This window comes from Ideonella alba, assembly GCF_018069845.1.
Lineage (GTDB): Bacteria > Pseudomonadota > Gammaproteobacteria > Burkholderiales > Burkholderiaceae_C > Ideonella > Ideonella alba.
In genome coordinates, this window is sequence record NZ_JAGQDD010000005.1 from 165,591 (window position 1) to 218,765 (window position 53,175).

Consider the following 53,175-nt stretch of genomic DNA (forward strand, 5'->3'; position numbering starts at 1 on the left):
GTCGAGCTGGCTTTCCGGCAGCGGGTAGGTGCCCAGCTGCTCGCCCGGGTTCTGGGTGGCGATGACGAAGAAAGGCCGGGGCAAGGCACGGGTGGCACCATCGATACTGACCTGGTGCTCTTCCATGGCCTCGAGCAGCGCGCTCTGCGTCTTCGGACCGGCGCGGTTGATCTCGTCGGCCAGCAGCACCTGGGCGAACACCGGCCCCGGATGGAACACGAAACGCTCGTTGCTGCGCTCGAACACGCTGACGCCGATCAGGTCGCTGGGCATCAGGTCGGCGGTGAACTGCACGCGCGAGAACTGCAGGCCCAGCGAGATCGCCAGTGCATGCGCCAGTGTGGTCTTGCCCACACCGGGCAGGTCCTCCACCAGCAGGTGGCCGCCGGCCAGCAGGCAGGCCAGGCAGTCGTCCACCTGGGTCGGTTTGCCGACGACGATCGTGCTAATCTGACCCTTGAGTTGGGTCAATCGTTCGGTCCAGCGTGCGCTCATCATGGAGGCACGATAGCTCACAACCAGAGGAAGACAAATGCCGTCGCCTGTGCGGGGGCATGACGCCATGACCACGGCCTTTTTCACCCACCCCGACTGCCGCCGCCACGACATGGGCAACGGCCACCCCGAGTGCCCTCAGCGTCTGGACGCCATCGAGGACCACCTGCTCTCCACCGGTCTGGACATCGCGCTCACGCGCATGGATCCGCCGCTGGCCAGCCACTCCGACCTGATGCTGGCCCACTCCGAGGGCTACCTGCTGGAGCTCGACGAGTTCATGAAGCAGGCCACCGAGACGGGTGAACACCGTGCGCTGGACCCGGACACCCTGGTGTGCCCGCACACCTGGCAGGCCGCGCTCAGAGCGGCCGGTGCCGCGGTGGCCGCCACCGACACGGTGCTGGACGGCCGCGCCGAGAACGCCTTCTGCGCGATCCGCCCGCCGGGCCACCACGCGACGCGCTCGCAGAGCATGGGCTTCTGCTTCTTCAACAACGTGGCCATCGCCGCCCGGCATGCGGTGGACGTGCGCGGCCTGGAGCGGGTGGTGATCATCGATTTCGATGTGCACCACGGCAACGGCACCGAGGACATCGTCGCCGGCGACGACCGCATCCTGATGGTGAGCTTCTTCCAGGACCAGCTCTACCCGTTCAGCGGTGGCGTGCCGATGGGCGAGAACATGCTCAACGTGCCGATCCCGGCCTACACCCGCGGCGGCGAGATCCGCGAGATCATCGAAGCCAACTGGATGCCGCGCCTGGAGACCTTCAAGCCGCAGATGATCTTCATCTCGGCCGGCTTTGACGCCCACCGCGAGGACGACCTGGGCCAGCTCGGGCTGGTCGAGGCCGACTACGAATGGATCACCCGCCGCCTGAAGGATGTCGCGCAGCGGCACTGCCAGGGCCGCATCGTCTCGTGCCTGGAAGGCGGCTACACGCTGAGTTCGCTGGCGCGCAGCGTGGCGGCGCATCTGCGGGCCCTGGCCGACGTGTGACGTGACGGGCCGGGTGACAATCCGGCGATGACCACGGATGCCGCCCCCAGCCTGCAGGAATTTCTCAACGCGCTGACCCACCCGAGCGCAGCGCTCGAGCTGGCGGTGATTGCCGGCTGCCTGGGCCTGGCCTGGGCCCTGGTGCGCCTGCTGCGCGGCGCCGCGGCCAGCGCTGCACCCTCGGTGCTGTTCGGCCGCCGGCTGGTCGATGGTCTGTTGTTCCCGGTGCTGGCCCTGGGCCTGGCGCTGGCAGCGCGACGTGCGCTGGTGGCGGCCGACGTGCACGTGGCGGTGTTCAAGATCGTCATCCCGGTGCTGGTGGCCTTCGCGGTGATCCGGCTGGCGGTGCGGGTGCTGGAAGCGGCCTTTCCCACGTCGCGCGTGGTGCGGGTGATCGAGCGCTCGATCTCGTGGCTGGTCTGGGCCGGCATGGTGGGCTGGGTCACCGGCCTGCTGCCCGAACTGCTGTCGGCCATGGAGGAGATCCACTGGAAGATGGGCGGCTCCACTGTGTCGCTGCGCACGCTGGTGGAGGGCACGGTCAGCGCGGGCGTGGTGCTGATCGTGGCGCTGTGGATCTCGGCGGCGATCGAGGCGCGGCTGCTCAGCGGCGCCAGCGGCGAGAACCTGTCGCTGCGCAAGGTGGTGGCCAACACCGTGCGCGCGCTGCTGGTGTTCGTGGGCCTGCTGGTGGGCCTGACCGCGGTGGGGATCGACCTGACCGCGCTGTCGGTGCTGGGCGGCGCGATGGGCGTGGGCATCGGCCTGGGCCTGCAGAAGCTGGCGGCCAACTATGTGTCGGGCTTCGTGATCCTCACCGAGCGCTCGCTGCGCATTGGCGACACCGTGCGGGTGGACAACTTCGAGGGCCGCATCACCGACATCGCGATGCGCTACACCGTGATCCGCTCACCCGGCGGTCGCGAGGCCATCGTGCCCAACGAGATGCTGATCACCCAGCGGGTGGAGAACTCCTCGCTGGCCGACCCGCAGGTGCTGCTGCAGACCACGGTGCCCGTGGCCTACGGCACCGATCTGGATGCGCTGTTCCCGCAGATCGTGGCGGCGGTGACGCAGGTGCCGCGGGTGATGGCCGAGCCGGCCCCGGTGGTGCACCTGTCGGCCTTCGCGGCCGACGGGCTGGAGCTGACGGTGAACTTCTGGATCACCGACCTGGAGAACGGCGCCGGCGGCGTGCGCTCGGGCGTCAACCTGGCGATCCTGGCGCTGCTGTCGCGCCTGGGCGTGGAGATCCCTTACCCGCAGCGGGTGATCCGCCAGGCCTGAAAGACGCAGGCCCCGCGGTGCGGGGCCTGTGCCAGGGCGCGGGGGGCAGGGGGTCAGGCCACCGCCACCGGGATCTTGCCGATCTTGGCCTGCCAGGTCTTCGGGCCTTCGATGTGGGCGCTGGTGCCGCCGGCATCCACCGCCACGGTGACCGGCATGTCGACCACGTCGAACTCGTAGATGGCTTCCATGCCCAGGTCGGCAAAGCCCACCACCTTGGCGGCCTTGATCGCCTTGGACACCAGGTAGGCGCTGCCGCCCACCGCCATCAGGTAGGCCGACTGGTGCTTCTTGATGGCCTCGATGGCCACCGGGCCGCGCTCGGCCTTGCCCACCATCGCGATCAGGCCGGTCTGGGCCAGCATCATCTCGGTGAACTTGTCCATGCGGGTGGCGGTGGTGGGGCCGGCCGGGCCGACCACCTCGTCACGCACCGGATCGACCGGGCCGACGTAGTAGATGACGCGGTTGGTGAAGTCCACCGGCAGCGGCTCGCCCTTGGCCAGCATGTCCTGGATGCGCTTGTGGGCGGCGTCACGGCCGGTCAGCATCTTGCCGTTGAGCAGCAGGGTGTCGCCGGGCTTCCAGCTGGCCACCTCGGCCGGGGTCAGGGTGTTCAGGTCCACCCGGCGCGACTTGTTGTAGTCGGGGGCCCAGCTGACATCGGGCCACAGGTCCAGGCTGGGCGGCTCCATGTAGGCCGGGCCCGAGCCATCCAGCACGAAGTGGCCGTGGCGGGTGGCGGCACAGTTCGGAATCATGGCGATCGGCTTGCTGGCGGCGTGCGTGGGGTAGGTCTTGATCTTGACGTCCAGCACCGTGGTCAGGCCGCCCAGGCCCTGGGCGCCGATGCCCAGTGCGTTGACCTTCTCATAGAGCTCGATGCGCATTTCCTCGAGCTTGTTCTGCGGGCCACGGGCCAGCAGCTCGTACATGTCGATGTCGTCCATCAGCGACTCCTTGGCCAGGAGCGCCGCCTTCTCGGCCGTGCCGCCGACGCCGATGCCCAGGATGCCCGGCGGGCACCAGCCGGCACCCATCGTGGGCACGGTCTTCAGCACCCAGTCGACGATGTTGTCGCTGGGGTTGAGCATGTAGACCTTGGACTTGTTCTCGGAGCCGCCACCCTTGGCCGCGACGATCACGTCGACGGTGTTGCCCGGCACCACCTCCATGAAGACCACCGCCGGCGTGTTGTCCTTGGTGTTCTTGCGCTCGAAGATGGGGTCCGAGAGCACCGAGGCGCGCAGCCGGTTGTCCGGGTGGTTGTAGGCACGGCGCACGCCCTCGTCGACGGCGTCCTGGATCGAGCCGCTGAAGCCTTCCCAGCGCACATCCATGCCGATCTTCAGGAAGACGTTGACGATGCCGGTGTCCTGGCAGATGGGTCGCTTGCCCTCGGCGCACATGCGCGAGTTGGTCAGGATCTGGGCGATCGCGTCCTTGGCGGCGGCGGATTCCTCGCGCTCGTAGGCGCGGGCCAGGTGGGCGATGTAGTCGGCCGGGTGGTAGTAGCTGATGTACTGCAGCGCGGCGGCGACGCTCTCGACGAGGTCGGCGTACTTGATCGTGGTGGACATGGCGTTCGGGCGGTGATGGCCGGAGCCGTCCAGTGTAGTCACCGGACTGTCACCAGCCTTGCAAGAGGGTTCAGTGCGGCGGATGGCTGGCGCGGCTGCTGTCCTGCAGCAGCTTGTCGGCATAGGCCAGCGCCAGGGCCGACAGCAGGAAGGCCACGTGGATCGCGATCTGCGCCAGCACCACGCGGTCGGTGATCTTGTCGGCGTTGATGAAGGTCTTGAGCAGGTGGATCGAGCTGATGCCGATCAGCGCCATGCCCAGCTTGACCTTCAGCACCGAGGCGTTGACGTGGCTCAGCCATTCCGGCTCGTCGGGGTGGCCTTCGAGCTTCATGCGGCTGACGAAGGTGTCGTAGCCGCCGACGATGACCATGATCAGCAGGTTGGAGATCATCACCACGTCGATCATGCCCAGCAGCACCAGCATGATGATGGTCTCGTTCAGGCCCTTGATCTCGTCCATGCCCACCGGCTTGCCGTCGGCCGACAGGATCGGGTTGGCCTTGTAGCCCAGGCTTTCGACCAGGATCTGCAGCGCATGCTGGTTGCCGAAGGCGGCCTCCACCAGGTGTGTCAGTTCGAGACAGAAGTTGTAGACGTACACGCCTTGCGCGACGATCAGCCCGAAGTACAGCGGCAACTGCAGCCAGCGACTGGCGAAGATCAGGTTGGCCAGCGGGTTCAGGCGCGGGCGGTCGGTGTTGTTGTGTGATGCCATGGTGCGGGCCGTGGAGCAGGGAGCGGCGATTCTAGGACAGCACCCCCGGGCTTCGACGGGGTATCGGCGCCCCCAGGTGCACACTAGACTTTCAACTGCACCCATGCTGTGCGCCGGCATCCGGCTGGCGCGGCGGGCGAGCGCACCAGAGTAAGGCGGTCGTCAGACGGCCAGACGACCATTCGCCCAGGACGCACATGGTGTGCAACGCATCAATCCGAGCTTCGAGGAGACATTCGATGAGCGAAGAACTCAAGGTCTATGCACCGCCGGCCGATTTCGCGGCCCAGGCCCACGTCAGCGGCATGGCTGCCTATGAGGCCCTGTGCAAGGAAGCCGAGACCGACTACGAAGGCTACTGGGGCCGCCTGGCCAAGGAGCTGATCAGCTGGAAGACGCCGTTCACCAAGGTGCTCAACGAGGCCGAGGCGCCGTTCTTCAAGTGGTTCGAGGACGGCACCCTGAACGCCTCCTACAACTGCCTGGACCGCAACGTCGAGCGCGGCCTGGGCGACAAGACCGCGATCATCTTCGAAGCCGACGGCGGCGAAGTCACCAAGGTCAGCTACAGCGAACTGCTGGCCAAGACCTGCCAGATCGCCAACGGCCTGAAGAGCCTGGGCATCAAGAAGGGCGACCGGGTGATGATCTACATCGCCATGTCGGTCGACGGCGTGGCCGCCATGCAGGCCTGCGCCCGCATCGGCGCCACCCACTCGGTGGTGTTCGGCGGCTTCTCGGCCCAGTCGCTGCGTGACCGCATCGAGGACACCGGCGCCAAGGCCATCATCACCGCCGACTGCCAGGTGCGCGGCGGCAAGCAACTGCCGCTGAAGGCCATCGTCGACGAGGCCCTGGGCCTGGGCGGCTGCGACTCGATCCAGAAGGTGCTGGTGGTCAAGCGCGGCGACGCCAAGTGCGCGATGACCGCCGGCCGCGACCAGTGGATGGACGATCTGGTGTCGGGCCTGCCCACCACCTGCGAGCCCGAGTGGGTCGAGGCCGAGCACCCGCTGTTCCTGCTCTACACCTCCGGCTCCACCGGCAAGCCCAAGGGCGTGCAGCACAGCACCGGCGGCTACCTGCTGCATGCAGCACTCACCACCAAGTGGACCTTCGACCTCAAGGCCGATGACGTCTTCTGGTGCACGGCCGACATCGGCTGGGTCACCGGCCACACCTACATCACCTACGGCCCGCTGGCCCTGGGCGGCACCGAGATCGTCTTCGAGGGCGTGCCCACCTACCCGGATGCCGGCCGCTTCTGGAAGATGATCCAGGACCACAAGGTCTCGATCTTCTACACCGCGCCCACGGCCATCCGCTCGCTGATCAAGGCCGCCGAGGCCAATGACGCGGTGCACCCGAAGAGCTACGACCTGTCCAGCCTGCGCCTGCTGGGCTCGGTGGGCGAGCCGATCAACCCGGCCGCCTGGGAGTGGTACCACCAGCACGTGGGCGGCGGCCGCTGCCCGATCGTCGACACCTTCTGGCAGACCGAGACCGGCGGCCACATGATCACCCCGCTGCCGGGCGCCACGCCGCTGGTGCCGGGCTCGTGCACGCTGCCCTTCCCGGGCATCCAGTTCGCGGTGGTCGACGAGGTCGGCAACGACCTGCCCTGGGGCAAGGGCGGCATCCTGGTCTGCAAGAAGCCCTGGCCGTCGATGATCCGCACCATCTGGGGCGACCCGGAGCGCTTCAAGAAGTCCTACTACCCGGAAGACTTCAAGGGCAAGTACTACCTGGCGGGCGACGGTGCCATCCGTGACGAGAAGACCGGCTACTTCACCATCACCGGCCGCATCGACGACGTGCTGAACGTCTCGGGCCACCGCATGGGCACGATGGAGATCGAGTCGGCGCTGGTCAGCTGCACCGAACTGGTGGCCGAGGCCGCCGTGGTCGGCCGTCCGGACGACACCACCGGCGAGGCGATCTGCGCCTTCGTGGTGCTCAAGCGTCCCCGCCCCACCGGCGACGAAGCCAAGGCGATCGCCAAGCAGCTGCGCGACCACGTGGGCAAGGAGATCGGCCCGATCGCCAAGCCCAAGGACATCCGCTTCGGCGACAACCTGCCCAAGACCCGCTCGGGCAAGATCATGCGCCGCCTGCTGCGCTCGCTGGCCAAGGGCGAAGCCATCACCCAGGACACCTCCACCCTGGAGAATCCCGCCATCCTCGATCAGTTGGGCGAGAACAACTGATCGAGCGGCGCGCAGCGCCGGCCGCCGTGAGGCGGCCTGCGGGGTTCGGGGCCTGCTCATGTCGCGCAGCGACGTGAGCAGGCACCACAATCAGCCATCCTCGATCAGTTGGGCGAGAACAACTGATCGAGCGGCGCGCAGCGCCGGCCGCCGCGAGGCGGCATGCGGGATTCGGGGCCTGCTCATGTCGCGCAGCGACGTGAGCGGGCACCACAATCCGCCATCCTCGATCAGCTGGGCGAGAACAACTGATTGCCGCCAAGCGGCGAAGGACGAAGGGGCGCCTCAGCGCCCCTTTCTCATCTCCGCGCCACAGTTCGCTCAGTTCAGCAATTGCTCCAGGGCCCATTGCAGTGCCCGGGCGTCGCTGCTGGCCCGGTGGCGGGTGATGCCCAGCGCCTGGAAGGCCTGCTGGCGCAGCGCGCCCAGGTCGGGCAGGCGCCGATCGTCCAGCAGTTGCGCCACCGGCGCCACCCGGTAGCGCAGTGGCACCCCGGCCTCGTCATGCAGCTTGTGCAGCCAGGGCATGTCGTTGCCCCAGGCGTCGGTGTAGACCGTCAGGCCGTCCAGGTCCTGGTTGAGCTGTCGGGCCACCTCGGCCGGCGAGCGGCCATGGCGTTCCAGTGTCTCGCGCGCAATGCCGTGCACGGTCTGCGCCTGGGTGTCCCAGTGCTGCCAGTCCTCGGCCGGGATGACCAGCGAGCACCAGCCGCGACCGTCATGGCGGACGTAGCCCACCTCGATCGGGTAGCTTCCGCGGCCGAAGCCGGAGGCCTCAACGTCGATCACGCACGGCGCAGTGGTGCTGTTCATCAGGCGCGACGATAACCGCTGCGCGTCGGCGATGGGCAAGAAAAAGCCCCGCGGAGCGGGGCTGTTCGGATCGGCTGCGGCGCGGGCCGCGCCCGATCACTTCTGGGACAGGACCCAGGCGGCCAGGGTCTTGGCCTCGTCCGGGGTGACCTGGTTGGGAGGCATCGGGACCTGGCCCCAGGTGCCCACGCCACCCTTCTGGATCTTCTCGGCCAGCTTGGCAGCGGCGGTCTTGTCGCCCGCGTACTTGGCCGCCACCTCCTTGTAGGACGGGCCAACGACCTTCTTGTCGACCGCGTGGCAGGCCAGGCAGTTCTTCTTCTGCGCCAGTTCCTGGTTGGCGAAGGCGGGGGCGGTCACGGCCACCGCGGCGATCAGGGCGAACAGAGCTTTCATGGGTTCCTTCCTAAGAGGGGTGGACACAAACAAGATACAGTGCCACAACGGATTCTAAGGAGTTCGGTTGACGGCGGGCAGGCGCTGTCGCATCCGTGTTTCACAGGAGTTACCCCATGGCCTTCATCGTGATCGGCGTCCTGATGTTGCTGCTGCACTTTGCCGGCATCGGGCCGACCGCGGCCTGGGACCCGTTCTCGCTGACGGGTTTTGCCAAGTTCTCGGTGCCTTTTCTGCTGGCGCTGGCCTGGTGGGCCTGGGCCGACGGCACCGGCCTGACCAAGCGCCGCGAGATGGACCGCGAGCTCGAGAAGCAGAAGGAGCGCCGCAAGCGCCACATCGAGGCGATGGGCCTGGGCCCCGACCAGCGCAGCAGCAGCTTCCGGCGGCGCTGAGCGCCGCCGGGCCGGTCAGTCTTCCAGCTTGGACAGGTCGCGCACCGCGCCCTTGTCGGCCGAGGTGGCCAGCAGCGCGTAGGCCTTCAGCGCGGCCGACACCTTGCGCGGCCGCGGCTGCGCCGGCTTCCAGCCCTGGGCATCCTGGGCAGCGCGGCGGCGGGCCAGTTCGTCATCGTCGACCAGCAGGCTGATCGAGCGGTTCGGGATGTCGATGCGGATGCGGTCGCCATTCTTCACCAGACCGATCGTGCCGCCGGCCGCCGCTTCGGGCGAGCAGTGGCCGATCGACAGCCCCGAGGTGCCGCCCGAGAAGCGGCCGTCGGTCAGCAGCGCGCAGGCCTTGCCCAGGCCCTTGGACTTGATGTAGCTGGTCGGGTAGAGCATTTCCTGCATGCCCGGGCCGCCCTTGGGGCCCTCGTAGCGCACCACCACCACATCACCCGCCTTCACCTGGTCGGCCAGGATGTGCTCGACCGCCTCGTCCTGGCTCTCGACCACGTGGGCCGGGCCCTCGAAAACCAGCAGGCTGTCGTCGACGCCGGCGGTCTTCACCACGCAGCCGTCCAGGGCGATGTTGCCGCGCAACACCGCCAGGCCGCCTTCCTTGCTGAAGGCGTGCTCGTACGAGCGGATGCAGCCTTCGGCACGGTCCAGATCCAGGCTGGGCCAGCGGGTGGCCTGGCTGAAGGCCACCTGCGTGGGGATGCCGGCCGGACCGGCCCTGTAGAAGGTCTGGACCGCCTCGTCCTGGGTGCGGCGGATGTCCCACTGGGCCAGCGCGTCGCCCATCGTGGGGGCGTGCACGGTGGGAGCGTCGGTGTGCAGCTTGCCGGCGCGCTCGATCTCGCCCAGGATGGCCATGATGCCGCCGGCGCGGTGCACGTCCTCGATGTGGTACTTGTTGGTGTTGGGCGCCACCTTGCACAACTGCGGCACATCCCGCGAGAGGCGGTCGATGTCGGCCATGTCGAAATCGATGCCGGCCTCCTGGGCGGCGGCCAGGATGTGCAGGATGGTGTTGGTCGAGCCACCCATCGCGATGTCCAGCGTCATCGCGTTCTCGAAGGCCTTCTTGCCGATGCTGCGCGGCAGCACCCGTTCATCGCCGCCCTCGTAGTAGCGCTGGCACAGCTCCACGGCCAGGCGGCCGGCGCGCTTGAACAGCTGCTCGCGGTCGGCGTGGGTGGCCACCACGGTGCCATTGCCGGGCAGCGACAGGCCCAGCGCCTCGGTCAGGCAGTTCATCGAGTTGGCGGTGAACATGCCCGAGCAGGAGCCGCAGGTCGGGCAGGCCGAGCGTTCGACCTCGGCCACCTCGGCGTCGCTGACCTTGCTGTCGGCGGCCATGACCATGGCGTCGATCAGGTCGAGCTTCTTGATCTGGATGGTCGAGGTGCCGGGCACCGCCAGCTTGACCTTGCCGGCCTCCATCGGGCCGCCGCTGACGAAGATCACCGGGATGTTCAGCCGCATTGCGGCCATCAGCATGCCCGGGGTGATCTTGTCGCAGTTGGAGATGCACACCAGCGCGTCGGCGCAGTGGGCGTTGACCATGTACTCGACCGAGTCGGCGATGATGTCGCGGCTGGGCAGCGAGTACAGCATGCCGTCGTGGCCCATCGCGATGCCATCGTCCACCGCAATGGTGTTGAACTCCTTGGCCACGCCGCCGACGGCCTCGATCTCGCGCGCCACCAGCTGGCCCAGGTCCTTCAGGTGCACGTGGCCGGGCACGAACTGCGTGAAGCTGTTGGCGATGGCGATGATGGGCTTGCTGAAGTCCTCGTCCTTCATGCCCGTGGCGCGCCACAGCGAGCGGGCACCCGCCATGTTGCGGCCGGCGGTGGAGGTCTTGGAGCGGTAGGCGGGCATCGGCGGAACCTTGACAGGGTTGGAAAGCATGAACCCGCCATTTTCGCCCAGCCGGGGCCGATATGATCCCTGCCCATGCTGACGCATCCGCAATTCAACCCGATCGCCCTGGACCTGACCGGGCTGGGCCTGCCGCTGCAGGTCCACTGGTATGGCATCACTTACCTCGTGGCCTTTGGCCTGTTCCTGTGGCTGGCCACGCTGCGCACCCGGCTGCCCTGGTTCGCCGAGGAGGGCTGGACGCGCCGCGATGTCGAGGACCTGCTGTTCTTCGGCGTGGTCGGCGTGGTGGTGGGCGGGCGACTGGGCTATGTGCTGTTCTACAAGCCGGGCTGGTATGCCACGCACCCGCTGGAGGTGTTCGCGATCTGGAAGGGCGGCATGTCCTTCCACGGCGGCATGCTGGGCGTGGCGGTGGCGATGGCGGTGTTCGCCTGGCGCCGCCAGCTGGGGTTCCTGGCCGTGATGGACCTGGTCGCCCCCTGCGTGCCCACCGGTCTGGCCAGCGGCCGCATCGGCAACTTCATCAATGGCGAGTTGTGGGGCCGCGCCGCCGACCCCGGCCTGCCCTGGGCCATGGTGTTTCCGCAATCGGGGCTGGAGATCGCCCGCCACCCGTCGCAGCTCTACCAGTTCGCGCTGGAGGGCCTGCTGCTGTTCGTCGTGCTGTGGCTCTACAGCCGGCGCCAGCGCCCGCTGGGCCGGGTGACGGCCATGTTCCTGATCGGCTACGGCGTGCTGCGCTTCGTCGCCGAGTATTTCCGCGAACCCGATGACTTCCTGGGCACCCTGGCGCTGAACCTGAGCATGGGCCAGTGGCTGAGCCTGCCGATGGTGGCGGGCGGTCTGGCGCTGTGGCTCTGGGCGGGCCGCCACAAGCGCGCGGAGGCCATGGCATGAGGCAGATCTTCCTGGACACCGAGACCACCGGCCTGTCGCCCGAGAGCGGCGACCGCATCGTCGAGCTGGCCTGCGTGGAGATGGACAACCGGCGCCTGACCGGCCGCCACCTGCACTGCTACTTCAACCCTCAGCGCCCGGTGCCGGAAGAGGCCACCCGGGTGCACGGCCTGACCGATGCGTTCCTGGCCGACAAGCCGCTCTTCGCGTCGGCCGTGGACGAGTTGCTGGCGTTCGTGGCCGGGGCCGAGGTGATCATCCACAACGCGCCCTTCGACCTGGGTTTCCTGGACGAGGAACTGCGCCGCCTGGGCCGCCCGGTGTTCCGCCAGGCGGTGGCGCAGATCACCGACTCGCTGGTGATGGCGCGCGAGATGTTCCCCGGCAAGGCCAACTCGCTGGATGCGCTGTGCCGCCGGCTGGAGGTGGACAACTCGGGCCGCACCTTCCACGGCGCCTTGCTGGATGCCGAGCTGCTGGCCGACGTCTACATCAACATGACCCGCGGGCAGGGCTCGCTGGTCATCGATGCCGGCGGCGACAGCAGCGCTGCCGCCACCCTGGCGCTGGCCCAGATCGACCTGTCCGCGATGGCCCTGCCGACGCTGGAGCCGGACGAGGACGAAGCCCGGGCGCACGAGGCCGTGCTGACCGAACTCGACAAGGCCAGCGGCGGCAAGACCCTGTGGCGCCAGCTTGTGGCATAATCAAAGGCTTTTCCGGGTCTCAACCTTCAGCAGAAGGCCAGAAGACATCAGAAAATGCCCGGCTTGGGCGGTTAGCTCAGCGGTAGAGCACTGCCTTCACACGGCAGGGGTCGCAGGTTCGAACCCTGCACCGCCCACCAAGCCCCGCATGCCCTGAACCGGGCGGTTAGCTCAGCGGTAGAGCACTGCCTTCACACGGCAGGGGTCGCAGGTTCGAACCCTGCACCGCCCACCACGGTCCCAGCGACGCCACCCTTGCGGTGGCGTTGTGCTTTGCGGGCTGCATAGCAGCCTTCGCGCGCCGGCATCGCTGGCATCGCGTGGCCGGGCGATCATCCACCCCATGACGCAGATCCTGTCCATCACCGCCCCGATCTACCTGCTGATGGCGGTGGGTTTCCTGTCGGTGCGCAGCGGTTGGCTGGAGGCGGGCGTGATGCGTGCGGTGGGCCTGTTCGTGATCCGCGTGGCGCTGCCGGCGCTGCTGTTCCAGATCGTCACCTCGCGGCCACTGGCCGAGATGCTGCAGTGGCGTTTCCTGCTGGCCTATGGGGGCGGTTCGGTCCTGAGCTTTGCGCTGGGCTGGTGGTGGGCGCGTCGCCGCGAGCCGTCGATGCGCGCGTTGATGGGCGCCGGCATGTCCTGCTCGAACACCGGTTTCGTCGGCACCCCGGTGCTGATGACCTGGATGGGGGCGGCGGCAGCCCCCGCGCTGGCGCTGGTCTTCCTGGTCGAGAACCTGGTGGTGCTGCCGCTGCTGTTCGTGCTGGCCGAGCCGGCGTCGAACCGCTCGCGGGCCTGGCAGCGCCTGCGCGACGCCCTGGCACCACTGGCCCGCCAGCCGATGCTGCTGGCGATCGTCGCCGGGCTGCTGTGGTCGGCGCTGGGCCTGACGATGCCGCCGCCGCTGGCGCGCTCGATCGATCTGCTGGGCCGGGCTGCTGCCGGGGCCGCGCTGGTGGTCATCGGTGGTGCGCTGGCCGGCCTGCACAAGGGCCACCTCGACAAGGACCTGCTGGTGGTGGCGCTGGGCAAGCTGGTGGGTCACCCGCTGGCGGTGGCGCTGTGCATGCTGCCGCTGCTGCCGGCCGGCGACCCGCTGCGCGCCGCCGGCATCGTGGCGGCCGCTGCGCCGATGCTGAGCATCTACCCGATGCTGGCGCAGCGACACGGCCACGAGGGGTTCTGCGCCGCCGCCCTGCTGCTGGCCACCGCCAGTTCCTTCCTCAGCCTGAGCGGCGTGCTCTGGCTGCTGAGTTGACACCGATTGACGCCGCTCATGCCAGCGCGTACCGTGCGCGCGGTTGAATATCAGGAGTTGCTGATGAAATCCGTCCGCGCCACCGTGCTGGCCTTGGCCCTGACCACCCTGGCGGGTCTGGCCGCCGCCCAGGACAAGGTGGTCTACCACATCAGCGACACCGCCACCCAGGCGCTGGCCGGCCTGCGCAATGTGCGCAACCACCTCGACACCGACCCGTCCGCACAGATCACCGTCGTCGCCCACGCCAACGGTGTGGACTTCCTGATGGAGGGCGCCAAGGACCGCAACGACACCGAGTACGAGCCGCTGGTCGCCGGTCTGAAGAACCGCGGCGTGAAGTTCGAGGTCTGCGAGATCACGCTGAAGAACCGCAACCTGAAGAAGGAGCAGTTCATCCAGGAGGCCGACTTCACGCCCAGTGGCGTGGTGCGCATCACCAAGCTGCAGCTGCAGGGCTGGGCCTACCTGAAGCCCTGAAGGGCCGCGCTCAGGCTCAGCGGCGGCGCAGCAGCCGCACGTGCATCGGGCGCACGAAACGCGCGCCCTGCGGGCCGCAGTGCGGCTCGAAGCGCTGGCGCACCGCGGCGATCAGCTCGGGCGTCAGCCGGTGGTCGGCGAAACTGGGGCGCATCATGCGTTGCTCGAAGCTGTCGAAGTCGGGGTAGGCCACGGCCTGGGCGAAGCGGTGTTCGCTGACCGCGGTGAAGCGCCCGCGGGCCAGCGCGCGGTCCAGCGCTGCCTGGGCCGCCGCACGCACCACGCCCTCGTCGTTGAACAGCCGGATCAGCGCATTGAGGGCACCGGCGTAGATCGGCTCGGACACGTAGAACCAGCCGCCGGGTCGCAGCACCCGGGCCACCTCGTCCAGGGCGGTGTCCAATTCGTCCAGCGGCACGTGGTGCAAGGATTTCAGCATCAGCACGCCGTCGGCCCAGCCGTCGGGCAAGGGCATCGCGGCGGCGCTGGCCTCGATGAAGTGCAGGCCCGGGCAGACCGGTTCGCTGCGGTTGCGCGCCAGTTGCACCCGGTCCACCTCAAGGGCTGCGCATTCCAGGCCGTCCACCTGCTGCAGCAGCTGCCGCAGCAGCCGCGCAGGGCCACAGCCGACCTCGACGAGGCGGCAGCCCGCCAGCGGCACGAGCGAGGCCATCAGCCTGTCCTCCTGGTCGATCAGGGGCAACTGGTCGGCCGCAGCGTCGTCAGCGTTCATGTCGGAGCAGGCGCCTCAGTTCAGCGGCACGGCGCCGACCAGGTTGCGCTTTTCCAGTGTCCACTGGTGCAGCGAGCCGTCGTAGAGGCTGGCGCGGCTGTTGCCCAGCAACTCGGAGAGCACGAACCACGGGCCCGACGACAGGTGGCCGCTGTTGCAGTAGGTGATGGCCGGTGCGGCGGGGTCGATGCCCTGGGCGCTCATCAGGCCCTTGTAGGTCGCCGGGCTCATGAAGCTCACCACGCCGTTGGCCGACTTCAGCAGCAGGTCCGGGCTGTACAGACGGGCACCCTCCAGGTGGCCATAGGCGAACACATAGTCGCGCTTGGACAGGCCGTGGTACTGGCGGGCGTCGCGCGCGTCGACCAGCGTGGCCGACTTGCCGGCGATGGCCTTGGCCACATCGTCTGACGTGGCGAAATAGCGGCCGCTGCGATCGTCCGTGGCCTTCCAGTTGCCGCTGCGGGGTGCCGCGGCCTCGGTGCTGACGGCGCGGCCGTCCAGCGCCCACTGGGCAATGCCGCCGTCGAGCACGGTGATCTGGTCCTCGCCATAGACCTTGAACTGCCAGTAGACACGCAGCGCGTCGTCCACGTCGGCGGCCTCAGTGCCCAGCGGCACCAGCACGATCGGCTTGCCGGCGTCGATGCCCGCGGCCTGCACCGCCTTCTCGAAGCCCTCCTTCTCGGGAATCATGTACTTGACCATCTGCTCGCCGATGCGGCGCTCGACGCGCATGGTCTTCATGTCGATCAGGCGCGAGCCGGGCACGTGACCGCCGGCCTCGACCACGGTCTTCCTGCCGGCCTTGTCGGTCTCGATCTCGGGGGCACTGGTGTAGGTCTTGGGGTTGGAGCGGACGTCAACCACCTGGACTTTGTCGAGGTTGTCGGCCAGCCAGGCCGGGGTGACCAGCGGACCGGGCAGCACGCCGGCCTGGGCCCATTGAAGACCCAGGGCCAGCGCGGCGGCGGCCAGGGTGCGGGTGAGGCGCTTCATCAGTTGTCTCCTGGGGTGGGCGGGGGTGTCCCCGCGAGTCGGGACAGGGTGTCGGCGAGGTCGATCCGCTGCTCGGTGAGCACGTCGTGTCGGCGGTCCTCGAAGAAGTCGTCGGCATCGCGGCGCAGCAGGTGTCGCGCCACCACGGCGTCACGGCGGCGCAGCAGGGCCTTCAGGCCGCGGCGGTGGATCCAGACCATCGCGCCCAGCCACCGCGCCACGGGGGCCAGACGGCCGGTGGTGCGAGGGGCGAAGCGGTCGATGTCGGCCGACAGGGCGGGTGCCCACTGCCATGTCTCGCCGGTCACCCAGCGATTGGTCGTGAACCAGCGCAGCGGCCAGCCGCGGTCGTCCAGCGACAGGCCGGCGAGGTGGCTGAAGCGGCCATCCGGCCGCCGCGTGAAGAGATGGAAGTGGCCATGCTCCGCCGCCGGGCAGCGGCTGGAGCCGTGCAGGTGGTAGTAGAACTGCGAGCGGTTGTCGGCATCGATCACGTCGCCGCGGGGGTAGTGGCGCAGTGACTCGACCCGGCCGGCGCCGGCCAGTGCCGCCTGTGCCAGTCCCAGGCCGCGCCGGGCCAGTGCGAACTGCACGGCCACCAGTTCGGCGGCGGCGTCGGCAGGGGTGGCCCGGGCTGAAGTCATGGGGCAGGGCAGGGCGGCTCAGCCCTTCTTGGGGGCGCAGGGATTGGCCGGGCCGCAAGGGTTGTCGCCCGACTTCTTGCGCTTCCTGGCCGGGCCGCAGGGGTTGCTGGGGCCGCAAGGATTGGCCGCCTTGGCTGGCGCGGCGGACGAGGCGGACGAGGCGGACGAGGCGGCCGCCTTGGGCGCAGCCGCCGTGTCGGCCGCGCGGGCGGCCGGGGCCACCAGGCCGGCGGCCAGCATCAGCGCGGGAAGGGTTTGGGCAAGGGTCTTTCGACGCGACATGGGCACTCCTGGCGGGGATGAAAGGCGGGATTCGGGGGTCAGGTCCGGGTGAGTTCGTCGTCGGCGCCGGCCACCGCCTGTTCGGCGCTGACCGGGCCGCGGCCGCGGCGCTCCAGCCGGCCGCCGACGACGAAGACCGCCACCAGCGCGGCGGCCAGCAGGCCGAGCATCGCCAGGTCGGGCAGCCCGAAGGCATCGGCGAAGGTGTCGCCGCTGGGCAGTTCGCCCCAGCGGGTCAGCGATTCCAGCGAGTGGCCCCAGGCGGCGGCGAAGCCGAAGGTGCCCAGCACCAGGCCGGCAATGAAGAGCAGGGCATCGGCGCGGCCGGAGAACAGGCCCACGACCGAGGTGCCCGGGCAGTAACCGCCCACCGCAAAGCCAATGCCGACCAGTGCGCCACCCACTGCGGCCGCGCCCAGGTAGGCGGCGGGCACGTACAGCGCATCCTCGGCCAGCAGCCCGGTGATGCGCAGCAGCCACAGGCCCGCAGCGGCCACGACGATGGCGGTGAACATCACCTTGAAGACCGACCAGTCGTTCAGGCGGAACTGGGCGGTGAGCTTGCAGGGACTGCCGAAGCCGGCCCGCTCCAGCACCACCCCGAAGGCCAGACCACAGACCAGACCGGACCACATGCCGGCATCGTTCAGCGGCAGCATCTCAGATCCCCCGCACCAGCCGGCTGGCGAGCAGCCCGGCGGCAAAGAAGGTGGCCAGGAACACGAAGGCCGCCACAGCCAGGGTGGCGGCACCGGACAAGCCCAGGCCACTGGTGCAGCCCGCCGCGACGCGGGCCCCGACACCGGCGAGCGTGCCGCCCGCCAACGCTGTCAGCGCGCGACGGCCCAGGCCGATGCTGCGCAGACCATCCAGTTGCAGGCGAAAGCGTCCGGCCTGCCAGGCCGACAGGCCGGCACCCAGCGCCACGCCGAGGACCTGCCAGGTGATCCACGAGGGCAGGGGGTTGCCGTTCTCCAGCAGCGGACCCAGGTAGCCATTGGCCGCCGTCGCCTGCGGAGCGATCACGCCACCCAGCCAGGCGCTCAGACGGGTGGAGGCCCCGGTGGCGCCCAGCCCGTGGCCGGTGAGCACGAAGGTGAGCAGCAGCACCAGGCCGAGAACGATGCCGGCCAGCAGCGGGTTCCAGAAAGGGCGCATGGCGTGCGGTGGCTTGGCGGCAGGGACAGCGTTCATCGTGGCGGCTTGGCGTGATACCCAATGGGGTATGACATCATACCGGCCAGTGACGGCCCCATGTCAAGCCCGCGCCGACCCGCGGGCGGTTCGCAGGGCGACCTGTCTGGCCGCGATCAGCCTGCCCGCAGCGGGCGCTGCAGACCTGTCGCCAGCTGGGCCATGGCGCCTCCGTTCATGGCCTGGCGGTAGCCCATCTGGCTCAGCACCGCGCAGGCAAAGGCCGATCGTGCCCCCGAGGCGCAGTAGACGATCAGTGGCTGCGCGAGGTCGGGCAGCAGGCGTGGCGCGGCGTGCTGGAGCTGGTCCAGCGGGAGGTGCAGTGCGCCGTCGATGTGGCCGCCGGCGAACTCGGCGGGCGTGCGGACGTCGAGCAGCACGGGCGGGGGTGCGGCGGTGTGGTCGTCAGGGTCGGCAGTGCGCATGTCTCAGTGTTTCCACCAGTTTCGTGTCAGGAACATTCACATAATATCTGCATGTGCTTATATCTCAATAGGCAGATTTGTGGATTCTTCTGAAGAGGACCGGGTGTTCGAACGCGCAGCAGAGCTGTTTGCCCTGCTGTCGACGCCGGTGCGCCTGCGGATCGTCCACGACCTGATGGGCGGAGAACGCACCGTGAGCCAGTTGATCGAGAGCGTGGGCGCCAGCCAGCCCAACCTGTCGCAGCACCTGGCCACCCTGTACCGCTGCGGCCTGCTGAGCCGACGCCGCGACGGCGTGCACATGCTCTACCGGATCGCCGGCGACCGCCTGGCGGCCCTGACCCAGTGGCTTGAGGCCCAGGCGGCGTCGCGCCCCCGGGGCCGCGAACCCAAGGAGACACCGTGACCCAAGACGATCGCATCCGTCTGCAACCCTTCCCCGCCGGGGGGCGGCTGCTGAAGGCGCCCGAGAACTTCCTCGATGCGCAAGGCATCCGCACCGTCTGGGCCGAGGCCAGGCAGGGGCGCCGCCATTTCATCCGCAGCGCTTTTGCGGCCGCGGCCGGCGCCAGCGCCGCTGGCGTCGCCCAGGCCACCTCGAACCCGGTGCCGGCCAGCGGGGGCGATGACAACATCCTGAACCTGCCCACCCACGCCACCACGCTGGGTGAGGGCGTGGCCACGCAGCCTTACGGCCTGCCGTCGAAGTTCGAGGCCAACGTGGCCCGCCGCCAGAGCCCGGGCCTGTCGCAGACCACCCAGGCTTCGGTCGCCTTCGCGCCGCTGCAGTCGCTGTTCGGCATCGTCACGCCCAGCGGCCTGCACTTCGAGCGCCACCATCAGGGCTGGTACGACATCGATCCGTCCAGGCACCGCCTGATGGTGCATGGCGCCGACGAGAAACTGGTCAGCAAGCCGCACGTCTTCACGATGGATGAGCTGATGCGGCTGCCCTCGGTGTCGCGCTTCCATTTCATCGAATGCGGCGCCAACACCTCGATCGAGTGGGGCAACGTGGCGGTGCCCACCGCGCAGTACACCCACGGCATGCTGTCGTGCAGCGAGTTCACCGGCGTGCCGCTGAAGCTGGTGCTGGACATGTGCGGTGTCGACGCCAGGCGCGGCCGCTTCGTGCTGGCCGAGGGCGGTGACGGCTCGGCGATGACCCGCACCATCCCGATGTCGCTGATCGAGGGCGGCGAGGTGCTGCTGGCCTGGGGCCAGAACGGCGAGATGCTGCGCCCCCAGCAGGGCTACCCGCTGCGCCTGGTGGTGCCGGGGGTGCAGGGCGTCAGCTGGGTCAAGTACCTGCGGCGCATCAAGGTGGGCGACCAGCCCTTCGGCACCAAGGACGAGGTGCTGGGCTACACCGACCTGATGCCCGACGGCACGCACCGCCAGTACAGCAGCCTGATGGAGGTCAAGAGCGTGGTCACCACGCCCTCGGGCGGCCAGGTGCTGCTGGACAAGGGCTTCTACAACATCAGCGGCCTGGCCTGGTCGGGCCGCGGCAAGATCAAGCGGGTCGACGTGTCGGTGGACGGTGGGCGCAACTGGCGCGAGGCGCGCCTGGAGACGCCGGTGATGTCGAAGTGCCTGACCCGCTTCAACCTCGACTGGGTCTGGGACGGCCAGCCCGCGCTGATCCAGAGCCGGGCCACCGACGAGACCGGCCACACCCAGGCCACCTACCGCCAACTGCGCGCGGTGCGCGGCACCCGCTCGATCTACCACAACAACGCCATCCAGACCTGGCTGGTCGAGGCCAATGGTGAGGTGAAGAATGTCCAGCTGTCGTGATCTGCGTTCCGGTGTCGCCGCGCTGGCCCTGGCCCTGGGCCTGGCGGCGCTGGCCCACGGCGCCAGCACCCCGGCGCCACCCAAGCCCGACGGCGGCCTGGCGCCGATGTCCAGCGGCCTCTACAACGGCATCGGCCGCCCGGCCACCGAGCGGGAAATCGCCGCCTGGAACATCGACGTGCGCCCCGACCTGCAGGGCCTGCCCAAGGGGTCGGGGTCGGTCGCCCAGGGCCAGGACATCTGGGAATCCAAGTGCGCCGCCTGCCATGGCGTCTTTGGCGAGTCGCGCGAGTTCTTCAGCCCCATCGTCGGCGGCACCACCAAGGACGATGTCAAGACCGGCCGGGTGGCCCGCCTGCTCGACGAGGCCTACCCCGAGCGCACGGCGATGATGAAGCTCAGCTCGGTCTCCACCCTGTTCGACTTCATCAACCGGGCGATGCCCTGGAACGCGCCGAAGTCCCTGAAGACCGACGAGGTCTATGCGGTCGTGGCCTACATCCTGAACCTGGCCTACGTGCTGCCGGATGATTACGTGCTGTCGGACCGCAACATGGCCGAGGTGCAGAAGCTCATCCCCAACCGCAACGGCATGCAGACCCGCCATGGCCTGTGGCCGGGCAAGGAACTCGGTCACGGCAAGCCCGATGTGCAAGGATCGGCCTGCATGAAGGACTGTGCCACCGAGGTCAAGGTCGCGTCGCTGCTGCCTGAGTTCGCCCGCAACGCGCACGGCAACCTGGCCGATCAGCAGCGCATCGTCGGCGCGCAGCTGGGCGCCGACACCACCAGGCCGTCTGGGGCGCCTCGGGCGGCCGCGACGGCCGCAGCGAGCCCGGCGCCGGCCGCGGCGGCGACGCCAGCGCCGGCGATCGCGCTGCTCAGCAAGCACGGCTGCGTGGCCTGCCATGGCGTGGAGAACAAGATCGTCGGTCCGTCGCTGCGCGACGTGGCTGCGCGGCACGGCTCGCGGGCCGACGCCGTGGACTACCTGAGCGGCAAGATCCGCTCGGGCGGCGCAGGGCAATGGGGGGCGATCCCGATGCCTGCGCAGACCCTGTCGGAGAATGATGCCCAGAGCATTGCCCAATGGCTGGCGGCCGGCGCCAAGAAATGAGTCGACCACCAGGGTCGACCGTCCTTTCAACCCTCGGGCTGGCGGCACCGGACAGCACCCGACACCCTCTGTTTCCATCCAAGGAGAAATCCATGATCCATCGTCGTGACATGCTGGCGCACAGCGCCACCGTCGCCGGTCTGCTGGCCACCGCCGGTCTGGTCCCCACGGCAGCCCGCGCCAACTGGAACCAGCCGGCCTTCGATGCCAAGTCGATGGCCGAGGCCGTCAAGTCGCTGGGTGGCGCCGCGCCCACCGAGAGCAAGGACGTGGTGCTGACCGGCCCCGACATCGCCGAGAACGGCGCCGTGGTGCCGGTGGGTGCATCCACCAACCTGCCCGGTGTGAAGCGCCTGGCCATCCTGATCGAGAAGAACCCGTCGGCCCTGGCGGCGGTCTTCGAGGTCAGCGACGCGATCGACGCCAACATCGCCACCCGTGTGAAGATGGGCCAGTCGTCCAATGTGTACGCCGTGGCCATGATGGCCGACGGCAAGGTGCTCTACGCGACCAAGGAAATCAAGGTCACGCTCGGCGGCTGCGGCGGCTGATCGACAGTCCCCCTTCCACCGAATCCAAGCAATCCAGGAGAACACACCATGGCAGATCCGATGCGCATCCGCGCCCAGTCCGCTGGCGACAAGACCACTGTGCGCGTGCTGATGAGTCACGAAATGGAAACCGGCCAGCGCAAGGACAGCGCCGGCAAGGTGATCCCCGCCTGGTTCATCCAGGAAGTCAGCGCCACCCTGAACGGCAAGCCGGTGCTCAGCGCCCAGTGGGGCCCGTCGGTGTCGAAGAACCCCTTCCTGCAGTTCAGCGTCAAGGGCGCCAAGGCCGGTGACAAGGTGGCCGTCACCTGGACCGACAACAAGGGCGACAAGCGTACTGACGAAGCCACCGTGTCCTGAGCCGCGCAACCGCGCGCGACCCTTCCATCCATGCCCCCAGGAGACACCGTGTCCCACACGATCCGCTTGAGCCTCGCGGCCCTGGCACTGGCGCTGGGCGCCGGCGCCCAGGCCCAGAAGTCGGCCGCCGACGGCATCGCCGAATACCGTGCCATGCTGGCCGACGGCAATCCCGCCGAGCTGTTCGAAGCCAAGGGTGAAGACCTCTGGAAGAAGGCTCGCGGCCCGAAGAACGCGTCGCTCGAGCGGTGTGACCTGGGCAAGGGGCCGGGCGTCATCAAGGGCGCCTGGGTGGAGCTGCCGCGCTGGTTCGCCGACACCGGCCGCGTGCAGGACCTGGAGTCGCGCCTGCTGACCTGCATGGAGACCCTCCAGGGGCTGGACGCCAAGGCGATAGCAGCCACGCCCTTTGGCAAGGGCGAGCAGGCCAACATGGAGGCGCTGGCGGCCTACATCTCGGCCGAGTCGCGCGGCCTGAAGATGAACCTGCCGCAGGCCCATGCCGAAGAGAAGCGCATGTACGCGATGGGCCGCAAGGCCTTCTTCTTCCGCGGCGGGCCGATGGATTTCGCCTGCGCCACCTGCCACGGCGAGGCCGGCAAGCGCATCCGCCTGCAGGACCTGCCCGATCTGCGCGGCAACCCCGGTGATGGGGTCGGCTTCGCGGCCTGGCCGGCCTACCGCGTCTCCAGCGGCGAGATGTGGAGCATGCAGCGCCGCCTGAACGACTGCTACCGCCAGCAGCGCTTCCCGTACCCGGGCTTCGCCTCCGAGGTGACGATCGCCCTGGGCGTGTACATGGGCGTGAACGCCAAGGGTGCCGAGTCGATCGCACCGGCGATCAAGCGCTGATCCTGCTGGAGAGTCCCCGATGAAGCATTCCTCCTCCCTGCTGGCCGCCGCTGCCGCCGCTGCCGTCTTCGCCCTGGCGGGTTGTGCCAGCGGCCCCAGCCCGGCCGAGTTGCAGGCGCAGTTCAGTGCGATGCTGAAGTCCTCGTTCCGCGACGAGGGCATCGCCAAGCTCGACAGGCTGGAGCAGGACGCCGGTCAGGCCGCCTGCTCCACCGGCCAGGCGCCCACGCCTGAGCAGGCCAAGGCCATCGAGGCCGAAGCCCTGGCGACGATCAAGCCACCCAGCGACGGCGCCTACCTGGGCGACTGGCGCGAAGGCGAGAAGCTGGCCCAGAACGGCCGTGGCATGACCTGGACCGACAAGTCGGCCGACCCATCGGCCAACGGCGCCAACTGCTACAACTGCCACCAGATCAGCAAGGCCGAGATCTCGTACGGCACGATCGGCCCCAGCCTGTACCAGTTCGGCAAGCTGCGCGGCGTGGCCAACCCGACCGCCCCGGAGGCGCAGGCGATGGTGCAGTACACCTGGGGCAAGCTCAACAATGCCTGGGCCTACAACGCCTGCTCCAACATGCCGCGCTTCGGGCACAAGAAGCTGCTGAACGAGCAGCAACTCAAGCACCTGATGGCGCTGCTGCTCGACCCCGCCTCGCCGGTGAACGCGCAGTAGGCCGCCCCCGGTTTTTTCCGTGTCGTCGTCGTCCGCGCACCACCCTCGGGGTGCGCGGGCTCCTTCCTTGGAAGCTTCCCCGATGAATATCAGTAAGCGCGAATTCATGCAGGTGCTCAGCGCGGCCTCGGTGGCCGGCATGGGCCTGGGCCGATGGTCCGAGGCCGACGCGGCCACGGCGCAGAAGGGCCTGTACGACGTGCCCCGGTTTGGCAACGTCTCGTTCCTGCACATGACCGACTGCCATGCGCAGCTGATGCCGATCCGCTTCCGCGAACCCAGCGTGAACCTGGGCATCGGCGGCATGAAGGGCCAACTGCCGCACCTGGTGGGCGAGCATCTGCTGAAGACCCTTGGTGCGCGTCCGGACACCGACCTGTCGCACGCCTTCACCTGCCTCGATTTCGAGAAGGCCTCGCGCCGCTACGGCAAGGTCGGCGGCTTTGCCCACCTGGCCACGCTGGTCAGGCAGCTCAAGGCCAGCCGCCCGGGCGCGCTGCTGCTCGATGGCGGCGACACCTGGCAGGGTTCGGCCACCTCGCTGTGGACCAACGCCCAGGACATGGTCGACGCCTGCAAGCTGCTGGGCGTGGACGTGATGACCGGCCACTGGGAGTTCACCTACGGCATGGAGCGCGTCCAGGAGATCGTCAACAAGGACTTCAAGGGCCAGGTCGACTTCGTCGCGCAGAACATCAAGACCACCGACTTCGGCGACCCCGTCTTCAAGCCCTATGTGATCCGCGAGATCAATGGCGTGCCCTGCGCCATCATCGGCCAGGCCTTCCCCTACACGCCGATCGCCAACCCGCGCTACATGGTGGCCGACTGGAGCTTCGGCATCCAGGACGAGAACATGCAGGCCATGGTGGACGAAGCCCGCGGCAAGGGGGCGCAGGTGGTGGTGGTGGTCAGCCACAACGGCATGGATGTGGATCTGAAGATGGCCAGCCGGGTGCGCGGCATCGACGCCATCTTCGGCGGCCACACGCATGACGGGGTGCCGGTGGCCATTCCCGTGAAGAACGCCGGCGGCACCACGCTGGTCACCAATGCGGGCTCGAACAGCAAGTTCCTCGGCCTGATGGACTTCGACGTCAAGGGCGGCAAGGTGGTGGACTTCCGCTACCGCCTGCTGCCGGTGTTCGCCAACCAGCTGCAGGCCGATCCGGCGATGGCGGCGCTGATCAAGAAGATTCGCGATCCCTACGAGGCCAAGCTGAACGAGAAGCTCGCCGTCACCGAAGGCCTGCTGTACCGCCGCGGCAATTTCAACGGCAGCTGGGACCAGCTGATCGTCGATGCGCTGATCGACGTGCAGGGCGCCGATCTGGCCTTCTCGCCGGGCTTCCGCTGGGGCACCTCGCTGCTGCCGGGCGAGACCATCACGCGCGAGCTGATGATGGACCAGCTGGCCATCACCTACCCCTACGCCACCCTCACCGAGATGCGTGGCGAGATGATCAAGACGGTGCTGGAAGACGTCTGCGACAACCTGTTCAACCCCGACCCCTACTACCAGCAGGGCGGCGACATGGTGCGCGTGGGCGGCCTCACCTACACCTGCACCCCGGGCGCGGCGATGGGCAGCCGCATCAGCGACATGCGCCTGAAGGGCAAGCCGATCGACGCCGGCAAGACCTACAAGGTGGCCGGCTGGGCGCCGGTGGCCGAGGAAGCGCGCACTGCGCCCGGCAACAAGCCGGTGTGGGACGTGGTCGAAACCTGGCTGAAGTCGCAGGGCGGCCGCGTCAAGCCGCGGGCCATCAACACGCCGTCGCTGGTCGGCGTGCAGGGCAACCCGGGGATGGTGGCCTGACCGGGTCAGGGCCGCGGGTAGCTCTCGCTGCCGGTGGCCAGGGTCGGCGCCGCGGGCAGCACATCGCGCGGTCGGTCCAGCAGGTGATCGACCACGGTGCCCGCGGCCCAGATGCTGCACAGCGTGACCCAGGAGGTCAGCGCAAAGACCGCGGCCCCTGACACGCCGGCACCCACCGCACAACCGCCGGCCAGCATGCCGCCAAAGCCCATCAGCATGGCGCCGGCGATGTAGCGGCGCATGGACTGGCCATCCTTGAAGCCCTCCAGCGTCCACTCGCGCCACAGCAGGGCCGACACCAGGGAGCCCAGGGCCACGCCCGGTACCAGACCCAGGTCGAATTTCAGCGCGTGGCCGGGTGGCGAGAGCACCAGCATCAGGGTGTCGGCGGCCGGGCCGGTGAAGGACAGGCTCTGCACCGGGATCACCAGATCAAAGGCCTGGCGCGACAGGGCCCAGGTGGTCAGCCAGGCCACGGCCACCATCAGGCCCACGCCGATCGCGCCGAACCAGCCCCAGAAGCGCACCTGCTGGCGCCAGGCCCACACCAGTGCCGCCAGCAGCCACACGCCACCGAAGACGACGCCGATCGTGTGGTTCCAGCCCAGCCAGGCCAGCAGGTCACGGGCCGAGCCGCCTTCGATGGTCCACCATCCGGCGATCTCCAGGCGCAGCGGTGACATCAGACCCGACAGCGCCGATTGCGCCGTCACGGCGAACACCAGGCCCGAGAGCAGGGCACGCAGGTTGCCCTGTGCCGCCAGCACCAGCAGGCGGCTGGAGCAGCCGCGCGCCAGGATCATGCCGGCACCGAACATCGCACCGCCCACGATGGCGCCGGACAGGCTGCCGCGGGCGGAGAGCTGACGGGCATCGCTGACATCCAGCCAGCCGGCCAGGATGAAGGCCTGGGTGGCGATGACGGCGGTGGAGAAGGTGAACAGCCAGACGGTCAGCTTGCCCTCGCGGGTGCCGCGCGAAAACTCGATCACCGCCGAGCGCATGCAAAAGCGCGAGCGGTGGGCGAAGAAGCCGAACAGCACGCCGATGGCCGCGCCGGCCAGCGTGATGGCCCACATCTCGCCCACCTGGGCGATCAGGGATTCGAGGAACATGGCGGGCTCGTCCGGCGGCGCATCCGTGTGTGCTGATGCGGCGATGATGAGCCCGTGACCCTGCCCGGCCCTTGACCTTGGTCAGGCCCGGGCACCGCGGCCGCCGTCAACCGAGCACGTCGGCCCAGATGTTCTTCGCCCAGGCCTCGGCGTAGCGGCCTTCCAGGTCGGAGCGCACATCGGAGACGCCGCCCGAGCCGCCAATCGTGAAGAAGCTCTTCTTCGGCGCCTGGTACTCGTGCACGCTGGCCACGTGGATCACGTGGGTGGCGTCGACATAGCTCATGCAGACGTTGGTCAGCATCGGGTGCGGGTTGACTTCCATGCCCTGCAGCTCGGCCACGATGGCGGCGGCGGTGACCTTGGCGTGCGAGTTGGCCATGTGGCCGGACTTGGGCATGCCCTGGGCCACCTGGATCGCGTCGCCGATGACATGGATGTCCTTGGCGGCCGTCGACTCGAAGGTCAGGAAGTTGGTGTGGCACCAGCGGCCGTTGGCGTTGGCCAGACCGGTGTCCACCGCCAGCTTGCCGGCACGCATCACCGGCAGCACGTTCAGCACGTCGGCCTTGACGTCGTCCTGCACGTCAAACTTCAGCGTGCGGCTCTTGCCGTCCACCGACACCGCCTTGTGCTGCGGCCGGTACTCCACCATCGGGCCGTAGATCTCGGCCCAGGCCTTCTTGAACAGCGGGCCCTTGGAGGTCACGTCCTGGTTGGCGTCCAGGATCAGCACCTTGGACCGCGGCTTGTGCTGCTTGAGGTAGGCCGCCACCACGCTGGCGCGCTCGTAGGGGCCGGGGGGGCAGCGGTAGGGCGCCTCGGGGATGCTGATGGCGAACACGCCGCCGTCGCGCATCGACTCGAGCTGCCGGCGCAGTGCCATGGTCTCGGGGCCGGCCTTCCAGGCGTGCAGCACGTCGCCCGCGGCGTGGGCGGCCTGCAGGCCCTCGATCTGCTCCCACATGAAGTCGATGCCGGGGGCCAGCACCAGCTTGTCATAGCTCACCGAGCCACCAGAAGCCAGGGTCGCGGTCTTCCTGGCCGGATCGACCGAGGCCACCCTGTCCTGCACCACGCGCACGCCATGCCTGCTGGACAGGCCGGTGTAGGGGTTGGTGATGTCGGCCATGGTCTTCATGCCGGCGATCACCAGGTTGGACACCGGGCAGGAGACAAAGGCCGCGCTGGGCTCGACCATCATCACGTCGATGCTGTAATCGGACAGCAGGCGGATGTACTTGGACACCGTTGCGCCACCGTAGCCACCGCCCACCACCAGCACCTTGGCCTTGTTCGCCGAGCCGACCGACGCGCAGCCGGCCACGCCCAGTGCGCTGCCAGCCACCAGGCCGGCCAGGAGTTGTCTGCGTTGCATCATGAGCACCTCCCTCAGGGCTTCTGCTTGGAGAAATAGACCGCCAGGGTCTCGAGCTGCTCCTGCGAGTAGCCCCTGGTGATCTGGTGCATGATGGTGGCGGGCCGCTGGCCGCTGCGGAAGGCCATCAGCTGGCTCAGGATGTAGTCCTGCGGCAGCCCGGCGAGCTTGATCAGGGCTTCGCCCTGGACGGCGTGGCCGTCGGTGCCATGGCAGTGGGCGCAGGTGGCTGCCAGCGAGCGGGTGCGCAGCGTCGTGGGGTCCTTGGCGACAGCCGGCACCGCCAGCATCAGCAGCAGGGCCGCCAACAGGGGGCGTGGGGTCATGGGTGTTGTCTCCGGGGGCAGGGGGCCGCACGCGGGGCTTGGCGCGCATGCGGTGTCGGACTTATAGTGTCCGAAATATCATTGATTGCTGATGTGGTGTTATCCCTGAAGTCGTCACGTCGCTACTTTCTGGCGGGCTGCGGCTGCAGCGCGGCCCTGGGCTGGCTGCCGCGCAGCCTGCGCGCCCAGGGGGCGCCGGCCGTCACCGTCGAGATGGCGCCGCAGCGGGTGGCCGAGGGCGTCTACTACGTGCAGGGCGAGTCGGCGCTCGGCTCGTCGGCCAATCAGAACTTCATCTCGAATGCCGGCTTCGTGATCACGGCCGACAGCGTCGTGGTGATCGATGCGCTGGGCTCGCCACCGCTGGCGCAGCGTCTGCTGGCGCAGATCCGCACGATCACGCCGCTGCCGGTGCGGCACGTGCTGGTCACCCACTACCACGCCGACCACATCTACGGCCTGCAGGTCTTCCAGGCGGCGGGAGCGAGCATCATCGCCCAGGCGCGCGCCCGCGAGTACCTGGCATCCGACACCGCCCGGCTGCGCCTGCAGTCCAGCCGCGAGGAGATGTTCCCCTGGGTCGACGAACACACCCGGCTGGTGCCGGCCGATCGATGGCTGGGGCTGGATGGCAGCCTGCGCGAGGAAGTGCTGGACATCGGGGGCACGCGCTTCGTGCTGCGGCCGGTCGGGCCGTCGCACACGCCCGAGGACCTGGTCATCTCGGTGCCGCAGCGCGGCGTGCTGTTCTCCGGCGACCTGTTGTTCCGCGGGCGTGTGCCCTTTGTCGGCCAGGCCGACAGCGCAGGCTGGATCAAGGCCCTGGACGGCATGCTGGCGGCGCAGCCCACGGTGGTGGTGCCGGGGCATGGGCCGGCGTCCACCGAGCCCCGCGCCGACATGCAGCTCACGCGGGACTACCTGGTCTACCTGCGCGAGCGCATGGGCGAGGCCGCCCGCAACATGGACCCCTTCGACGAGGCCTACCGCGCCACCGACTGGAGCCGCTTCGAGAAGCTGCCGCTTTTCCAGGCCGCCAACCGCATGAACGCCTACAACACCTACCTGCTGATGGAGTCCAGCCAGCGATGAACGCCGTGCCGGCCCGTCGTCGCCTGGGCCTGCTGCTGGCGCTGGCCGCCACCGGCCTGGCCGGCGCCGCACCGGCCCGGGCGCTGCAGCGCGGCGACAGGCTGGTGCCGCCACCGCTGCCGCTGCTCGACGGGCGGCTGCTGCGTCCGCAGGATTGGGCGGGACAGGCCTGGGTGCTGAGCTTCTTCACCCTTGACTGCCCCTACTGCCAGCGCCACAACGCACGCCTGGATACGCTGTCACGGCGCATGGCCGGTCAGGGTCTGCAGGTGCTGGGCGTGACCCAGGATCAACCCGAGGCGGTGCGCGAACACCTGCAGCGCCACGGCCTGGGTTTCGCCGCCACCGCGCAGGGGGCGACACTGCGCGCGCTGGTCACCGCCCGCCGCATCGTGCCCTTCACCGCGGTGATCGACGGCCAGGGGGTGGTGCGCGAGCTGATCCCCGGCGAAATGAGCGACGATGACGTACAGGGTCTGGCGCACTGGGCCCAGCCGTCCGGCGCCAGCGGACCCCTTTGAGGAGACCTCATGCCGCGATTCTTCCCGGCCCTGCTGGCCATCGCCGCTGTCGGCAGTCTGGCGCTGACACTGGTGCGCGCCGCCGAGCCGGCGGTCCCGGAGATCTTCAAGGAGGCGGACCTGGCCCTTGGCGCGAAGCTGATCGCCGAGCACCGCTGCACCGAGTGCCACACCCGCCACATGGGGGGCAGCGGGGGCGAGGACATTTACAACCCCCAGGGCCGGATCCGCGACGCCGGCGCGCTGCGCGGCATGGTGGAGGGCTGCAACACCCAGCTCAAGCTGCAGATGTTCCCCGAGGAAGTGACCGCGGTGGCGGCGGTCCTGAACCAGCGGCATTACCGGTTCATCCGCTGAGGGAAGGGTCCCGTGGGTGGCTTGGCGCTGGCTGCATGCGCGCATCAGTGCATACCGATACAATGACGCTCAACTGCCCTCGGACCCGCCATGTCACAGGATCCCAGCCTCCACGCCGACACGGTGTTTGACTCCGTGGCGGAGCTGTTCTCGCTGCTGTCGACGCCGGTGCGCCTGAAGATCATCAGCGCCCTGTGCAACGGCGAGAAGAACGTGTCCCAGCTGCTCGAGGAAATCGAGACCACGCAGCCCAACATGTCGCAGCACCTGGCCACCCTGTACCGGGCCGGCGTGGTGGGCAAACGGCGCGACAGCACCCAGATCTACTACCGCCTGCAGAGCGAACGCGTGGCCACCTTGTGCCGGGCGGTGTGCACCCAGGTGGCCAGCGAGATGGATCCGGACAGCGCGGTCGACCCGGATCAGCGGCTGCGCCCGGCCCAGGGTGTGCGCTGAGCGTCGACGCCGAGGGCCGCCGCTAACGGCCGTCAGCGCACCTTGCCCAGCAGGGTCTGCACCTCTTCCAGCACCTCGGTCAGCTGCTTGCGGTTCTTGGCGCTGTCGCCCAGCCGGTTGCCGAGTTCCTGCTCCATGAAGCACACCGTCATGCGCACATAGGTGCTGTCCAGCGCCTTGCGCACCGCCGCCATCTGGCTGGCGATGTCCAGGCAGGGCTGGCCCTCCTCGATCATGCGCTGGATGCCGCGCAACTGCCCTTCGGCGCGCTTGAGGCGGTTGAGCAGGTCGGTGCGGTTCTTCTCGTCGGTCAGCTGGGACATGGCACACAGCTCCAGCGATGGAGCCTGGGAGGTGGTCACGGCCGCCATTGTCGTCGCTTCCGAAAGAAGGTGTCAGGGGCAGGGCTGGAGGGCTCAGCGCGGGCAGGCGGCCGCCGATTCGGGCACGCCGGCCTTGCGCAGGAACCAGACCATCGGGCAGACGTTGGTGAAGCCGAACTGCAGCAGGTTCAGGCCGACAAAGGCGGTGAAGGCCAGGGCCCAGCGGCTGACGAACAGCGGGCTGCCCTCGACGCCCAGCGCCAGTGACAGCAGGATGAAGGTGCCGGCGATCACGCGGATCCAGCGTTCGATGGTCATGGAAAGCTCCTTGGAATGACGAATGGGGGGTCAGCGGTCGGTGAGCCGCACGATGCCCAGGGCCTTGAGCACGTACTTCTCGTAGACCGGCTCCGAGTTGCCGGATTTCATCTTGGACAGGAAGTACTTCTCGAAGGCGATCTTGGCCAGGTGCACCCACTTGCCCTTCTTGAACCAGTTGACGTTGCGCGGCGGGATCTGCGGCAGGGCCACGAAGGCGGCGCCGGTGTCGCCCATGTCGGCCAGGCAGATCGCGTTCCAGGTGCCCTGGGCGGTGACCGGGCGGCCGGCCAGCTCGTCGGCGATGTTGTGGGCGATGGCCGAGACCATGGTCTCGATCATGTAGCCGGTCTTGGGTGCACCGGTGGGCACCGGCGTGGTTTCCACCGGGGGGATGGCCACGCACACGCCGGCCGAGAAGATGTTGCGGTAGGCCTTGCTGCGCTGGAACTCGTCGATGAGGACGAAGCCGCGCGGGTTGCACAGCCCGGGCACCGCCGCCACCGCGTCCACGCCCTTGAAGGCGGGCAGCATCATCGCCAGCTTGAAGGGCACCTCGTGTTCCTTGTAGACGTTGCCCAGGCCGTCGACCTCGGTGGTGAACAGCCTGCCGGCCTCGACCTTGGTGGTCCTGGCATTGCAGATCCACTTGATGTCGTGGTTGCGCAGCTCGCTCTCGAGCATGCTCTTGCTGTCGCCCACGCCGCCCAGGCCCAGGTGGCCGATGTAGGGCTCGCTGGTCACATAGGTCATCGGCACCTTGTGGCGCAGCTTGCGCTTGCGCAGGTCGGCGTCGACGATGAAGGCGAACTCGTAGGCCGGGCCGAAGCAACTGGCCATGGGCATGGCGCCCACCACGATCGGGCCGGGGTTCTTCAGGAAGGCCTCGTAGTCGCGCCAGAAGGCCTGGGCGTGGTCGACCGAGCAGACCGAGTGCGTATGACCGCCATGCGGGCCGGCGCCCGGCACCTCGTCGAAGCTGAGCTTCGGGCCGGTGGTGATCACCAGGTAGTCGTAGCTCAGCGACTGGCCATCGGCCAGCGTCAGCGTGTTGCCCGGGGCGTCGATCGTGGTGACCGCTTGCGGGATGAAGGCGATGCCCTTCCTGGCCAGCAATGGGCCCACTTCGAGCACGATGTCGTCGCGCTGGCGCCAGCCCACCGCCACCCAGGGATTGGACGGCACGAACTGGAAGTAGCTCACCGCACTGACGACGGTGATCTGGTGCTCCTTGGGCAGCAGTTCGCGCAGCTCATAGGCGGCGGGCATGCCGCCGATGCCGGCGCCCATGATGACGATGTGGGCCATGGTGTCTTGTCTCCGGAAGGCGTGAAGGGACCGCTCAGGTGGCGGCTTGGGGGACGTGTCGGCCTTGATAGACCGCGAAATAGAGCACCGGGATCACGACCAGCGTCAGCAGCGTCGAGACCAGGATGCCGAAGATCAGCGACACGGCCAGACCATTGAAGATCGGGTCGTCGAGGATGAAGAAGGCGCCGATCATGGCGGCCAGCGCGGTCAGCGCGATCGGCTGTGCGCGCACCCGGGCCGACTCGGCCACCGCGCGGGCGAAGGGCACGCCCTGGGCCACCTGCAGCTCGATGAAGTCGACCAGCAGGATCGAGTTGCGCACGATGATGCCGGCCAGCGCGATCATGCCGATCATGCTGGTGGCGGTGAACTGCGCGCCCAGCAGCGCATGGCCGGGCATCACGCCGATGATGGTCAGCGGGATCGGCGCCATGATGATCAGCGGCGTCAGGTAGCTGCGGAACTGCGCCACCACCAGCAGGTAGATCAGGATCAGGCCCACGCCATAGGCGGCGCCCATGTCGCGGAAGGTCTCGTAGGTGACCTGCCATTCGCCGTCCCACTTGATCGCATAGCCGCGGAAGGGGTCGGAGGGCTGGCGGATCCAGTACTCGGCAACGCCGCCGGTGCCCTCCAGCGCGGCCTGGGCCAGGTGGGGGCGGATGCCGAACAGGCCGTACAGCGGTGAATCGAGCCGACCGGCCATGTCGCCAAACACATAGCTCACGCCCTGCAGGTCCTTGGTGAACAGCGGCTTGTCGATCACGCCGCGCTGCACCTGCACCAGTTCTGACAAGGGCACCAGCTGCCCGTTGCCGGCGCGCAGCGGCAGCGCCAGCAGGGCGTCCAGGCCCACCTGGGCGCTGCGCGGCAGTTGCAGGCGCACGGGAACCGGGTACTTGCTGGCGCCGTCCTCGTGCAGCCAGGCGGCATCGGCCCCGGACAGGGCGGCCTGCACCGTCTGCGCCACCACGGCCACCGGAATGCCCAGCGCCTCGGCGCGCTGGCGGCGGATGCGCAGGAAGGCGCGCGGGGCGTTCTCCTCCAGCGTCGTCTCGATGCCGACGATGTCGGGCGTGGCACGGAAGGCCTGGGCCACGCGCGCGGCCAGGGCTTGGCGGCCGGCCTCGTCGGGGCCGTAGACCTCGGCCACCAGCGGGCTCATCACCGGGGGGCCCGGCGGGACCTCGACCACCTGGATGCGCGCGCCGTGCGCGGCGGCGATCTTCTCCAGCGCCGGACGCAGGCGCTGGGCGATCGCGTGGCTCTTGTCGCTGCGGTGGTGCTTGTCGACCAGGTTGACCTGCAGGTCGCCCTGTTCGGCGTCGGCGCGCAGGTAGTACTGGCGCACCAGGCCGTTGAAGGTGATCGGGCTGGCGGTGCCGGCGTAGGCCTGCAGGTCGGTGACCTCGGGCTGGATGGCCAGGAAGGCGCCCATGTCCTGCAGCGCGGCGGCCGTGGTCTCCAGCGGCGTGCCGGCGGGCATCTCCACCACCACCTGGAACTCCGACTTGTTGTCGAAGGGCAGCATCTTCAGCACCACCCACTGCACCAGGGCCAGACCGACCGACAGCACCAGCGCGCCGACGATGCCGACCACCAGCAGCCAGCGCTTGCGGGCACTGGCCAGCAGCGGCTCCAGCAGGGCGGCGAAGACGCCACCGAGCCGGGCACCGACGCCCACGGGTGCGAGGGCGGCATGGTCGCCGTGGTGCGGCTTCATCAGCTTGAGCGCCAGCCAGGGCGTCACGGTGAAGGCGATCGCCAGCGACAGCGCCATGCCCATGCTGGCGTTGATGGGTATCGGGCTCATGTACGGCCCCATCAGTCCGCTGACGAAGGCCATCGGCAGCAGCGCGGCGATCACGGTCAGCGTGGCCAGGATGGTCGGGCCGCCGACCTCGTCCACCGCACCGGGGATGATCTCGCGCAGGCTGCGGCCGGGGAACAGCTGCTGGTGGCGGTGGATGTTCTCGACCACCACGATCGCGTCATCGACCAGGATGCCGATCGAGAAGATCAGCGCGAACAGCGACACCCGGTTGAGCGTGAAGCCCCAGGCCCAGGAGGCGAACAGGGTGGCCGTCAGCGTCAGGATCACCGCGGCGCCGACGATCACCGCCTCGCGCCGGCCCAGGGCCACGCCCACCAGCAGGATCACCGACGCGGTGGCGAAGGCCAGCTTCTGGATCAGCTTGTTGGCCTTCTCGGCCGCGGTCTCGCCGTAGTTGCGGGTGACGCTGACCTCGATGCCTTCGGGAATGACCGTGCCCTTGAGCTCGTCCAGGCGGGCCAAGGTGGCCGCGGCCACATCCACCGCGTTCATGCCGGGCTTCTTGGTCACGGTCAGCGTCAGCGCCGGCAGCGCCTGGCCAGCCCCCGGCGCCGAGGCGCCCTGGGCGGCGCCCGGCAGGTGCCACACCAGATGGCCGGGCTGGGCGGCGCCGTCGCGCACCTGGGCCACCTCACGCAGGTAGACCGGCTTGCCGGCGTGGGTGCCGACCACCACGTCGGCGACATCCTCGGCCGAGCGCAGGAACTCGCCGGTCTGCACCGCCAGCAGACGATCCTCACCGGCCTGCGCCACCTGGCCGGCCGGCATCGACAGGTTGGCCGCGGACAGCGTGTCGCGCAGCCGCTGCAGGTCGACACCGCGCTCGCGCAGGCGGGAGGGATCGAGTTCAACCACCACCGCGCGGCCAGGGCTGCCGATGGTCTGCACCTCACGGCTGCCGGGCACGCGCTTGAGTTCGGCTTCCAGCGTGTGGGCCACACGCTGCAGTTCCAGCGCCGGGCGGGCGTCGGCCGACCACAGCGTGACGGCCAGCACCGGCACGTCGTCGATGCCCTTGGGCCGCACGATCGGGGTCATCGTGCCCAGGCCGGCGGGCAGCCAGTCCTGGTTGGCGTTGAGCACGTCGTACAGGCGCACCAGCGCCTCGGTGCGCGGCACGCCCACCTTGAACTGCACCGTCAGCACGGCCACGCCGGGACGGGCGACCGAATAGGTGTGCTCGATGCCGGCGATCTGCGACAGCGCCTGCTCGGCCGGGCGGGCCACCATCGCCTGCACATCGGCCGCGCTGGCCCCCGGGAACGGGATCAGCACATTGGCCATCGTGACGTTGATCTGCGGCTCTTCCTCGCGCGGCGTGACCAGCACGGCGAACAGGCCCAGCAGCAGCGCCACCAGCGCCAGCAGCGGCGTGATCGCGTTGGCCTGGAAGGCCGCGGCCAGGCGGCCGGAAATGCCCATGGGTGCGTCGGCGGGTCGGGGATCGGTCACGGCGGCGGTCCTCAGCGTGCGGCGGGCGTGGCGTCGGCCAGGCCGGCGCGCACCGCATCGGCCGCGATCTGCTCGCCTGCCTTCAGGCCCGCCAGCACCTCGACCTGTTGGCCCTGGCGGCTGCCCAGGCGCACGGCGCGCAGCACGAAGCGCTGGTCGCGCAGCACATAGACGGCTTCCAGCTCACCCCGCTGCAGCACCGCCGCGGCCGGAATGAGGAGCGCACGCGTCGTGGGCTCAGTCGGGGCGCCGTCAAAGCGCACGCTGACGCTCTGGCCCGGCGTGGCCTGGGCAGAGGCCGGCAGGTCCAGGCGCCACTCGACGGTCTGCGAGACCGGGTCGGTGGTGGGCAATTCGGTGCTGCGCAGCGGCGTGACCCACTGCCCGTCAGGCAGTTGCACCTGCCGGCCGCTGGCCTGGCGGGCGGCCGCGGAGCGCGAGGCCGGCACCTGGACCACCGCGCGCAGCGCGCCGGGGGCGTACAGCGTCAGGATCGGCCGACCCGGCGCCGCCAGGTCGCCGGTGTCCAGGTGGGTGGCCAGCACCACGCCGTCAAACGGCGCGGTGATGGTGCTGAAGTCGCGTGCCAGCGCGGCCTGGCGGCGGCCGCCCTGGGCGGCCTGCAGCCCGGCCTGGGCGGACTTGAGCTGGGTTTCGGCCACGTCCAGTGCGGCCTGGCTGACAAATCCCTTGGCGCGCAGGTCGCGGGTGCGTTCGGCCTGGACCTGGGCATTGCGCAGTTCCGCTTCGGCCTGCAGCACGCCGCCTTCGCTGCGGCTGAGCGCGGCGGCCGGTTCACGGTCGTCGATGCGGGCCAGCCACTGGCCGGCCTTGACCCGGTCGCCGGCCTTGACGCCCAGCGCCAGCACGTTGCCGGAGGCCTGGGCCGCCACCGTGGCCTGGCGCAGCGCCTCGATCGTGGCGGACATCTCCAGGCTGCGGCCGGCGCTGGCCGCGCTGAGCTGGATCACCGGCACCGGGGTGGCGGCGATCGCGGCCCCGGTGAGCAGACCGGTCAGGCCCAGACCCAGTGCAGGCAGCAGGCGGCGACGGAGCCGGCTTGGAACGGCGGTGTTCTTGATACCCATATGGGTATCGTATCAGATACACCGTAGGGTATCAAACCCCTGGTTGTCCTCAGGTCAAACCCGAGGGTGGCGGGACCTCAGTCCCGCTCGGCCCGCCACAGCAGGAACTTCAGCGTCGTCACCGCACCGGCGATGATGCCGGCCAGCGCCAGGAAGGAGCCGATGGCCAGCGTGGACACGCCGCTGAGCCCCTGGCCCACGGTGCAGCCCAGCGCCGTCACGCCACCAAAGCCCATCAGCACCGCACCCGCCAGCTGCTGGCGCAGGTCATCGAGCGATGCAAAGCCCTCCCAGCGGAAGCGTCCGGTGGCCAGCGACACCGCCGCCGCACCCAGCACCACGCCCAGCACGCTGGCGATGCCGAAGCTGATCTTCAGCGACTGGTCGGTCCAGCGCTGCAACAGCTCCAGGCCATAGGCCAGCGGACCGACAAAGCTCATCGACTCCATCGCGCGTGAATTGGTGGCGAAGTAAGCCATCTCCAGCGTTTCGGGGTTCTCGCCAAAGCCCAGGTGGCCGCTGACGTACCAGCCCGCCACCACGCAGGCGCCGATCACGGTGCCGCCCAGGACCTGCCAGCCCTGGCTGCGGAAGCGCCGGTCCGCAAACACCCAGACCAGCAGCGCCAGCACCAGCACGCCGGTGGTGGCCAGGGCGGCCGGCTGCGGCGCCAGGCCCGTGGCCTGCTGCAGCAGATTCGGCAGGCCCTGGTCCTTCCAGCCCAGCGCGGCCAGGTCCAGCGCCACGGGGTCCAGCCACTGTGCGCGCCACTGCGCGAACAGACCCTTGAGCGCCAGGCTCGCCGACACCGCCAGCACCAGCAGCACCACCAGCGAACGCAGACTGCCGCTGCCGGCGCGCAGCAGGTTCTTGTTGGCGCAGCCGCCCGCCAGGGTCATGCCCACGCCGAACAGCACACCACCCACCAGCAAGGACAGCCAGGGCAGGCGGGGCCGCATCGCCACCGCCTGGGTCAGGTCGATCAGGCCCGCCTGTGACAGCGCTGCCGTGCCGGCCATGGCCACCGCCATGGCCAGCGCCCACATGCGCATGCGGCCCCAGTGGCCCATGTTGACGATGTCGGACAAGGCCCCCATGGTGCAGAAGTTGCTGCGCTGCGCGGCCGCGCCCAGCACCATGGCGCACACCAGACCGCCCAGAACGACCGTGCTCTCGATCGACATGCTCAACCCTTGCGCAGGAAGAACACGAAGCGGTCGCCTTCGCTGCGCTGCTCCAGCAGGGGATTGCCGGTCTGTTCGGCGAAGGTGGGGATGTCGTCCAGCGAGCCCGGGTCGGTGGTGGACACGCGCAGCACCTGGCCGCTGGCCATGCCGGCCAGCGACTTGCGGGTCTTCACGATGGGCAGCGGGCAGGCGAGTCCGCAGGCGTCGAGGTCCTGGTCAAAATGCATCGGTGGGTATCCTGTCTTCGGTGGGGCGTGGATCGGCGGGCCGCGGGCGGCAGCCTCGATTGTCGGGCACGCGCCCGCCCGATCGCTGCGTGGGGCCGCCGCCGCCGACAGACCCACCGGCCGGGGCGAGCCTCTCGGGGCGTCAGTAGTCCAGCCGCTCCACCTTCACCGCCACGGGCGCCTGGGGCGACACGATCGCCCCCAGCGCCTGGGCGTAGATGTCCACCGCATTGTCGAAGCAGCCATGCGAGGCCGCGATGCCCTTGACACCGTTGGACACGCTGGGCTTGCTCAACACCTGTGGCTGGCCCTGACCCAGGCTGCTCCAGAAGGCCTGCCAGTCCAGCACCTCCTGGCGGCGGTCCTGCGACCACAGGTCGGCGGCCAGCGAGCCGGGGTCGAAGGCCTTGGCCATGCCCAGGATCGGCATCTTGTGCACGTCCTCGAAGGCCCGGCTGACCAGGTACAGCAGCGACTTGCGGTAGGGACCGACGCTGTCGTTCAGTTCATTGGCGTCCGACAGCGCATGGATCGCCAGCCGGTCGGCGGCCAGCGTGCCGCGCTGCACCGCCGGGCGGTAGTGGTCCAGTGCAAAGCGCAGCGTGCAGGCGGGGGCGAACAGGCGCAGGCTGGCGGCCTTCAGACCGGCCTCGTGCAGGCGATCCAGCATGGCGCCCAGCACGATCGAGCCGGCGGAGTGGCCCAGCAGGTGGATCTCGAGCTTGGGGATCTGCGCCTTCAGCGCCTGCAACTGCGCCACCATCAGCCGCACGCCGCCCTGGGCGTCGTTGCTGGCGCGTTCGGCGTTGAGCTTCATCTGGCCCCACATCGCGCCGCCGGGGCCGCGCAGCGCGGGCTCGAGCATGCGGTCGGTGGTTTCGCTGAGCCGGTCCAGCCAGCCGCGCGCCGGTGCGCCGCCGCGGCTGCCCAGGCCGAAGCGGGCCATCTGCTCCTCGACCAGGTCGGAGATGGTCTCCATCGGGCCCGAGCGCCAACTGATGAACAGCGGGTAGATGCCGTTGGCCAGTGCGTAAGGGGCCATCACGCGGATGCGGGTGATCGAGTCGGCTTCGCTGTTGAGGCCGCCGTGGGCATAGACCATCAGCTTGACGCTGCCCTGCGCCTTCAGCCAGGCCAGCGGCCGGGTCAGCACGGCGGTCTGCAGCGCGCTGGCGGCGCTGTCGGCGGTGATGTCGTTGCGCACCGGAAAGCCGCGGTCCAGCACCAGGGTGTGGCGATAGGCCTGGTCGGCGTCCAGCGGCTGGTGGGCGCGGTTGCGCAGGCCCTGGTAGCGGCGCATCAGCGCGTCGTCGGCGCCCACCAGGCCGGCGGGCCGCTCGTTGGCGGCGGCGGTGGCGCCGGTGCCGGTGGGCACCAGGAAGCGCGGCGCGCGGCGGGCCGGGGCGGTGCCGGCCGCCGGCTTGGACCTGGCACCGCGCCTGGCGGGCGCTGCGGCGGGCGCGGACGCCAGACGCGGCACGCCCAGCGTGAAGACCCAGGCGTCGCTGGCGTGCAGCACCCAGTCCTCGTAGGGCAGCAACGCAAAGCCGTGCGAGCCCCAGTCGGCACCCCAGGAGTTCTGCACCACGAAGCCGTCGGTGTTGTAGCCGACCAGCGCGAAGGCATGGCCGCCGGCGTCCTTGGGCCGGGCGACGGTGCGGATGCGCACCAGGTCGGCGTGGCTGGTCAGGGTCTTGCGGCTGGGCACGGCCCAGCCCTCATGCACCGTGGCCGAGACATAGACCACGCCGTTCTCGCTCAGCGCGGCCTGCAGGTCGACCACTGATCGCACGTCCACCCGGTAGTACACGCCCAGGGTGCAGGCCAGCGCGTCGACGTCCCAGTTGCGCTCGGGGTCGTCGGCGCGCTTGGGGTCTTCCTGCGGTGAGAGGCGGCGGCCCTGCGGGTCGGTGCCGTGTGGCCACAGGTCGGCGCGGCACACGCCGTGGCGGTGCCAGCCCTTGAGCGCGCCACGGCAGCTGGAGCCTTCGTAGTCTTCGCCGGGCCACTCGTCGTACAGGCGGGCCAGCTGGTAGAGCATCGCCGGACTGACCTGCCGTGGCGACGGGCCATGACCGCCCAGGCCGCGGATGAACAGCTGGTAGTTGATTGCCGCCGCCAGGCCGAAGCCGGTGCAGGCACCTTCCTCGCCCTGGTCCAGGATCATCGGCGCGTAGCGCGGCAGCAGCTCGCGCACATCGGCATCGCCGGGCCACTGCATGGGCAGGTTGCCCAGCGGCGGCAGGTAGGCGCGGTCACGCAGGTCCAGGCGGTCGGGGCGGGCGTCGAGCGACACGGCGCGCTGGCCGATCTGCACGTTCTTGGTGGGCATGGCGGTCTCCCGGTGGCGTGGGCCGATGCTAGGCCGATCGCCGGGACAGGGCCACTCTGATGCCTTGGGGAGGCGGATCCCAAGAAAAAGCCCGTCGTGGTGACACGACGGGCTGGGCAGTCTGGCTCCCCGACCTGGGCTCGAACCAGGGACCTACGGATTAACAGTCCGGCGCTCTACCGACTGAGCTATCGGGGAAGGGATCTTGGATGTCGGCCGGTGCATACGGTGGCACACCGGCGTCTTGATCATGACCTGCAGCACGCCAACCTGGGCAACTGCCAAGGCAGCTGTGGATACGGTTGGCTCCCCGACCTGGGCTCGAACCAGGGACCTACGGATTAACAGTCCGGCGCTCTACCGACTGAGCTATCGGGGAACAGGTAAGCCTGAGATTATAGGCAGATTTTCAGCACTCTCACAAGCTGACCTGGACTGAAGCGCGCCAGGTGCGCGGTGCCAGCGGGTAGAGGTAGGCATGGCCGAACTGGAACGGCGTCTCCTGCCAGGCGCGGCGGTCGAACAGGTTGTCCACGCCCAGGCGCGCGATCCAGTCGCGGCCCCCCTCGCGCCAGCCATAGCGGGCGTTCAGGCCCACGGTGGTCCAGGCGCCGCTCTCAATGCTGTTGTCGGGCAGCACGTAGCGCGGACCCTCGTGCGACAGCCAGCCCTGCAGCAGCAGGCCGGGCAGGGCGCCGGGCTGCCAGCCCAACTGGGCGCGCAACACGCGGCGCGCGACGTTCTCGGGAACCAGGCCGTTGATCGCGGCATCGGCGGCGTCCTCGCGCACGGCGTGCAGCCACAGCGCCGAGCCCCGCAGGCTGAACTCGCCCCAGCGTGTCTCGCCAGCGGCTTCCAGCCCGCGGTGGCGGGCGGCACCGTCGATCAGGTAGGCGCTGCCGGTGTCGGTGACAGCCGGGCGGCGGATGTCGAAGGCGGCCAGCGAGGTGCCCCAGTCGCGCTCCTCATGCTTCCAGCCCAGTTCGGCCTGGCGGCTGCGCAGCGCGGGCAGCGGCTGGCCGGCCTGGGCGCCGTAGCTGCTGCGGTTGGGCACGACCACGCTCTCGATGCCCTGGCCCCAGCTGGCGTAGGCCATGTCCTGCGGCGTGAGCTGCCAGGTGGCGGCCAGCCAGGGCGTGGTGAAGCCCTGGTCATAGGACGTGGCGCGGCTGCCGTCGGTGCGCACGCTGTCGCGTTGCAGTGCGGTGTGGCGCAGGCCCAGCCACAGCCCCCAGGGGCCGTTCTGAAGGCGGTCGGTGAACTGCCACTCGGTGCTGCGCTCGTCGCGGTTGGTGTTGGTATCGGCAGGCACCGGCGATGCGGGCACCACGGCCTGGCCATCGATCGTGCCGACGCCGGCCCAGTTGAAGGCCTGCGCCCCCATGCGCTGACGGTAGCGTGTGGCCAGCACCGACAGACCCAAGGCATGCGTCCAGTCGCCGGTGCGGGCCTGACCGTCCAGGCGCAGCGCCAGGGCGTTGCTGTCGCGGTGCTCGCCGTCGCTGCGGAAGTCGTAGACGTCGAAGCTGCCGTCGCTGCAGAAGCGGTCGTAGGTGTTCTCGCTGCTGCAGCCAAAGGGGAAGGCCATGCGGTCGTCGGTGCGCAGGCGCTGGGTCATCGCGTGGGCCTGCACACGCCAGCCCTCGGCCAGGGTCTGGGTGTAGCGCAGGCTGGCGGTGTGGCCGTCGAACACCACCGGGCCGGCCCAGGACTGGTTGTTCAGGTTGATGCGGGGGTCGATGGCGCTGGCCGAGGGCAGTGTGCTGCCCAGCAGGCTGAAGGCGGCGGCGCTGCGCTGGGCCTGGTGGCTGCGCTCCACCTCGGCCTCCAGCGTCTGGTCGGCCGACAGGCGCCAGGTGCCGGCCAAGGCGGCCAGCCAGCGCTGGCCGTCGGTGTCGTGCAGCAGTGGTCGCAGGCGGTCGGCGGACAGGGTCAGGCGCAGGCCCACGGCCTCGCCCACGCGGCGGTCGATGTCGGCGGCGGCGCGCAGGCTGCCGTCATCGGCGGCCCCGAGCAGCACGGTGGTGGCGTCGCCCCGCGGCCGGCGCACCACCAGGTTGACCAGGCCGCCGGGGCTGCTGGTGCCGGCCTGCATGCCACTGATGCCCTTGAGCACCTCGATGCGGTCCTTGTTCTCCAGGCCCAGCGCGGTCTCGGCGTTGATCGGCAGGCCGTCGCGGCGGAAGTTGAAGCGGTTGTCCAGCGCGTAGCCGCGCACGCGCATCTGCGCCCAGTAGCCGGGGGCGTTGTAGGCGTCGCCGAGGCTGGCGTCCAGGCGGGTGATCTCGCCCAGGGTGTCTATGCCCTGGTCGCGCAGGGCGGTGGTGCCCGCGGTGACGGTGGCGATGGGCGTGCGCTCGGCAGGGACGTCGCCAAAACCAGCCACGTCGGCCGGCAACTGCGGTGCGCGGCCGGTGACGGTGACCTGGGTGGATTGCGCCGACGCACCGAGTGCGGCCAGGGCGGCGAGGGCGGGCAGGGTGTGCCGGAAACGGCGGAGAACGGTGGTGTCAGCCATACGTGGACAGGTCCAGTGATGGCGCAGGCGGCTTGGTCGGGAGACCTGGGCGGCGCGGCCTGGAACGGGCGGACGCCGGCAGGCCGAAGGACGGCTGCTTCCCTGCGCGAGGATTACCTCAGTCAGGTTCAAAGGGTGTTTTCTCAGCCCCGAAGCCGTGAACGGCTCGGAGCACCCCTAGCGGATGCGGCGCAGTAATCTGCACCGCGAGGCGAATTGTGCCAGACGTGAAAAGGCCCGCACGCGGCGGGCCTGGGATCAGGGGCGCCGGGGGCTCAGCGCTGCAGCTGGTCCAGCTTGCCCTTGACGTCCTTCCACTGGTCGGCATCGGGCAGCGCGGCCTTGCGCTTGGTGATGCTGGGCCACTTCTTGGCCAGGTCGGCGTTGAGCTGGATGTAGGCCTGCTGGTCGCCGGGCACGTCTTCCTCAGGCAGGATGGCGTTGACCGGGCACTCGGGGATGCAGACGGCGCAGTCGATGCATTCGTCCGGGTCGATGGCCAGGAAATTGGGGCCTTCGCGGAAGCAATCGACGGGGCAGACGTCGACGCAGTCGGTGTACTTGCAGCGGATGCAGGCTTCGGTGACGACGTGGGTCATGGGGCGACGGTCAGAGTGTGAATGATGGGAGGCGGGCGCCTGGGGCGCTGGCCGTCGCTCATGCCATCCCGCGCGGGGGCAGGCACCAACGGCAAACCCGCAATTCTAAAGGGTGGCAGGGGGGTCCGAGTGATATCCCGCAATCGCCGCAGTGTGTCCCGCGCTCAGCGGGGTCGAGCCCACGCCCACCAGCACCACGGCCGGACGGCCGGCATGCAGTGCGTGGGCCTGGCCCAGCGTGCCCACCTGGTGGTCGCTGACGCGCTGGTCGGGCCAGCCCGCACGCGAGACCACACAGGCCGGCGCATCGGCCGGCCAGCCGGCGGCCTGCAGGCGCTCGCCCAGCGCGGCCAGCTGCTGGCCGGCCATGTAGAAGATCTCGGTGTCGGCGCGGCGCTCCACGCGCAGCTCGTGCTGGGCGGTCATCGCGGTGCTGAAGGCCACGCTGCGGCCCTCGCCGCGGCGCGTCAGTGGCCGCGCGGTGGCGGCGGCAGCGGCCTGTGCGGCGCTGACGCCGGGCACCACCTCGTAGCCCAGGCCGGCCGCTTGCAGCGCCTCGATCTCTTCCTCCAGGCGGCCGAAGACGCTGGGGTCGCCGCCCTTCAGGCGCGCGACGCGCTCGCCCGCGCCGGCCAGTTCGACCAGCAGGCGGTTGATCTCGTGCTGAGCGGTGGCGTGCGAGAAGCCGCGCTTGCCGACGTCGATCCAGCGTGCTGCCGGCGCGGCCTCGCGCAGCGCCGGGTCGGCCAGCGCATCGGCCAGCACCACCGTGGCGGTGCCCAGCAGGGTCCAGCCGCGGCGGGTGATCAGGTCGGCGGCGCCGGGGCCGGCGCCGATGAAGAGCACGTGTCCGGTCATCCGGACATCATGCCAGGGCGCGCTCGGCCTCGGGCTTCTTGACGTGCAGGCCGCATTCCTTGGCCGATTCGTCTTCCCACCACCAGCGCCCGGCGCGGAACTCCTCGCCCACCGCGATGGCGCGGGTGCAGGGGGCGCAGCCGATGCTGGGCATGAACTGGTCGTGCAGCGCGTTGTAGGGCACGTCGTTCTGGGCGATGTAGTGCCAGACGTCGTTCCAGCTCCACTCGACCAGCGGATTGAACTTGACGCGGCCGTTGGGCTCGGTCTCCACCGCCGGCATGGTGCCGCGGTTGGCCGACTGCTCGCGGCGCAGGCCGGTGACCCAGGCGCTGCGGCCGCCCAGCATGCGCGACAGCGGCTCGAGCTTGCGCACCTGGCAGCAGGCCTTGCGCAGCTCGATGCTCTGGTACATCGCCTGCTCGCCATGCTGGCGCACGAAATGCACCACCGATTCCTGCGGCGGCGCGTAGAGCTCGACCTTCAGGCCGTAGCGCTGCTCGATCTGCGGGATCAGCGCCAGCGTCTCGGCGTGCAGCGCGCCGGTCTGCAGCGTGCCGATGGCGATGGGCAGCTGGTGGCGGGCGATCAGGTCGGTCAGGACCATGTCCTCGGCGCCCAGGCTGTTGGCCAGCACGACCTGGCCGGGGTGCTCGGCGGCGGCGCGGCGCAGCCACTCCAGCGTGTCGGCCACGCGTTGCTCGAAGCCGGGCGTGTGGCGGGCGTACAGGGCCTTGGCGTCGGAGACGGCGGGCGCAGCGGCCCAGGGCAGGGAAGAGGTGGTGCTCATGCGGCAACTCGCGCAAACAGCGGGCGCGGCTGGTGCACGTCGCCCTGGTAGTGATCGGTGACCAGGCCCAGCGCGCGCAGCGCGTGGGATTCCTTCTGGTCGGGACGCAGTTGCACGGCGTCGAAGCCGGTGCGCTGCAGCAGCGGCAGCATGTCGACCAGCACCTCGCCGGTGGCGCGCACCTGGCCGCGGTAACCCAGGCGGGCGCGCAGCAGATGGGCCTGGCTGTAGGCGCGGCCGTCCACCCACTTGGGAAAGTGCAGCACCACCAGCGCCAGGCGGGGCAGGTCGGCGGCGAGGTCTTCGACGTCGGCGGTGTTGGGCAACTGCACGCCCACCGGCAGGTCGGCCGGCCAGGTGTCGCGCACGGCGTGCCACTGCTCCAGGCTCAGCAGCAGGTGCGCTGCCGGCTGGGGATGGGGCACCGGGCCGTCTTCACCGCCAACGCGGTGCCAGGGGTCGTCATGGGTGTGGATGAACAGCATGGCAGTCGGACTCACTCAGGCTTCGGCGGATTCGGGCTGGTGTTGAGCGGTGGCGTGGCGCACCGCGTCGGTGGCGGCGCGCAGCGGCGCGGTGCCCAGACGGCGCATGGTGTCGACGAAGGCTTCGCCGGCAGCGCGCTCGGTGCGGTAGACCTGCACCAGGGCCTCGATGGCGTCGGTCACTTCCTCGGCCGCGAAGGCCGGGCCGATCACCTTGCCGGGCGTGGCTGCGCCACTGGCCACGCGACCGTCGGAGCCGCCCACAGAGACCTGGTACCACTCCTTGCCGTCCTTGTCGACGCCGAGGATGCCGATGTGGCCGGTGTGGTGGTGGCCGCAGGAGTTCATGCAGCCGCTGATGTGCAGGTCGATGTCGCCCAGGTCGTGCAGTTCGTCCAGGTCGGCGAAGCGCTCGGTGATCTCGGCGGCCACGGGGATGGAGCGGGCATTGGCCAGCGCGCAGAAGTCGCCGCCGGGGCAGGCGATGATGTCGGTCAGCAGGCCCAGGTTGGGGGTGGCGAAGCCGGCGTCCTTGGCGGCGTGCCAGACGGCCAGCAGGTCGGCCTCGCGCACCCAGGGCAGCAGCAGGTTCTGCTCATGGGTGACACGCAGCTCGCCCTGGCTGTAGCGGTCGGCCAGCGTGGCGGCGGCGTCCATCTGGTCGGCGGTGGCATCGCCCGGGGCCTGGCCAGCGCGCTTGAGCGACAGCGTGACCGCACGGTAGCCGGGCACGCGGTGCGCGGACACGTTGCGTTCCAGCCAGCGCAGGAAGGCCGGGTCGGCCGGGCCGGTGCGGTGCGGGTTGAAGCCCGGGGCGGCCGGGCGCACGCCGGCGGGAACCTCGAAGTGGCGCGACACGCGCTCGAGCTCGGCCACCGGAATGATGTGCTCGCGGCCGCCGGCATCGACGTTCAGGATCTTCTCGAACTCGGCATGGACGGCGTCGAAGAAGCGCTGGCCCTCGGCCTTGACCAGAATCTTGATGCGTGCCTTGTAGGCGTTGTCGCGGCGGGCGAAGCGGTTGTAGGTGCGCACCACCGCTTCCAGGTAGACCAGGATCTGCTGCCAGGGCACGAAGGCGGCGATCTCGCTGGCGATCACCGGCGTGCGGCCCATGCCGCCGCCGACGAAGACCTTGAAGCCCACCTCGCCCTCGGCGTTCTTCAGCACCTGCAGACCGATGTCGTGCCACAGGATGGCGGCGCGGTCTTCGGCGGCACCGGTGATCGCGATCTTGAACTTGCGCGGCAGGAAGGCGAACTCGGGGTGCAGCGTGCTCCACTGGCGCAGGATCTCGGCGTAGGGCCGCGGATCGACCACCTCGTCCGGCGCAATGCCGGCCAGTGCGTCGGTGGTGATGTTGCGGATGCAGTTGCCGCTGGTCTGGATGCCGTGCATGTCGACCTCGGCCAGGCGGTCCATCACGTCGGCGGCGCGGTCCAGCGGGATCCAGTTGTACTGCAGGTTCTGGCGGGTGGTGAAGTGGCCGAAGCCGCGGTCGAATTCGCGCGCGATCGCCGCCAGGGTGCGCAGCTGGCGGCTGGCCAGTTCGCCATAGGGCACGGCCACGCGCAGCATCGGCGCATGGCGCTGGACGTACCAGCCGTTCTGCAGGCGCAGCGCCCGGAAGTCGTCGTCGGGCAGTTCGCCGGCCAGGTGACGCGTCAGCTGGTCGCGAAACTGGGCGGCGCGCTGGCGGACGAATTGGCGGTCGAAGGCGGTGTAGGCGTACATGGCGTTCCGGGTGCGGAAGAGGTCTGGCTGCGCACTCTAGGGAAAACGCATATGTTTGAAAACGAATCAAATTTCAGATGAACATATCTGACGGTTATATAAAGCCACGCCAGCCCGTGTGCGGCGCCTTCCTAGAATGCGCGCCATGACCGAGATCCTCGACCGGCGCCGCCGCCTGGGCCTGCAGTGGGCCGCGCTGGCGGCCCTGGGGGGCCTGGCGGGCTGCCAGACGACGCCCCCGTTGCCGGCCCCCGCACCGTCCCCCGCCCCGGTGCTGCCTCCACCGCCGCCCCCGCCCCGGGTGCTGCGCCCGCCGGTGCTGGGCCTGGCGCTGGGTGGCGGCGCGGCGCGCGGCTTTGCCCACATCGGCGTGATCCAGGTGCTGGAGGAGCAGGGCATCCGGCCGCAGCTGGTGACCGGTACCTCGGCGGGCAGCCTGGTCGCGGCGCTGTACGCCAGCGGCCACAGCGGCACCGACCTGGGCCGCATGGCCCAGGACATGGACGAATCGGCGCTGACCGACTGGGCCTTTCCGGGCCGTGGCGTGCTCAAGGGCGAGGCGCTGGCGGTGTATGTGCGCAAGCAGACCGGCGGGCTGCCGATCGAGCAGATGAAGCTGCCGCTGGGCATCGTCGCCACCGACCTGGCCGACGGCCAGCCCATCCTGTTCCGCCGCGGCGATGTCGGCTCGGCGGTGCGGGCCTCCAGCGCGGTGCCGGCGGTGTTCCAGCCGGTGCGCATCAACGGCCGCGAGTACGTGGACGGCGGCCTGGTGTCGCCGGTGCCGGTGCGCTATGCGCGGGAGATGGGCGCCGAGATGGTGATCGCGGTGGACATCTCCACGCCGCCGGACGGCGGCGCCACCGGCGACGCGCTGCGCCTGCTGCTGCAGACCTTCTCGATCATGGGCCGCAGCATCAACCAGTGGGAGCTGAAGGACGCCGACGTCGTGCTGCGCCCCACGCTGACCGGCGTGGCCGGCACCGACTTCACGGCGCGGCTGAAGGCATTGAAAGCGGGCCGCGAGGCGGCGCAGGCGATGCTGCCGGCGATCCGCCAGAAACTGGCCGCCCTGGCGCGCTGACGAACGCGCTGACAAGATCGCGCCGACAAAAAAAAGACCCGGCCGCGGGGCCGGGTCTGAAGGGTACCTGGAAGCCAGTCTTCGGAGGTACCGAGGAGACAACCTTCACAGATAGAGAGTGAGGACCGCCCTGGGCAGGGCGGTCGGCGCAGCCTGGGAATCAGGCGGCGCGGCGCGACTTGGTGGCGGTCTGCGTGGTCTTGACGGCTTGCGCGGTCACGGCCTGGAAGTTGGCTTCGGCCACTTCGGCGGCTTGCTTGGCAGCCTTGTGCACGCTCTCGTAGGCGTTGTTGGCGGCGGCCATGGCCGACTTCACCAGGGCGACGGCGTTCTCGGTGCCGGCCGGGGCGTTCTTGACGGCGCTGTCGACCAGGCCGGTGAACGACTTCTGGGCGTCAGCCACTTGGCTCTCGGCCAGCTTGACGACTTCGGCGTTGGTGGCGGCGACGATGTCGTACAGGTGACGGCTGTAGGCGGCGGCCTTCTCGGCGGCCGGTTGCAGCAGGCCAGCTTGCAGGCTCATCAGCTCTTGCGCGTCCTTGACCGACAGGGCGGCCTTGGTGGTCTCGGCGGCTTCGGTCATCGAGGCCTTGGCGACTTGCAGGTTCAGCTCGACGAGCTTTTCCACGCCTTCGAAGGCCTTGCCGGTCAGGTCGAACAGGGTTTCGACGTTGGCCTTCTGGGCGGCGAGCAGTTGTTCAGCGGTCAGCATGTGAATCTCCTAAGGGGGGTTGAACACTTGCTGCCGTGTTTGTTGCACTGCAGCATGGAACGAAGTATGCGGGTCTACCCGCAGGATTGCAAGCACTTTTTTGTGCGGTGCAGCAAACTCTAGGGGCATCGCTCTAACCCAGCCCCGTCGCGTCGCCCAGACCCCGCACCGGCGCCGGTCAGCGCGCACGCCGCAGAATCGCTGCGTGCACGCCTACACCTCCGACCACCATGTCCTGCCGCTGCCCACGGGCCACCGCTTTCCGGTCTCCAAGTACCGGCTGCTGCGGGAGCGGGTGGCGCGCGACCTGCCACAGATCCGCCTGATTCCGGCCCCACCGGCCAGCGAGGGCGAGCTGGCGCTGGCCCATGAGCCGCGCTGGATCTCCGCCGTGCTGGAAGGCACCACCACGGCGGCCGAGCAGCGCGAGATCGGCTTTCCCTGGACGCCGTCGATGGCCGAGCGCTCCCGTCGGTCGGTGGGCGCCACCATTGCCGCCGCGCGCCAGGCCCTGTCCGAGGGGGTGGCGGCCAACCTGGCGGGTGGCACCCACCATGCCTATGCGCACAAGGGGGCGGGTTTCTGTGTCTTCAACGACGTGGCGGTGGCCGCGCGCCTGATGCAGGCCGAATGGCTGCGCCGCCAGGCCCAGGGGCTGCAGGTGCTGGTGATCGACCTGGACGTGCACCAGGGCAACGGCACGGCCTCGATCTTCGCCCGCGACCCCTCGGTGTTCACCTTGTCGATGCACGGCGCGCGCAACTTCCCGTTCCGCAAGGAAGCCAGCGACCTGGACGTTGAACTGCCCGACGGCTGCCGCGACGAAACCTACCTCGAGGCACTGGACGCCGCGCTGGTGGAGGTGGAGTGCCGCCTGGCCGCGCAGCCACCTGGCCTGGCCTTCTACCTGGCCGGCGCCGACCCGCACGAGGGCGACCGCCTGGGCCGGCTGAAGCTGACGGCCGCCGGCCTGGCCGAGCGTGACCGCCGGGTGCTGGAGTGGCTGCGCCTGCGCCAGGTCCCGGTGGCGCTGAGCATGGCCGGCGGCTACGGCCACGACATCGAGGTCACCGTGGCGCTGCAGGCCACCACCATCGAGCTGGCCTGGCAATCCTGGCAAGTCTGGGGCCGTGGGTGCCGCGCGGGCGACACGGACGCCGCCGCCGCGGTGGAACAATCCGCCCGATGAGCGCCCGCCCGCAACCCGACGCCCGCAGCAGCTACCGCCTGTTCCGTCCGGTCCCCACCCGCTGGATGGACAACGACATCTACGGCCATGTCAACAACGTCCACTACTACAGCTACTTCGACACCGCGGTCAACAGCTACCTGATCGAGACCGGCGCGCTGGACATCCACGCCGGCCGCACGATCGGCCTGGTGATCGAGACGCGCTGCAACTACTTCGCGCCGCTGGCCTTTCCGCAGCTGGTCGAGGCCGGCTTGCGCGTGGCGCACCTGGGCAGCTCCAGCGTGCGCTACGAGATCGGCCTGTTTGCGGCTGGCGAGCCGCTGAGCGCCGCCAGCGGCCATTTCGTCCATGTCTATGTCGACCGCGACAGCCGCCGCCCGGTGCCCCTGCCGGACGCTCTGCGCGCCGCCCTGGAACCCCTGAGAACCTGAGACCGATGCCCACCTCCATCACCCCCGAGTCCATCGCCGCGGTCGATGCCGCCATCACCAGCCGCCGCTCGATCCGCGCCTTCCTGCCCACGCCGGTGCCGCGCGAGACCGTCGAGCAGATCCTGGCGGTGGCGTCGCGCGCGCCGTCGGGCACCAACACGCAGCCCTGGCAGGTGCATGTGCTGACCGGTGCGTCGCTGGCCGAGCTGAGCCGGCGCGTGCGCAGCGCCTTTGATGACCCCGAGGAGCGCGCACGTCACACCGAGGAGTACGACTACTACCCGGCGCAGTGGGTGTCGCCCTACATCGACCGCCGCCGCAAGGTGGGTTGGGACCTCTACAGCCTGCTGCAGATCGGCAAGACCGACAAGCAGCGCATGCACGAGCAGCACGGCCGCAACTACGCCTTCTTCGATGCGCCGGTGGGCCTGATCTTCACGATCGACCGCATCATGGGCACCGGCAGCATGCTCGATTACGGCATGTTCCTGCAGAACGTCATGGTGGCGGCGCGGGCCCGCGGGCTGGACACCTGCCCGCAGGCGGCCTTCACGCAGTTCCACCGCGTGATCGAGGACTTCCTGGGTCTGGATGCCGCCAAGCAGATGGTGGTCTGCGGCATGTCGCTGGGCCATGCCGACCCGGAGCGCATCGAGAACAGCCTGGTCACCGAGCGCGAGCCGGTGGCCGGCTTTGCGCGCTTCCTGGATTGACGGCCTCCTAGAATCGGCCGCCCCTTCGACGAGACTCCCCATGCACGCCAGCACGATGGAATGGATCGGCGCCGCGATCTTCGCGGTGGCCATCCTCCACACCTTCTCGACCAAGTTCTTCGAGCATCTGGCGCACACCCGTCCCGCCCACGCGGGCCTGTGGCACCTGCTGGGTGAGGTCGAGGTGGTGTTCGGCTTTTGGGCGATGGTGCTGATGGCCTGCATGTTCGCCATCGAAGGCTCGCCCAGCGCCCTGCGCTACATCGACGGGCGCAATTTCACTGAGCCGATGTTCGTCTTCGCCATCATGGTGATCGCCGCCACGCGGCCGGTGCTGTCGCTGGCCAGCATCTGCGTGGGGCTGTTGTCCAGGCTGCTGCCGCTGCCGGGGCGGGCTGGGCGCTTCCTGGTCATCATCACCGTCGTGCCCCTGCTGGGCTCCTTCATCACCGAGCCGGCGGCGATGACCCTGGGTGCGCTGATGCTGTCGGCGGGTTTCTTCAGCCAGGGCATCTCGGTGCGGCTGATGTATGGCGCGCTGGGCACCCTGTTCGTCAATGTCTCGATCGGTGGCACGCTGACGCCCTTTGCCGCCCCGCCGGTGCTGATGGTGGCGGCCAAGTGGGGCTGGGATCTGCCGTTCATGCTGGCCACCTTTGGCTGGCGTTCGGCACTGGCGGTGGTGGTCAATGGTGGCCTGCTGACGGTGCTGTTCTGGCGCGAGTTGTCGGCCATGCCGCGCGACGACGCCCAGGCGGCCGATGCCGCTGCGCGCATTCCCTGGCTGATCACCACGTTGCACCTGGTCTTCCTGGCCGGCGTGGTGATGTTCGCCCACCATCCGCCGATCTTCATGGGCATCTTCCTGCTGTTCATGGGCGTGGCCAATGCCTACCCGCAGCACCAGGACAGCCGCCTGCTGCTGCGCGAGGGCCTGTTGGTGGCCTTCTTCCTGGCCGGTCTGGTGGTGCTGGGGGGGCTGCAGGCCTGGTGGCTGCAGCCGCTGCTGATGAGCATGAATGCCGACGCCATCTACCTGGGCGCTACGGCGCTGACCGCTGTCACCGACAACGCCGCGCTGACCTACCTGGGCTCCCTGGTGGATGGCCTGAGCGACGAGTTCAAGTACGCGCTGGTCGCCGGTGCCGTGACCGGCGGTGGTCTGACGGTCATTGC

At 69.5% G+C, this 53,175-nt stretch carries 56 protein-coding genes, 4 tRNA genes and 1 riboswitch (2 of these 61 running past the window's edge); of the genes, 27 read left to right on the forward strand and 33 right to left on the reverse strand.

The genetic code is table 11. From position 1 onward, the window contains the following. Nucleotides 1–498 carry the 5' portion of an AAA family ATPase gene (locus KAK03_RS09730; protein WP_375140974.1) on the reverse strand. 432 nt of this gene lie to the left of the window's left edge, so only the first 498 of its 930 coding nucleotides appear in the window; it begins with the start codon at nt 496–498; the stop codon falls past the left edge of the window. 64 nt (nt 499–562) lie between these two features. Between KAK03_RS09730 and KAK03_RS09735 the strand changes: the two genes are divergently transcribed. Both KAK03_RS09735 and KAK03_RS09740 read left to right on the forward strand, forming a co-directional pair. Further along, nucleotides 563–1,498: a histone deacetylase family protein gene (locus tag KAK03_RS09735; RefSeq protein ID WP_210853769.1), complete on the forward strand. Its 936-nt coding sequence runs from the start codon at nt 563–565 to the stop codon at nt 1,496–1,498. Nucleotides 1,499–1,525: 27 nt separating this feature from the next. Then, nucleotides 1,526–2,785, forward strand: a complete 1,260-nt coding sequence (locus tag KAK03_RS09740) for a mechanosensitive ion channel family protein (protein WP_210853770.1) — start codon at nt 1,526–1,528, stop codon at nt 2,783–2,785. A gap of 53 nt (nt 2,786–2,838) precedes the next feature. Here the strand turns inward: KAK03_RS09740 and KAK03_RS09745 are convergent, their stop codons facing one another. Both KAK03_RS09745 and KAK03_RS09750 read right to left on the reverse strand, forming a co-directional pair. Beyond that, nucleotides 2,839–4,365, reverse strand: a complete 1,527-nt coding sequence (locus KAK03_RS09745; protein ID WP_210853771.1) for a fumarate hydratase — start codon at nt 4,363–4,365, stop codon at nt 2,839–2,841. A 70-nt stretch (nt 4,366–4,435) separates the two neighbouring features. Next, the gene (locus tag KAK03_RS09750; RefSeq protein ID WP_210853772.1) at nt 4,436–5,083 is read right to left on the reverse strand and encodes a YqhA family protein; all 648 of its coding nucleotides are present in this window, start codon (nt 5,081–5,083) and stop codon (nt 4,436–4,438) included. A 239-nt stretch (nt 5,084–5,322) separates the two neighbouring features. On the opposite strand from KAK03_RS09750, the gene acs reads away from it, so the two are divergent. Continuing rightward, nucleotides 5,323–7,290 (forward strand): acetate--CoA ligase, encoded by a 1,968-nt coding sequence (acs, locus tag KAK03_RS09755; protein ID WP_210853773.1) that lies wholly within the window; start codon nt 5,323–5,325, stop codon nt 7,288–7,290. 321 nt (nt 7,291–7,611) lie between these two features. Here the strand turns inward: acs and KAK03_RS09760 are convergent, their stop codons facing one another. Beyond that, nucleotides 7,612–8,103: a 3'-5' exonuclease gene (locus KAK03_RS09760; RefSeq protein ID WP_210853774.1), complete on the reverse strand. Its 492-nt coding sequence runs from the start codon at nt 8,101–8,103 to the stop codon at nt 7,612–7,614. A gap of 96 nt (nt 8,104–8,199) precedes the next feature. After that, the gene (locus KAK03_RS09765; protein ID WP_210853775.1) at nt 8,200–8,499 is read right to left on the reverse strand and encodes a c-type cytochrome; all 300 of its coding nucleotides are present in this window, start codon (nt 8,497–8,499) and stop codon (nt 8,200–8,202) included. Between the two features lie 116 nt (nt 8,500–8,615). Here KAK03_RS09765 and KAK03_RS09770 point away from each other — a divergent pair, with 116 nt between their 5' ends. Further along, the gene (locus KAK03_RS09770; protein WP_210853776.1) at nt 8,616–8,894 is read left to right on the forward strand and encodes a TIGR04438 family Trp-rich protein; all 279 of its coding nucleotides are present in this window, start codon (nt 8,616–8,618) and stop codon (nt 8,892–8,894) included. A 15-nt stretch (nt 8,895–8,909) separates the two neighbouring features. On the opposite strand, the gene ilvD is transcribed toward KAK03_RS09770, so the two are convergent. Next, nucleotides 8,910–10,769 carry a dihydroxy-acid dehydratase gene (ilvD, locus tag KAK03_RS09775; protein WP_210853840.1) on the reverse strand — a complete coding sequence of 620 codons (1,860 nt, stop codon included), beginning with the start codon at nt 10,767–10,769 and terminating at the stop codon, nt 8,910–8,912. A gap of 75 nt (nt 10,770–10,844) precedes the next feature. Between ilvD and lgt the strand changes: the two genes are divergently transcribed. The 6 genes from lgt to KAK03_RS09805 all read left to right on the forward strand — a co-directional run bounded on the left by lgt (nt 10,845) and on the right by KAK03_RS09805 (nt 14,117). Further along, nucleotides 10,845–11,669: a prolipoprotein diacylglyceryl transferase gene (gene lgt, locus KAK03_RS09780; protein WP_210853777.1), complete on the forward strand. Its 825-nt coding sequence runs from the start codon at nt 10,845–10,847 to the stop codon at nt 11,667–11,669. Continuing rightward, the gene (gene dnaQ / locus KAK03_RS09785) at nt 11,666–12,376 is read left to right on the forward strand and encodes a DNA polymerase III subunit epsilon (RefSeq protein ID WP_210853778.1); all 711 of its coding nucleotides are present in this window, start codon (nt 11,666–11,668) and stop codon (nt 12,374–12,376) included. The genes lgt and dnaQ overlap by 4 nt, the downstream gene beginning before the upstream one ends. 65 nt (nt 12,377–12,441) lie before the next feature. Further along, nucleotides 12,442–12,516, forward strand: a tRNA-Val gene (locus KAK03_RS09790). A gap of 20 nt (nt 12,517–12,536) precedes the next feature. Next, nucleotides 12,537–12,611: transfer RNA gene (locus tag KAK03_RS09795), tRNA-Val, on the forward strand. Between the two features lie 108 nt (nt 12,612–12,719). Next, nucleotides 12,720–13,637: an AEC family transporter gene (locus KAK03_RS09800; protein WP_210853779.1), complete on the forward strand. Its 918-nt coding sequence runs from the start codon at nt 12,720–12,722 to the stop codon at nt 13,635–13,637. A 63-nt stretch (nt 13,638–13,700) separates the two neighbouring features. Next, the gene (locus KAK03_RS09805; protein WP_210853780.1) at nt 13,701–14,117 is read left to right on the forward strand and encodes a DsrE family protein; all 417 of its coding nucleotides are present in this window, start codon (nt 13,701–13,703) and stop codon (nt 14,115–14,117) included. A 16-nt stretch (nt 14,118–14,133) separates the two neighbouring features. Here the strand turns inward: KAK03_RS09805 and KAK03_RS09810 are convergent, their stop codons facing one another. The 7 genes from KAK03_RS09810 to KAK03_RS09840 form a co-directional block, all read right to left on the reverse strand. Further along, nucleotides 14,134–14,850 carry a class I SAM-dependent methyltransferase gene (locus tag KAK03_RS09810; RefSeq protein WP_210853781.1) on the reverse strand — a complete coding sequence of 239 codons (717 nt, stop codon included), beginning with the start codon at nt 14,848–14,850 and terminating at the stop codon, nt 14,134–14,136. A gap of 15 nt (nt 14,851–14,865) precedes the next feature. Beyond that, a complete protein-coding gene (locus KAK03_RS09815) occupies nt 14,866–15,849 on the reverse strand; it encodes a sulfurtransferase (protein WP_210853782.1) in 984 nt (327 codons plus the stop codon). Further along, the gene (locus KAK03_RS09820; protein ID WP_210853783.1) at nt 15,849–16,493 is read right to left on the reverse strand and encodes a DUF6969 family protein; all 645 of its coding nucleotides are present in this window, start codon (nt 16,491–16,493) and stop codon (nt 15,849–15,851) included. The genes KAK03_RS09815 and KAK03_RS09820 overlap by 1 nt, the downstream gene beginning before the upstream one ends. A gap of 18 nt (nt 16,494–16,511) precedes the next feature. After that, complete coding sequence (locus KAK03_RS09825; protein ID WP_210853784.1) at nt 16,512–16,775, reverse strand: hypothetical protein; 264 nt, start codon at nt 16,773–16,775, stop codon at nt 16,512–16,514. Nucleotides 16,776–16,813: 38 nt separating this feature from the next. After that, on the reverse strand, nt 16,814–17,434 hold the full coding sequence (locus tag KAK03_RS09830; RefSeq protein ID WP_210853785.1) for a DUF6691 family protein: 621 nt from the start codon (nt 17,432–17,434) through the stop codon (nt 16,814–16,816). 1 nt (nt 17,435) lies between these two features. Then, nucleotides 17,436–17,969: a YeeE/YedE thiosulfate transporter family protein gene (locus KAK03_RS09835; RefSeq protein ID WP_247661060.1), complete on the reverse strand. Its 534-nt coding sequence runs from the start codon at nt 17,967–17,969 to the stop codon at nt 17,436–17,438. Nucleotides 17,970–18,085: 116 nt separating this feature from the next. Further along, nucleotides 18,086–18,394: a rhodanese-like domain-containing protein gene (locus KAK03_RS09840; protein WP_210853786.1), complete on the reverse strand. Its 309-nt coding sequence runs from the start codon at nt 18,392–18,394 to the stop codon at nt 18,086–18,088. Between the two features lie 79 nt (nt 18,395–18,473). Between KAK03_RS09840 and KAK03_RS09845 the strand changes: the two genes are divergently transcribed. The 8 genes from KAK03_RS09845 to soxB all read left to right on the forward strand — a co-directional run bounded on the left by KAK03_RS09845 (nt 18,474) and on the right by soxB (nt 25,566). Further along, nucleotides 18,474–18,800: an ArsR/SmtB family transcription factor gene (locus KAK03_RS09845; protein WP_310738545.1), complete on the forward strand. Its 327-nt coding sequence runs from the start codon at nt 18,474–18,476 to the stop codon at nt 18,798–18,800. Further along, nucleotides 18,797–20,194: a sulfite dehydrogenase gene (gene soxC, locus KAK03_RS09850; protein WP_310738546.1), complete on the forward strand. Its 1,398-nt coding sequence runs from the start codon at nt 18,797–18,799 to the stop codon at nt 20,192–20,194. The genes KAK03_RS09845 and soxC overlap by 4 nt, the downstream gene beginning before the upstream one ends. After that, nucleotides 20,178–21,311 carry a c-type cytochrome gene (locus KAK03_RS09855; protein ID WP_210853788.1) on the forward strand — a complete coding sequence of 378 codons (1,134 nt, stop codon included), beginning with the start codon at nt 20,178–20,180 and terminating at the stop codon, nt 21,309–21,311. Before soxC ends, KAK03_RS09855 begins: the two co-directional genes overlap by 17 nt. A gap of 92 nt (nt 21,312–21,403) precedes the next feature. Continuing rightward, on the forward strand, nt 21,404–21,862 hold the full coding sequence (gene soxY, locus KAK03_RS09860) for a thiosulfate oxidation carrier protein SoxY (RefSeq protein ID WP_210853789.1): 459 nt from the start codon (nt 21,404–21,406) through the stop codon (nt 21,860–21,862). A gap of 48 nt (nt 21,863–21,910) precedes the next feature. Further along, nucleotides 21,911–22,222 (forward strand): thiosulfate oxidation carrier complex protein SoxZ, encoded by a 312-nt coding sequence (soxZ, locus tag KAK03_RS09865; RefSeq protein WP_210853790.1) that lies wholly within the window; start codon nt 21,911–21,913, stop codon nt 22,220–22,222. 30 nt (nt 22,223–22,252) lie between these two features. Then, on the forward strand, nt 22,253–23,074 hold the full coding sequence (gene soxA, locus KAK03_RS09870) for a sulfur oxidation c-type cytochrome SoxA (RefSeq protein ID WP_210853791.1): 822 nt from the start codon (nt 22,253–22,255) through the stop codon (nt 23,072–23,074). A 19-nt stretch (nt 23,075–23,093) separates the two neighbouring features. Beyond that, nucleotides 23,094–23,747 (forward strand): sulfur oxidation c-type cytochrome SoxX, encoded by a 654-nt coding sequence (gene soxX, locus KAK03_RS09875; RefSeq protein ID WP_210853792.1) that lies wholly within the window; start codon nt 23,094–23,096, stop codon nt 23,745–23,747. An 82-nt stretch (nt 23,748–23,829) separates the two neighbouring features. Next, a complete protein-coding gene (gene soxB / locus KAK03_RS09880; protein WP_210853793.1) occupies nt 23,830–25,566 on the forward strand; it encodes a thiosulfohydrolase SoxB in 1,737 nt (578 codons plus the stop codon). 5 nt (nt 25,567–25,571) lie between these two features. Here the strand turns inward: soxB and KAK03_RS09885 are convergent, their stop codons facing one another. From KAK03_RS09885 to KAK03_RS09895, 3 genes are all read right to left on the reverse strand, one after another. Then, complete coding sequence (locus KAK03_RS09885) at nt 25,572–26,681, reverse strand: YeeE/YedE family protein (protein WP_210853794.1); 1,110 nt, start codon at nt 26,679–26,681, stop codon at nt 25,572–25,574. 106 nt (nt 26,682–26,787) lie between these two features. Continuing rightward, a complete protein-coding gene (locus KAK03_RS09890) occupies nt 26,788–28,059 on the reverse strand; it encodes an NAD(P)/FAD-dependent oxidoreductase (RefSeq protein WP_210853843.1) in 1,272 nt (423 codons plus the stop codon). Between the two features lie 14 nt (nt 28,060–28,073). Then, nucleotides 28,074–28,385 carry a c-type cytochrome gene (locus KAK03_RS09895; RefSeq protein ID WP_210853795.1) on the reverse strand — a complete coding sequence of 104 codons (312 nt, stop codon included), beginning with the start codon at nt 28,383–28,385 and terminating at the stop codon, nt 28,074–28,076. Between the two features lie 213 nt (nt 28,386–28,598). Here KAK03_RS09895 and KAK03_RS09900 point away from each other — a divergent pair, with 213 nt between their 5' ends. The 4 genes from KAK03_RS09900 (at nt 28,599) to KAK03_RS09915 (ending at nt 30,811) form a co-directional block, all read left to right on the forward strand. Continuing rightward, the gene (locus tag KAK03_RS09900; protein ID WP_210853844.1) at nt 28,599–29,477 is read left to right on the forward strand and encodes an MBL fold metallo-hydrolase; all 879 of its coding nucleotides are present in this window, start codon (nt 28,599–28,601) and stop codon (nt 29,475–29,477) included. Next, a complete protein-coding gene (locus KAK03_RS09905; protein WP_210853796.1) occupies nt 29,474–29,998 on the forward strand; it encodes a TlpA disulfide reductase family protein in 525 nt (174 codons plus the stop codon). The genes KAK03_RS09900 and KAK03_RS09905 overlap by 4 nt, the downstream gene beginning before the upstream one ends. A 9-nt stretch (nt 29,999–30,007) precedes the next feature. Then, entirely contained in the window at nt 30,008–30,355 is a 348-nt protein-coding gene (locus tag KAK03_RS09910) for a hypothetical protein (protein WP_247661061.1), read from the forward strand. Nucleotides 30,356–30,445: 90 nt separating this feature from the next. After that, entirely contained in the window at nt 30,446–30,811 is a 366-nt protein-coding gene (locus tag KAK03_RS09915) for an ArsR/SmtB family transcription factor (protein WP_210853797.1), read from the forward strand. Between the two features lie 32 nt (nt 30,812–30,843). On the opposite strand, the gene KAK03_RS09920 is transcribed toward KAK03_RS09915, so the two are convergent. The 16 genes from KAK03_RS09920 to KAK03_RS09995 form a co-directional block, all read right to left on the reverse strand. Beyond that, the gene (locus KAK03_RS09920; protein ID WP_210853798.1) at nt 30,844–31,134 is read right to left on the reverse strand and encodes a metal-sensing transcriptional repressor; all 291 of its coding nucleotides are present in this window, start codon (nt 31,132–31,134) and stop codon (nt 30,844–30,846) included. A 93-nt stretch (nt 31,135–31,227) separates the two neighbouring features. Further along, complete coding sequence (locus KAK03_RS09925) at nt 31,228–31,452, reverse strand: YgaP family membrane protein (protein ID WP_210853799.1); 225 nt, start codon at nt 31,450–31,452, stop codon at nt 31,228–31,230. Nucleotides 31,453–31,482: 30 nt separating this feature from the next. After that, on the reverse strand, nt 31,483–32,760 hold the full coding sequence (locus KAK03_RS09930) for an NAD(P)/FAD-dependent oxidoreductase (RefSeq protein ID WP_210853800.1): 1,278 nt from the start codon (nt 32,758–32,760) through the stop codon (nt 31,483–31,485). A 34-nt stretch (nt 32,761–32,794) separates the two neighbouring features. Next, entirely contained in the window at nt 32,795–36,019 is a 3,225-nt protein-coding gene (locus KAK03_RS09935; protein ID WP_210853846.1) for an efflux RND transporter permease subunit, read from the reverse strand. A gap of 41 nt (nt 36,020–36,060) precedes the next feature. After that, entirely contained in the window at nt 36,061–37,137 is a 1,077-nt protein-coding gene (locus KAK03_RS09940; RefSeq protein ID WP_210853801.1) for an efflux RND transporter periplasmic adaptor subunit, read from the reverse strand. A 77-nt stretch (nt 37,138–37,214) separates the two neighbouring features. Next, nucleotides 37,215–38,321 (reverse strand): YeeE/YedE family protein, encoded by a 1,107-nt coding sequence (locus KAK03_RS09945; RefSeq protein ID WP_210853802.1) that lies wholly within the window; start codon nt 38,319–38,321, stop codon nt 37,215–37,217. A 2-nt stretch (nt 38,322–38,323) separates the two neighbouring features. Continuing rightward, nucleotides 38,324–38,551 carry a sulfurtransferase TusA family protein gene (locus KAK03_RS09950; protein ID WP_210853803.1) on the reverse strand — a complete coding sequence of 76 codons (228 nt, stop codon included), beginning with the start codon at nt 38,549–38,551 and terminating at the stop codon, nt 38,324–38,326. Nucleotides 38,552–38,693: 142 nt separating this feature from the next. After that, nucleotides 38,694–40,883, reverse strand: coding sequence for a C1 family peptidase (locus tag KAK03_RS09955; RefSeq protein WP_210853804.1), 2,190 nt, complete (start codon nt 40,881–40,883; stop codon nt 38,694–38,696). Between the two features lie 122 nt (nt 40,884–41,005). Then, nucleotides 41,006–41,081: transfer RNA gene (locus KAK03_RS09960), tRNA-Asn, on the reverse strand. A gap of 105 nt (nt 41,082–41,186) precedes the next feature. Continuing rightward, nucleotides 41,187–41,262, reverse strand: a tRNA-Asn gene (locus KAK03_RS09965). A 39-nt stretch (nt 41,263–41,301) separates the two neighbouring features. Beyond that, complete coding sequence (locus tag KAK03_RS09970; protein WP_210853805.1) at nt 41,302–43,401, reverse strand: TonB-dependent siderophore receptor; 2,100 nt, start codon at nt 43,399–43,401, stop codon at nt 41,302–41,304. Between the two features lie 82 nt (nt 43,402–43,483). Continuing rightward, a riboswitch (TPP riboswitch) is annotated at nt 43,484–43,590 on the reverse strand. An 86-nt stretch (nt 43,591–43,676) separates the two neighbouring features. Continuing rightward, nucleotides 43,677–44,000, reverse strand: coding sequence for a ferredoxin FdxA (gene fdxA, locus KAK03_RS09975; RefSeq protein WP_210804402.1), 324 nt, complete (start codon nt 43,998–44,000; stop codon nt 43,677–43,679). A gap of 105 nt (nt 44,001–44,105) precedes the next feature. After that, nucleotides 44,106–44,858 carry a uroporphyrinogen-III C-methyltransferase gene (gene cobA / locus KAK03_RS09980; RefSeq protein ID WP_210853806.1) on the reverse strand — a complete coding sequence of 251 codons (753 nt, stop codon included), beginning with the start codon at nt 44,856–44,858 and terminating at the stop codon, nt 44,106–44,108. A 7-nt stretch (nt 44,859–44,865) separates the two neighbouring features. Then, nucleotides 44,866–45,648, reverse strand: coding sequence for a phosphoadenylyl-sulfate reductase (locus KAK03_RS09985; RefSeq protein ID WP_210853807.1), 783 nt, complete (start codon nt 45,646–45,648; stop codon nt 44,866–44,868). Continuing rightward, nucleotides 45,645–46,133 (reverse strand): DUF934 domain-containing protein, encoded by a 489-nt coding sequence (locus tag KAK03_RS09990; protein WP_210853808.1) that lies wholly within the window; start codon nt 46,131–46,133, stop codon nt 45,645–45,647. The genes KAK03_RS09985 and KAK03_RS09990 overlap by 4 nt, the downstream gene beginning before the upstream one ends. Before the next feature lie 15 nt (nt 46,134–46,148). Beyond that, complete coding sequence (locus KAK03_RS09995) at nt 46,149–47,867, reverse strand: nitrite/sulfite reductase (RefSeq protein WP_210853809.1); 1,719 nt, start codon at nt 47,865–47,867, stop codon at nt 46,149–46,151. Between the two features lie 145 nt (nt 47,868–48,012). Here KAK03_RS09995 and KAK03_RS10000 point away from each other — a divergent pair, with 145 nt between their 5' ends. Next, nucleotides 48,013–48,951 carry a patatin-like phospholipase family protein gene (locus tag KAK03_RS10000; RefSeq protein WP_210853810.1) on the forward strand — a complete coding sequence of 313 codons (939 nt, stop codon included), beginning with the start codon at nt 48,013–48,015 and terminating at the stop codon, nt 48,949–48,951. A gap of 160 nt (nt 48,952–49,111) precedes the next feature. Here KAK03_RS10000 and KAK03_RS10005 read toward each other — a convergent pair whose 3' ends face one another. Beyond that, a complete protein-coding gene (locus KAK03_RS10005) occupies nt 49,112–49,663 on the reverse strand; it encodes a phasin family protein (protein ID WP_210853811.1) in 552 nt (183 codons plus the stop codon). A gap of 205 nt (nt 49,664–49,868) precedes the next feature. On the opposite strand from KAK03_RS10005, the gene KAK03_RS10010 reads away from it, so the two are divergent. The 4 genes in view from KAK03_RS10010 to KAK03_RS10025 are tightly spaced (at most 40 nt apart) and all read left to right on the forward strand, a layout consistent with a single transcriptional unit that may run on beyond the window. Then, nucleotides 49,869–50,852, forward strand: a complete 984-nt coding sequence (locus KAK03_RS10010) for a histone deacetylase family protein (RefSeq protein ID WP_210853812.1) — start codon at nt 49,869–49,871, stop codon at nt 50,850–50,852. After that, entirely contained in the window at nt 50,849–51,286 is a 438-nt protein-coding gene (locus KAK03_RS10015) for an acyl-CoA thioesterase (protein ID WP_210853813.1), read from the forward strand. The genes KAK03_RS10010 and KAK03_RS10015 overlap by 4 nt, the downstream gene beginning before the upstream one ends. Nucleotides 51,287–51,291: 5 nt before the next feature. Further along, nucleotides 51,292–51,999 (forward strand): nitroreductase, encoded by a 708-nt coding sequence (locus tag KAK03_RS10020; protein ID WP_210853814.1) that lies wholly within the window; start codon nt 51,292–51,294, stop codon nt 51,997–51,999. A 40-nt stretch (nt 52,000–52,039) separates the two neighbouring features. Continuing rightward, nucleotides 52,040–53,175, forward strand: the 5' portion of a protein-coding gene (locus KAK03_RS10025; protein WP_210853815.1) for a putative Na+/H+ antiporter. The gene runs 133 nt beyond the window's last position; 1,136 of the gene's 1,269 nt are visible here — the first part of the coding sequence; it begins with the start codon at nt 52,040–52,042; the stop codon falls past the right edge of the window.

What these genes read in the sequence shown, in the direction of transcription:
- KAK03_RS09735 (WP_210853769.1), top strand. Translation starts at nt 563, where the DNA reads ATGACCACGGCCTTTTTCACCCACCCCGACTGCCGCCGCCACGACATG.
- KAK03_RS09740 (WP_210853770.1), top strand. Translation starts at nt 1,526, where the DNA reads ATGACCACGGATGCCGCCCCCAGCCTGCAGGAATTTCTCAACGCGCTG.
- KAK03_RS09745 (WP_210853771.1), bottom strand. Translation starts at nt 4,365, where the DNA reads ATGTCCACCACGATCAAGTACGCCGACCTCGTCGAGAGCGTCGCCGCC.
- KAK03_RS09750 (WP_210853772.1), bottom strand. Translation starts at nt 5,083, where the DNA reads ATGGCATCACACAACAACACCGACCGCCCGCGCCTGAACCCGCTGGCC.
- acs (WP_210853773.1), top strand. Translation starts at nt 5,323, where the DNA reads ATGAGCGAAGAACTCAAGGTCTATGCACCGCCGGCCGATTTCGCGGCC.
- KAK03_RS09760 (WP_210853774.1), bottom strand. Translation starts at nt 8,103, where the DNA reads ATGAACAGCACCACTGCGCCGTGCGTGATCGACGTTGAGGCCTCCGGC.
- KAK03_RS09765 (WP_210853775.1), bottom strand. Translation starts at nt 8,499, where the DNA reads ATGAAAGCTCTGTTCGCCCTGATCGCCGCGGTGGCCGTGACCGCCCCC.
- KAK03_RS09770 (WP_210853776.1), top strand. Translation starts at nt 8,616, where the DNA reads ATGGCCTTCATCGTGATCGGCGTCCTGATGTTGCTGCTGCACTTTGCC.
- ilvD (WP_210853840.1), bottom strand. Translation starts at nt 10,769, where the DNA reads ATGCCCGCCTACCGCTCCAAGACCTCCACCGCCGGCCGCAACATGGCG.
- lgt (WP_210853777.1), top strand. Translation starts at nt 10,845, where the DNA reads ATGCTGACGCATCCGCAATTCAACCCGATCGCCCTGGACCTGACCGGG.
- dnaQ (WP_210853778.1), top strand. Translation starts at nt 11,666, where the DNA reads ATGAGGCAGATCTTCCTGGACACCGAGACCACCGGCCTGTCGCCCGAG.
- KAK03_RS09800 (WP_210853779.1), top strand. Translation starts at nt 12,720, where the DNA reads ATGACGCAGATCCTGTCCATCACCGCCCCGATCTACCTGCTGATGGCG.
- KAK03_RS09805 (WP_210853780.1), top strand. Translation starts at nt 13,701, where the DNA reads ATGAAATCCGTCCGCGCCACCGTGCTGGCCTTGGCCCTGACCACCCTG.
- KAK03_RS09810 (WP_210853781.1), bottom strand. Translation starts at nt 14,850, where the DNA reads ATGAACGCTGACGACGCTGCGGCCGACCAGTTGCCCCTGATCGACCAG.
- KAK03_RS09815 (WP_210853782.1), bottom strand. Translation starts at nt 15,849, where the DNA reads ATGAAGCGCCTCACCCGCACCCTGGCCGCCGCCGCGCTGGCCCTGGGT.
- KAK03_RS09820 (WP_210853783.1), bottom strand. Translation starts at nt 16,493, where the DNA reads ATGACTTCAGCCCGGGCCACCCCTGCCGACGCCGCCGCCGAACTGGTG.
- KAK03_RS09825 (WP_210853784.1), bottom strand. Translation starts at nt 16,775, where the DNA reads ATGTCGCGTCGAAAGACCCTTGCCCAAACCCTTCCCGCGCTGATGCTG.
- KAK03_RS09830 (WP_210853785.1), bottom strand. Translation starts at nt 17,434, where the DNA reads ATGCTGCCGCTGAACGATGCCGGCATGTGGTCCGGTCTGGTCTGTGGT.
- KAK03_RS09835 (WP_247661060.1), bottom strand. Translation starts at nt 17,969, where the DNA reads ATGAACGCTGTCCCTGCCGCCAAGCCACCGCACGCCATGCGCCCTTTC.
- KAK03_RS09840 (WP_210853786.1), bottom strand. Translation starts at nt 18,394, where the DNA reads ATGCGCACTGCCGACCCTGACGACCACACCGCCGCACCCCCGCCCGTG.
- KAK03_RS09855 (WP_210853788.1), top strand. Translation starts at nt 20,178, where the DNA reads ATGTCCAGCTGTCGTGATCTGCGTTCCGGTGTCGCCGCGCTGGCCCTG.
- soxY (WP_210853789.1), top strand. Translation starts at nt 21,404, where the DNA reads ATGATCCATCGTCGTGACATGCTGGCGCACAGCGCCACCGTCGCCGGT.
- soxZ (WP_210853790.1), top strand. Translation starts at nt 21,911, where the DNA reads ATGGCAGATCCGATGCGCATCCGCGCCCAGTCCGCTGGCGACAAGACC.
- soxA (WP_210853791.1), top strand. Translation starts at nt 22,253, where the DNA reads ATGCCCCCAGGAGACACCGTGTCCCACACGATCCGCTTGAGCCTCGCG.
- soxX (WP_210853792.1), top strand. Translation starts at nt 23,094, where the DNA reads ATGAAGCATTCCTCCTCCCTGCTGGCCGCCGCTGCCGCCGCTGCCGTC.
- soxB (WP_210853793.1), top strand. Translation starts at nt 23,830, where the DNA reads ATGAATATCAGTAAGCGCGAATTCATGCAGGTGCTCAGCGCGGCCTCG.
- KAK03_RS09885 (WP_210853794.1), bottom strand. Translation starts at nt 26,681, where the DNA reads ATGTTCCTCGAATCCCTGATCGCCCAGGTGGGCGAGATGTGGGCCATC.
- KAK03_RS09890 (WP_210853843.1), bottom strand. Translation starts at nt 28,059, where the DNA reads ATGCAACGCAGACAACTCCTGGCCGGCCTGGTGGCTGGCAGCGCACTG.
- KAK03_RS09895 (WP_210853795.1), bottom strand. Translation starts at nt 28,385, where the DNA reads ATGACCCCACGCCCCCTGTTGGCGGCCCTGCTGCTGATGCTGGCGGTG.
- KAK03_RS09900 (WP_210853844.1), top strand. Translation starts at nt 28,599, where the DNA reads ATGGCGCCGCAGCGGGTGGCCGAGGGCGTCTACTACGTGCAGGGCGAG.
- KAK03_RS09905 (WP_210853796.1), top strand. Translation starts at nt 29,474, where the DNA reads ATGAACGCCGTGCCGGCCCGTCGTCGCCTGGGCCTGCTGCTGGCGCTG.
- KAK03_RS09910 (WP_247661061.1), top strand. Translation starts at nt 30,008, where the DNA reads ATGCCGCGATTCTTCCCGGCCCTGCTGGCCATCGCCGCTGTCGGCAGT.
- KAK03_RS09915 (WP_210853797.1), top strand. Translation starts at nt 30,446, where the DNA reads ATGTCACAGGATCCCAGCCTCCACGCCGACACGGTGTTTGACTCCGTG.
- KAK03_RS09920 (WP_210853798.1), bottom strand. Translation starts at nt 31,134, where the DNA reads ATGTCCCAGCTGACCGACGAGAAGAACCGCACCGACCTGCTCAACCGC.
- KAK03_RS09925 (WP_210853799.1), bottom strand. Translation starts at nt 31,452, where the DNA reads ATGACCATCGAACGCTGGATCCGCGTGATCGCCGGCACCTTCATCCTG.
- KAK03_RS09930 (WP_210853800.1), bottom strand. Translation starts at nt 32,760, where the DNA reads ATGGCCCACATCGTCATCATGGGCGCCGGCATCGGCGGCATGCCCGCC.
- KAK03_RS09935 (WP_210853846.1), bottom strand. Translation starts at nt 36,019, where the DNA reads ATGGGCATTTCCGGCCGCCTGGCCGCGGCCTTCCAGGCCAACGCGATC.
- KAK03_RS09940 (WP_210853801.1), bottom strand. Translation starts at nt 37,137, where the DNA reads ATGGGTATCAAGAACACCGCCGTTCCAAGCCGGCTCCGTCGCCGCCTG.
- KAK03_RS09945 (WP_210853802.1), bottom strand. Translation starts at nt 38,321, where the DNA reads ATGTCGATCGAGAGCACGGTCGTTCTGGGCGGTCTGGTGTGCGCCATG.
- KAK03_RS09950 (WP_210853803.1), bottom strand. Translation starts at nt 38,551, where the DNA reads ATGCATTTTGACCAGGACCTCGACGCCTGCGGACTCGCCTGCCCGCTG.
- KAK03_RS09955 (WP_210853804.1), bottom strand. Translation starts at nt 40,883, where the DNA reads ATGCCCACCAAGAACGTGCAGATCGGCCAGCGCGCCGTGTCGCTCGAC.
- KAK03_RS09970 (WP_210853805.1), bottom strand. Translation starts at nt 43,401, where the DNA reads ATGGCTGACACCACCGTTCTCCGCCGTTTCCGGCACACCCTGCCCGCC.
- fdxA (WP_210804402.1), bottom strand. Translation starts at nt 44,000, where the DNA reads ATGACCCACGTCGTCACCGAAGCCTGCATCCGCTGCAAGTACACCGAC.
- cobA (WP_210853806.1), bottom strand. Translation starts at nt 44,858, where the DNA reads ATGACCGGACACGTGCTCTTCATCGGCGCCGGCCCCGGCGCCGCCGAC.
- KAK03_RS09985 (WP_210853807.1), bottom strand. Translation starts at nt 45,648, where the DNA reads ATGAGCACCACCTCTTCCCTGCCCTGGGCCGCTGCGCCCGCCGTCTCC.
- KAK03_RS09990 (WP_210853808.1), bottom strand. Translation starts at nt 46,133, where the DNA reads ATGCTGTTCATCCACACCCATGACGACCCCTGGCACCGCGTTGGCGGT.
- KAK03_RS09995 (WP_210853809.1), bottom strand. Translation starts at nt 47,867, where the DNA reads ATGTACGCCTACACCGCCTTCGACCGCCAATTCGTCCGCCAGCGCGCC.
- KAK03_RS10000 (WP_210853810.1), top strand. Translation starts at nt 48,013, where the DNA reads ATGACCGAGATCCTCGACCGGCGCCGCCGCCTGGGCCTGCAGTGGGCC.
- KAK03_RS10005 (WP_210853811.1), bottom strand. Translation starts at nt 49,663, where the DNA reads ATGCTGACCGCTGAACAACTGCTCGCCGCCCAGAAGGCCAACGTCGAA.
- KAK03_RS10015 (WP_210853813.1), top strand. Translation starts at nt 50,849, where the DNA reads ATGAGCGCCCGCCCGCAACCCGACGCCCGCAGCAGCTACCGCCTGTTC.
- KAK03_RS10020 (WP_210853814.1), top strand. Translation starts at nt 51,292, where the DNA reads ATGCCCACCTCCATCACCCCCGAGTCCATCGCCGCGGTCGATGCCGCC.